Here is a 57,414-nt window from a genome sequence, read left to right as displayed (position 1 = left end):
GGACGGCGGGAACTCCCCAACGCAGGGTAAGCGGGTGAGCCGGGCATCGGTCGGAGAAGACGAGAAAGGAAAGGTGGGGAGGCGCGGGCCTCCCCCGTCATCTCCTTTTCTTTCGCCGGCCGTCACGTCCTCGGTCCCCCGATTGCCCTGCGCCCCAACGTCGCCGCTGTTGCGGCCAACGAACGACCCGAGGTATTATACCTTATAAAACAGGAGTATTCCGTGTGACAGATTTACGTATTAGCCTTTTCTAATTCAATGAGTTGCGGTACCCTAGTCTCGGGAGACAAAAACTAGGGAGGGTACCGGGAATGACCGACAACAGCAGTCATCCGCCAGGGCTGAAGCGGCGCGAGGTGCTGGCGCTGGGCGCGGCCGGCGTGAGCATGGCCGGGCTGGGGGGCTTGGGCAGCTTGGGCCTGAGCGCGCCGGCCTACGCTGCCGATGCGCCGGTGCCAAGCAAGGCGCGCATCGTGATCGCAGGCGCCGGCGCGGCCGGTTTGGCCTTTGCCGCCCAACTGGCGCAGCGGGTGACAGGGGCCAGCATTACCCTCGTGGATGCGCGCAAGGCGCACTTTTACCAACCGGGGTATACCCTGGTGGCGGCGGGCCTCAAGCCCGGCTCTTATACGGTGTCGGAAACCGCTTCCTACGTACCGTCGGGCGTGAGCTGGATCGAGGAGGGGGTGGCCGAGTTTGATCCCGAGGGCAACAGCCTCACCACCGAAAAGGGGCGCAAGATCCCTTACGATTTCCTGGTGGTGGCATCGGGCCTCAAGCTGGATTACGCCGCCATTGACGGCATGGACGTGACCCGCATTGGTCAAGACGGGCTGGGCAGTCATTATCATAGCGCCGAGGGAGCCGAGGCAACGTGGCAGGCGATGTCCAACTTCGCCGACAAGGGCGGGGTCGGCGTGTTCTTGCGGCCGGCCACCGAAATGAAGTGCGCCGGGGCTCCCCTGAAATACACCTTCATCACCGACGACGTGCTGCGCAAGCGCGGCACCCGGGGCAAGGCCGACTTGGTGTACGCGGCGCAGAACAAGGCCTTGTTCAGCGTGCCCATCGTTAGTGAAAAGGTCCGCATGCTGTTTCGGGATCGGGGCATTGCCACACGCTACGATCATGTGATGACCGGCATCGATCTAGGGAAACGCGAGGCGGTGTTCCAGACCCCCGATGGCCCCTCGCGTATTTCCTACGACTTCATCAATGTCATTCCACCGATGCGGGCCGTGGACGCGGTGCGCAACAGTCCCTTGCGCTGGCAAGAGGGGCCGTTTGCCGCCGATGGCTGGGTCGAGGTGGACAAGGCCTCGCTGCGGCACAAGCGCTTTGCCAATGTGTGGGCGGTGGGTGATGCCGCCGGGGTGCCCAAGGGTAAGACGGCGGCCAGCGTGAAATGGCAGGTGCCGGTGGCCGTCGATCATCTGGTGGCGACCCTCGCCGGCGGCAGTTCCAAGGCGGCATACAACGGCTACACCTCCTGCCCCCTGATCACCCGCCTGGGCCGGGCCATGCTGGTGGAGTTCGATTACGACAACAATCTGGTGCCCTCCTTCCCCGGGGTGATCGCGCCGCTCGAAGAGCTGTGGATCACCTGGGTGATGAAGACCATCGCCTTGAAGCCGACCTACCTTGCCATGCTGCACGGCAACGCCTGACGGAGAGGCCCCATGCAAAACTTTAATCTGTTCATGCTGTTCGTCGTCTTGCAGGAGATGATGGGGCCGCTGCTTTGGATCTTGCTCCTGATCTCGCTGGCCGGGACTGGTGCAACGGCCTACGTGATTTGGCGCGAGGGACGGGTGTGCAGCACGCGTCTGTTGCGCTGCGAAGCCATGGGGGTGGTGGGCGGCTTTGCGGCCTTGGCTTTGATGGCCTGGGTCACGCATTCGGGCTTTACCGATGCCGGCGGGCCGGTGGACTGGCTCTTGATTGGCATCATCTGGGGGGCGGGATTGGTGGGGACCACCATTTTGGCCTACGCCGGCTTTGGCTTGCGGGCCTTGCTGGGGCGGCCGGATCCGGCGCCGCGGTTGATTACGTAAGAGATAAGGAAAGGCTGGGGAGGCGGGGCCTCCCCAGACCCCTGCGTTCCTTCAATTCCCTGGCGGCCGGGCTTGTTTTGTTCTATCATGGGCCCCTATGAGCACTCCCGTGATGATGCCGCTGTATCAGCGTCCGGCGTCGGGTCCGCGCGTTGAGTTCCGTCTGGTGAGCGACTACCAGCCGGCCGGCGACCAACCCCAGGCGATCCAGGCCCTCGTCCAGAGCGCCACCGCCCAGGTCCGCGATCAGGTTTTGCTGGGCGTGACCGGCTCGGGCAAAACCTTCACCATGGCCCAGGTCATCCAGGCCCTGGGACGGCCCACCTTGATTCTGGCCCCCAACAAGACCCTGGCCGCCCAGCTTTATGGCGAGTTCAAGAGTTTTTTCCCAGATAATTCGGTCGAGTATTTTGTCAGCTATTACGATTACTATCAGCCGGAAGCGTATGTGCCGCGCACCGACACCTTCATTGAAAAAGACTCCAGCATCAACGAGCAGATCGACCGCATGCGCCACGCCGCGACCCGTGCATTGCTGGAGCGGCGCGACGTGATCTTGGTGGCGTCGGTCTCGTGCATTTACGGTATCGGTGCCGTTGAATCCTACGCCCACATGATCCTGACCGTGACCAAGGGGGCGACACTGGATCGCAACGCCTTCCTGCGCGGGCTGATCGAGCTGCAATACAGCCGCAACGACATCGCATTTACCCGCGGGACGTTTCGGGTGCGCGGTGATTCCATCGAGATCTTTCCCGCCCACTACGAGGATCGGGCGTGGCGGGTTAGCCTGTGGGACGACACGGTGGAGAGCATCCGCGAGTTCGATCCCCTGACCGGCGAGATCGTCCTGGCCTTGGAAGAGGTGGTGGTCTACCCCGCCAGCCACTACGTGACCCCCCGCCCTGCCCTGTCCCAGGCCATTCGCACCATCAAGGAAGAACTGAAGGAGCGGCTCGACGATCTGAATGCCCGGGGCAAACTGCTGGAGGCCCAGCGCCTAGAACAACGCACCCGCTTTGACCTGGAAATGATGGAAGCGACCGGCCACTGCAAATCCATTGAAAACTACTCGCGCCATCTGACCGGCCGCGCCCCCGGCGAGCCTCCGCCAACGCTGTTTGAATACCTGCCCGAGGATGCCTTGCTGTTTGTCGATGAAAGCCATGTGGCCGTGCCGCAGATTGGCGGCATGTACCGGGGCGACTTTAACCGCAAGAGCGTGCTGGCCGAGTTTGGCTTCCGCCTGCCGTCGTGCGTGGACAACCGGCCCTTGACGTTCGAGGAATGGGACGCGATGCGGCCCCAGTCCATTTTCGTCTCGGCGACCCCGGGCCCCTGGGAACTGGCACGCACCCAGGGCGAGGTGGTGGAGCAACTCATCCGCCCCACCGGCCTTGTCGATCCGGTGTGCGAGGTCCGGCCGGTGGAAACCCAGGTGGACGACCTGCTGGCCGAGATCCAGACCTGCGCGCAAAAAGGCCAGCGCGTTTTGGTCACCACCTTGACCAAACGCATGGCCGAGGACCTCACCGAGTACCTGACCGAAAACCGGGTGCGGGTGCGCTACATGCACTCGGACGTGGACACCTTGGAGCGCATCGAGATCATTCGCGACCTGCGCTTGGGCGCGTTCGACGTGTTGGTGGGCATCAACCTGTTGCGCGAGGGCCTCGACATCCCCGAGTGYGCCTTGGTGGCCATTCTCGATGCTGACAAGGAAGGCTTCCTGCGCTCCAAGACCTCGCTGATCCAGACCATCGGCCGCGCGGCGCGCAACGTCGAGGGTCGGGTGCTGCTCTACGCCGACAAGATCACCGAGTCGCTGCGCTATGCCATGGACGAAACCAAGCGGCGCCGGGAAAAACAGACCGCCTTCAACGAAGCCCACGGCATCACCCCGGCCTCGGTGCGCTCACGCATCACCGACGTGCTGGCCCACGTGGCCGAGCGCGATTACGTGACCATCGACCCCAGCGCCTCCGGCGCGGCGGCTCCCTTGGCCGGCAAAGCGCTCAAGGCGCATCTGGCCGACCTGGAGGCCCGGATGCGCGCGGCGGCCGCCGATCTTGAATTCGAGGAAGCGGCCCGCCTGCGCGACGAAATCCGCCGCCTGGAAACCCAGGACCTGGGCCTCACCCCCGACGCCCCCCCAACAGCACCGACTCCCCGCTCGTCCGGCGGCCGCCCGGGCAAGGACGGCACCGGTCGCGGCCGCTCGCGCCGTAAATAGATCGAGGGGCCTGGGGAGGCAAGCCTCCCCCAGCCTTCCTTTTTTCCTTGCGTCGGCTCTCCCCTCCCCCTTCCCGACGTCACCCCTGCGCTTGACCCAGGTTTACGCATGCGTTAAGTAGGAGGACATGTTGTTTCCTGGCGCATCCCTATAACGGATCAAAAGAATCCGGGGCGCCGGGAGCCTGGGGAGGTTTCATCCGATGTCCGAGCACGAGTCCATTTTGGACGTGCGCGACGTGTCTCTCCAATTTGGAGGGGTGCGAGCCTTGTCCAAGGTTACCTTTACGGTAAAGCGCGGCGAGCTTTTTGCCGTGATCGGTCCCAATGGGGCCGGCAAGACCTCGATGATGAACTGCATCTCGGGGCGCTATACACCGACACAGGGGCGGATTTTCTTTAAGGGTCAGGATGTCACGGCGCTGCCGGCCAATCGGCGCACCGAGGTGGGCATTGGCCGAACCTTTCAGAATCTTGCCTTGTTTGGTCACATGAGTGTGCTCGACAACATCATGGTCGGGCGCCACCACCTTCTTAAGAACAACTTCCTGACCGGGGCGCTGTACTGGCTGGGCGGAGCCCAGACCGAGGAGTTGCGCCATCGCCGCGATGTCGAGGAGATCATTGATTTCCTCGAGATCGGAGCGATCCGCAAGGCGACGGCCGGGACCTTGTCCTATGGCTTACGCAAGCGCGTTGAACTAGCGCGCGCCATTGCGCTCAAGCCCGACCTGATCTTGCTCGACGAACCCATGGCGGGCATGAACCAGGAAGAAAAAGAGGACATGGCCCGCTTCATTGTCGATCTCAATGAGGAGTGGGGGATGACGGTGATCATGATCGAACACGACATGGGCGTGGTCATGGATATCAGCGAGCGGGTGATGGTGCTGGACTTTGGCCAAAAGATCGCCGAGGGCCTGCCCGACGAGATCATGAGCAATCCTTATGTCCGCAAGGCCTATCTGGGTGAGGATGACGACGGCGAACGGGAGGTCGCATGATGAGCCGTCGCCGTCCTTTGCCGCCCGATTACTGTGATGTCGGTCGGTTCGACACCTTTCCCAAGATTCTGGCCGAGAACGCCCGGCGCTGGCCCGATGAGGTGGCGCTGCGCGAAAAGGAGTTTGGGCTGTGGACGCCTTTTACCTGGGCCCAGTACGACGAGACCGTGCGCTTGTATGCCCTGGGCCTGCGCCGCTTGGGGGTGCGCCGGGGACAGGCGGTGGCCCTGCTTGGCGCCAACCGGCCCGAGTGGGTGTGGGGCGAAATCGCCGCCCATGCCCTGGGCTGCCTGTCCTTGGGGATTTACAAGGACGTTCTGGAGGAAGAGGCCGAGTATCTTCTGACCTACGCCGAGGCGACGGTGGTGTTCGCCGAGGACGAGGAGCAGGTCGATAAACTCCTAGGCCTGGAAGATCGCCTGCCCACGGTGCGTCATATCGTGTACTGCGATCCACGCGGCATGCGCAAATACAACGACCCCCGCCTTATTTCCCAGGAAGACTTGATGGCCCTGGGGCGGGATCTGGACCGGGCCGAGCCGGGCTTGTATGCCCGCGAAGTGGCGGCCGGGTCGGGAGACGAGGTGGCCATGCTGTGCACCACCTCGGGCACCACCAGCCGGCCCAAGATGGCGATGATCCAGGCCGGGCCGTTCTTGCGCCACTGCTTGGACTATCTGGAGTCCGATCCCAAGGGGCCCGGCGACAACTATGTGTCGGTGCTGCCCCTGCCGTGGATCATGGAGCAAGTCTATGCCGTGGGGCAGGCCCTGATCGCGCGCACGGTGGTGAACTTTGTCGAGGAAGAAGCCACCACCATGGCCGACCTGCGCGAGATTGGCCCCTCGTTCGTGCTGCTGGCACCGCGGGTGTGGGAATCCTTGGCCGCCGATGTGCGGGCGCGCATGATGGAGTCCTCGCCCTTCAAGCAACGCATGTTTGCGCTGGGCATGAAGCTGGGGACCCAGGCCTTGGCTGAAAACCGCCGGTCCTGGCTGGCTGAGTTCATCTTGTTTCGGGCGCTGCGCGATCGCTTGGGCTTCACCTTCCTGACCAGCGCCGCCACTGGGGGCGCCGCCATGGGGCCCGACACCTTCCGGTTTTTTCATGCGATGGGGGTGCCGCTGAAGCAGCTCTACGGTCAGACCGAGCTGTCGGGCGCCTACACCATCCACCGGGGCGACGACATTGATCCCGAGACCGTGGGCGTGGCCTTTGCCGGCAGCGCGGTGCGGATTGCCAATCCCGACAGCGAGGGGGTTGGTGAGATCGTCGGCCGGAGCCAGGGCCTGTTTGCCGGCTATTACAAGATGGCCGAAGCCGAGGACGTTGAGGACGGCTGGCTGCACACCGGCGATGCCGGCTACCTCAAGCCCGAAAACGGCCATTTGGTCGTGATCGACCGTGTGAAGGATCTGGCGACGACCTCGGCCGGGGTGCGGTTCTCGCCGCAGTTTATCGAGAACAAGCTGAAGTTCTCGCCCTTTATCGCCGAGGCGGTGATCTTGGGGCGTGACAAGCCCTATCTGTCGGCCATCTTGTGCTTCCGCTGGTCGATTGTGTCCAAGTGGGCCGAGCAGCGCGCCATTGCCTTTACCAGTTACACCAATCTCGCGGCCCATCCCGAGGTCTATGCGCTGTTGCGCGCCGAGGTGGAGCAGGTCAATAAAACGCTGCCGCCGGCACAACAAGTGCGCAAGTTCCTGCTGCTCTACAAGGAACTTGACCCGGATGATGGCGAGCTGACCCGCACCCGCAAGGTGCGCCGGGGTGTTATTGCCGAAAAATACGCTAAAGAGATCGATGCGTTGTATTCCGGCGCCCCCGAGGTGGACGTGGATACGGTCATCACCTTCCAAGATGGCACGCGCTCGCGGATTCAAACACGTCTGAAGGTGGAAACCCTGTAACGGCGGGGTCCGCCGGGGGAAGGTGAGGGAGCCGAGCTCCCGCACCTCAATCATAACCGGATGCCAGGGAGAAACGCCGTTGAACTGGGAACTTCTGTTTCAGCTCTTATTAAACGGCCTGATTGTCGGCACCTTGTATGGTGTCGTCGCGATGTGCTTCGTCTTGATTTACAAATCCACGCAGGTGGTCAATTTCGCTCAGGGTGAGTTTTTGCTGATTGGGGCCTGGGTGTGTTGGTCCTTGCTCATCCACCTTCAGCTTCCGTTCATCCTGGGCTTCTTGTTCACCTTGGTGTTCATGATGGCGTTTGGCATCCTCCTTCAGGTGGTTGTCTTGCGCCCCATGATTGGCGAGCCGATCATCTCGGTGATCATGGTGACCATCGGGCTGTCGATCTTCATGCGCGCCCTGGTCAACTGGGTGTTTGGCCAGAGCGCCGAGGCTTTTCCGCCGATTTTCGAGACCAACGTGGTGTCGATCCTGGGCCTTAATGTCCAAACCGCTTACCTGATGAGCTTTGGGGTCTCGATCCTCATCATGGTGGGCTTCTATTACTTCTTCCGCTTCTCGCGCTATGGCTTGGCCATGCGGGCCACGGCTTTCAACCAGCAGGTGGCGCAGTCGCTGGGCATTTCGGTCAAAAGGGTGTTTGCCCTGGCCTGGGCCATCTCGGCCATGGTCAGTGCCTTGGCCGGCGTGGTCATGGGCATGGTCAACGGTGTGTCCTCGGCCTTGTCCTTCATTGGCATCAAGGTGTTCCCGGCGGTGATCCTGGGCGGTCTCGATTCCATTGTGGGGGCGGTGGCCGGCGGCCTGATCATCGGGTTGCTGGAAAATGGCGCCGAGTTTGTCGATGGCCAGTTCCTGCACTGGGGGAACATGCTGACCGTGGTGCCCTTCTGGGTGCTGATCCTCATCTTGGTGATCAAGCCCTACGGCTTGTTTGGCACCAAGACGATCGAGCGGGTGTGAGAACGCAACATGGCGAGCTTTTCCTATCGTCCCTGCGGAGACTTCCGCACCACCTACCGCGACGACAGCCCGCTGTTCGATACACGGGCCACCCGCTGGGCCATGGTGCTCTTTCTTGGGGCCTTGTACCTGCTGGTCGGGCTGCCCTTGATGCTGCCCGCCCTTGCCGACGCCCCGGTGCTGGGCTGGTTCGCCGACAGCTACAATCTCTCGCTGGGCATCCAGTTCTGTTACTATGGCATCGCCGCGCTCGGCCTTAACATTTTGGTGGGCTACACTGGCCAGATCTCGCTGGGCCATGCCGCCTTTTTTGGTGTGGGAGCGTTCTCCTCGGCGTGGCTCAACAACACCGTGGGCCTGCCGGTGATCTTGGCCATTCCGATGGCCGGGGTGATGACGGCAGGGGTGGGCTTGCTGTTTGGCGCCCCGGCGGCGCGCATCAAGGGCTTGTACCTGGCCATTGCCACCTTGGCAGCCCAGTTCATCATCGAGGACCTGTTCGTTCGCCTCGACTGGTTCACCGGGGGCTCGGCCGGCTCGACCGCGAACGCCGTCGAGCTGTTCGGCATCGCCTTTGATAACGACCAAAAGTACTTCCTGTTCGCGCTCAGTGTGGCCATCGTGCTGTTTGTGCTGGCTTCCAACCTGATGCGCACCCGCGACGGCCGGGCCTTCATTGCCGTGCGCGACCATTATCTCTCGGCTGAGGTAATGGGCATCAACCTGACCAAGTACCGGGTGATGTCGTTTGGTATCGCGGCCTTCTACGCGGGTATTGGCGGCGCCTTGTATGCCCACTACCTGATGTATGTGTCGGCCGAAGCCTTCACGATCTTGCTGTCCATCCAGTTTCTGGGCATGATCATCATTGGCGGCCTGGGCAGCGTGAAAGGCGCCATGCTGGGCACCATCTTCATGGTGCTGCTGCCCGAAGTGATGGCCGGCGGCGTGAGTCTCGTTACCACCACGTCGTGGGGCAACCAAGCCTTTCTGGTCAATGGCCTCGCCTTCTTGCGCGAAATGGCCATCGGCGCGGCGATCATCTTGTTCTTGATCTTCGAGCCCGATGGTCTGGCGCACCGCTGGCGGCTCATCCGGGCCTATTGGTCGCTGTATCCGTTCTCGCATTAAGTCTTTGGGGATCCGGGCCGATCCCGGGTCCCCGCACCGCGCCCCTTTCCGGGGCGGCATAAAAACGCCAGGGGGGAAAATCCCCGGCATAGTGGGAGGACTTCCGTATGAAGACGATGTTGACGTCTTTGGGGTTGGCGGCGGGCATGGCGCTCGCGCTGGGCAGCACCTCGGCGCGGGCCGAGAACCCGGTGTTTGTCGGCCACCTGATGGACATTACCGGGGCCACCGGCTTTGTCGGCAAGCTCTACGGCGCCGGCGTGGCCGACACGCTCAAGTATTTCAACACCCACGGCGGCATCAACGGCACGCCGCTCGATGTCGAAAGCGTGGACTATGCCTACGAGGTGCCGCGCGCCATTAGCCAGTACAAGCAGTGGGTCAGCCGCAACCACATGGTGGCTATGCAGGGCTGGGGCACCGGCGACACCGAGGCCCTGATCGGCTTTGTGGCCAAGGACAAGATCCCGGTGTGGTCGGCCTCCTACTCGGGGCACCTGACCGATCCGACCGGCAAGAGCCCGCGCACCCAGAAGTCGGCGCCCTACAACTTTTTTTATGGCCCCAGCTACTCGGATGGCTGCCGGGCCCTGGCTCAGTGGGCCGCCGAAGACTGGAAGGCGAGCGGCGGGCAGGGGCGGCCGAAGTTCATTCACGCCGGGGATAACCATCCCTACCCCAACGCGCCCCGCGAGGCCTGCGCCGAGTACGCCACCGAACTCGGCTTCGACGTGATCCCGCCCGTGGTGGTCTCGCTCAAGCCCGGTGACTTCAAGGCCCAGTGCCTGACCATCAAGGAAAGCGGCGCCAACTACGTGTATGTCGCCAACCTCGGCCCCTCCACCGTGTCGCTGGTCAAGTCGTGCAAGACGGTCGGCACCAACGTCAAGTTCGTGGCCAACATTTGGGGCGGTGACGAAGCCACCTTGGAGGCCATGGGCGCCGATGGCGACGGCTATGTCTTCGTCGCCGCCAATGCCTTCTGGAACGACGACGTGCCGGGCATGGCGTTGGTCAAGGAAATCGCCGCCGGGCGCGGTCCCCAGACTCACCACTACATCCGGGGCGTCTGCTCGGCCTTCTACATGAAGGAGGCCATGGAGTGGGCCAAGGCCAACGGCGGTATCACCGGCGAGAACATCAAGAAGGGCATGTATGCCCAGGCCAACTGGGTGCCCAAGGGCCTGGAAGGCGTGTGCATCCCCTCGACCTGGACGGCCGAAGATCATCGCGGCACCATGACCGCCTTCATCTATCAAGGCATGTTTAGCGACGGCAAGGTCTCGGTCAAAAAGATCGGCGAGACCACCTTGCCGCGTCGCGCGGAGTGGCTGGGCTACTAAGCCTCTTCCTCAGCGTGGGGAGAAGGGCGCCCCCCTTCTCCTCCCCTCGTATCCCGTGGTTCGTTGTGGGAGCCGCCATGCTTGAGTCCGCCGCCGCCCTTTCCGTCCCCCCGCCGGCGTCGTCCGCCGAGCCGATTTTGACCGTCAACAACATCGAAGTGATCTACGACGATGTGATCTTGGTGCTACGCGGCGTCTCGCTCAGTGTGCCCCAAGGCGAGATCGTCACTTTGCTCGGCCCCAACGGCGCCGGCAAATCCACCACCTTAAAAGCCATCTCCGGCTTGCTGCGCACCGAAAACGGCCGGGTGACCCGGGGCGAAATCACCTTCATGGGCGAGAGCATCGCCAACGCCGACCCCGAAACCATCGTGCGTAAGGGCATCTTCCAGGTCATGGAAGGTCGGCGCATCGTCGAGGACATGACCGTCATCGAGAACCTTCGCCTGGGCGCCTTCACTCGGCGCGACGGCGCCAAGGCGATCAAAAGCGACCTCGACATGGTGCTCGACTACTTCCCCCGCCTGCGCGAGCGCACCGGCTTGGCCGGCTACCTCTCGGGCGGCGAGCAGCAAATGCTGGCCATCGGCCGCGCCATGATGGCGCGGCCCAAGCTCATCTTGCTCGACGAGCCCTCGATGGGCCTGTCGCCGCTGCTGGTCAAAGAGGTGTTCTCCATCATCCGCACCCTCAATCGCGAGCTGGGCATCACTCTCTTGCTCGTCGAGCAAAACGCCAAAATGGCCCTGGGCGCCGCCTCGACCGGCTACATTATGGAATCCGGCAAGGTCGTCCTCGACGGACCGGCCGCCAGCCTGATGGACAACGAGGACGTCAAGGAATTCTACCTCGGCGGCGGCGGGGAACACCGCAAGTCGTTCAAAAACCTCAAGTCGTTTAAACGCCGCAAGCGCTGGCTTTGAGCGGGGGGCGGGACGGGGAACGCGGGGACTGTCGCCCCGGACCCCACCTGGAGGCTTTGTTTATGATCCATTCTCTCCTTCCCTTCTTTGAAAAGTGTGCTTTTCAAAGAAGGGGAGGAGAGAATGGATCAATTAATAAAAAAGAGAGGAGGTCTGGAGGCGCCAGCCTCCAGGCGGGGTCCGGGGCGGCAGCCCCGTGTTCCCGAATCAAAAGCCCCGCTCTTCGCTGGAACACGACGTGCTCCGGCACCAAATCTTTTGACTTTTATTATGATATAATTTCTCTGGCTTATTTTTTATTGCTTACAATTTCTTCTGTTGTTATCTTCTTTCAGAATTCAAGTACGGGTTGGACGCCAGCCCGACGTGTTGCCCTGTCGAGCGGAGAGTGATTGCCATGGGTGTGGACTTCACCTTTTCCGATACGATTGCCGGGTACGTCACCGACTACGACCGCGCGCAGCGTCGGTTTGGCCTGCGGACCTCGGACGGCCGGACCTTTTCGGTGCACCTGACGCCAACAACCTTTGCCCGCTTTACTTTTAATCTGGAGGAGGACTATCGGGACGCGACCGGGGCCTTGGACCGGCTACTCGCGCTGCACCGCCAGATGCTGTATGTTTATGGAACGTTCTATCCCGATCCGGCCGGCGTCTTGTTGTTCGAGGCGCAGTGGATCGTTTTTCCCGGAGACGGCCCGGGGCGCTTCCGCCACGAGGAACCGAACTGGTGGTTGCGCCAAATCGAGTCAATTGCCCATTCTTACCTGAAATGGCAGTTCGACTGGCCGCGCCAGCCCATCGACTACAAGAACTACCGCACCATCTTGCACCTCGCCGGGACCAAGAAAGGTGACTTTCTGCAAGAAACCGATACCATTTCGCGCTTGGTCTACGGCTTTGCCTCGGCCTATATGCTGACCGGCCGGGAAGAATTCCTGGAAGGCGCCGAAAAGGGAACCGAGTATCTGCGCGAACACATGCGCTTCTTCGATCAGGACGAAGACCTGATCTACTGGTACCACGGCATCAAGGTGGAGGGGGAACGCGAGACCAAGCTGCTGTCCTCGGAGTTTGGCGACGATTACGACGCCATCCCCATGTACGAGCAGATCTACGCCCTGGCCGGCCCGACCCAGACCTATCGCCTGACCGGGGATCCCCGGATCCGCTTCGACATCGACCATACGATGGAACTGTTCGAGAAATACTACAAGGATTCCTCGGAACGCGGCGGCTACTTCTCCCACATCGACCCGGTAACTCTGGATCCCCGGGCCCCGTCCTTACAGCATAACCAGGGGCGCAAGAACTGGAACTCGGTCGGTGACCATGCGCCGGCGTACCTGATCAACCTATGGCTGGCGACCGGTGAGAAAGCCCATGCCGATTTTCTTGAATACACCTTCGATACCATTACTCGTTATTTCCCAGATTACGATAACAGCCCCTTCGTCCAGGAGCGTTTCTTCGAGGACTGGAGCCATGACCAGGGCTGGGGCTGGCAGCAAAACCGCGCGGTGGTCGGGCATAACCTGAAGATCGCCTGGAACCTGATGCGCATGCACTCGCTCAAGCCCAAGCCGGAGTACGTCGAGTTCGCCCGCAAGATCGCCGAGGTGATGCCCAACGCCGGCTCGGACCAACAGCGTGGCGGTTGGTATGACGTGGTTGAACGGGTCGCCAAGCCCGCCGGTCGTCACCACCGCTTCGTCTGGCACGATCGCAAGGCGTGGTGGCAGCAAGAGCAGGCCATCTTGTGCTACCTCATCATGCACGGCGTGCTGCGCGACGACGAATATCTCCGTCACGCCCGCGAGGCCGCCGCCTATTACAATGCCTTCTTCCTCGATCACGACGACGGCGCCGTCTACTTCAATACGCTTGCGAACGGCCTGCCCTATCTGCTGGGCAACGAGCGCTTCAAGGGCAGTCACTCGATGAGCGGCTACCACTCGACCGAGCTGTGCTTGCTCTCGGCCACCTACATCAACCTCTTGATCGCTCGCGAACCGCTGTGGCTGCACTTCAAGCCCCAGCCCGGCGCCTTCGGGGGGGTCTTGCGGGTCGCCCCCGATATCCTGCCCCCGGGCTCCATCGTCATCAGCGCATGCTTGATCGACGATCAGCCCTACGACGCCTACGACGCCCAAGCCCTCACCGTCACCTTGCCCCAGACCGACCGGCCGGTGCGGGTCAAGGTCAAGGTCAGCCCGGTGAACTGGCTCGACTAACGGGCCACCAAGGAACGAGGGGTCTGGGGAGGTCGCACCTCCCCAGCCTTCTCTCCCCCCCCTCGGGAAGAAAGGAGACAAGGACGATGGTCCTCGCCGTGACCCAATGCCAGGAGATCACCGTCATTGCCCTTGAGGGCAGCGTTGATGGCAAGACCGCCCCCGAGTTGCAAGCCGAGATCTTGCCCGTTGTCGCCCCCCTCGCTCAGGTGATTTTAGACTTGGCCCGGGTGGACTACATGTCGAGCGCCGGCTTGCGCATGCTCTTGACCTTGTACCGCCAGTTCCAGGCCCAAAAAGGCCGCATCGCCCTGGTGGGGGTGAGCGAGGACATCCGTGACGTCATGAGCCACACCGGCTTCATCGGCTTCTTCACCCTGGCCGATACGCCCGAGGCGGCGGTGGCCCAGTTGCGGGGGCAGTCATGACCGGCGAGCGCATCGACTACTATCCCACCCACGAGATCGCCGGCTATCGGGTGCGGGCCGGCCGGCCCATGCCCTTTGGCCCGACCTTGGTGCCGGGGGGCGTTAACTTTTCGATTTTTTCCAACCACGCCACCGCCTGCACCCTGGTTTTGTTTGGCAAGCACGCCCCCGCCCCCCTAGCCGAGCTGCCGATCCCACCGGCCTTTCGCACTGGCAACACGTGGTCGATCACGGTGTTCGGCCTGGATGTCGAGGAAATCGAATACGGCTATCGCTTCGACGGGCCCTGGGATCCCGAGGCCGGCCATCGGTTCAACCCCAAGGCCATCGTTGGCGACCCCTACGCCCGGGCCATCGGCGGGCGCGATGTCTGGCGCGCTCCCCCCGATTGGGAGGATGTCTATCCCCACCGCTCACGGCTGGTCTTTGAAGACTTCGATTGGGAGGACGACAAACCTCTCGAACTCCCCACCGAGGATCTGATCATCTACGAAGCCCACGTGCGCAGTTTCACCTGCCACCCATCGTCCGGGGTCAAGGCGCCCGGGACCTATGCCGGGCTGCGCGAAAAGATCCCCTACCTTGTCGAGCTGGGCGTCAACTGCATTGAGCTGATGCCGCTGTTCGAGTTCGATGAATGGGAAAACAGCCGCCGCCATCCCGACACGGGGGAGGTTCTGCTCAACTACTGGGGCTACTCCACCCTGGGCTTTTTTGCCCCCAAGGCCGGCTATGCCGCCACCGGCAAGTATGGCATGCAGGTGGACGAGTTAAAGACCCTGGTCAAAGACCTCCACCGCCACGGCATCGAAGTGATGCTCGACGTGGTTTTTAATCATACCGCCGAGGGCGACCATCGCGGCCCGACCATTTCATTCCGGGGTGTCGATAACAAGACCTATTATATGCTGACTCCCGAGGGCTGGTATTATAACTTTTCAGGGTGCGGCAATACGCTCAACTGTAATCATCCCGTGGTGCGCGGCATGGTTATCGACTGCTTGCGCTATTGGGCCGCAGAATACCACATCGACGGCTTCCGCTTCGATCTCGCCGCCATCTTGGGTCGCGACCAAAACGGAGCCCCGCTGGCCAACCCGCCCTTGATCGAAAGTCTGGCTCACGACCCCATCTTGGCCCGCTGCAAGCTGGTTGCCGAGGCCTGGGACGCCGGCGGCCTCTATCAGGTCGGTTCCTTCCCCAATTACGGCCGCTGGGGCGAGTGGAACGGCAAGTATCGCGACGACCTGCGCAAGGTCCTGATCGGCGCCGAGGGCATGGGCGCCCTGGCCCAGCGCCTGCAAGGCTCGCCGGACCTCTATTGGTATCGCGGCGCCACCGCCAGCATCAACTTCATTACCTGCCACGATGGCTTTACGTTGTGCGATCTCGTTTCCTATAACGGCAAGCATAACGAGGACAACGGCGAAAACAATAACGACGGGGCCAACGACAACAACAGTTGGAACTGTGGCGCCGAAGGCCCCACCTCGGATCCCGAGATCAACGCCCTGCGCTCCCGCCAAATGCGCAACGCCCTCACCTTGCTTCTGGTCAGTCAGGGCGTGCCCATGATCCTCTCGGGCGATGAAGTGGCCCGCAGCCAAAACGGCAACAACAACGCCTATTGCCACGACAACGCCCTGTCCTGGTTCGACTGGACCCTGGTCGAGAAAAACGCCGGCCTGCTCGCCTTTACCCGAACCCTCATCGCCTTTCGCAAGGCGCATCCGGTGTTGCGTCGGCGCCATCACTTCGTCCACCGCGATGACGCCCAGGTCGGCCTGCCCGACATCAGCTTCCACGGCACCCAGGCTTGGCGTCCCGAATGGGCCGGCTGGAGCCGCGCTCTCGCCGTCCTGCTCTGCGGCGCCTACGCCCCCGGCGGCGCCGACGATGATGTTTATCTCGCCGTCAACACCTATTGGGAGGGGCTGTGGTTCGACCTGCCCCAGCCTCGCCCGGGGCGGCGCTGGCATGCGGTCATCAATACCGGTCTGCCTTCGCCCGAAGACGCCCATCCCCTGGGCCAAGAGCCCCTGTTGACCGACCAAGCGCACATGCTGCTCGGCCCCCGCTCCGTCGTGCTTCTCGTCGGCCGCTGACCCTCAAGAATAAGGAAGTGATCATGAGCTTGGAGATTGCCGCCGGTTTCGCCGGGACCACCGCGACCTTGACCCTGACCGGCGAACTCGATGCCGGATCGGCCCCCGCCTTCAAAGGCGAAATCGAAAAACTCGCCGGCCTCGGTCCCACCCGCCTCGTCCTGGAAGTCGCCAACCTTAGCTTTATGGCCTCGGCCGGCCTGCGCGTTCTGATCTTCGCCAAGCAAAAGCTGGGCACCGGCGTTGATATCTATGTCGTCAAGCCCCAACCGGCCATCGTCGATACCCTGGAAAAAACCGGCTTCCATCACAGCGTGTTCATCGTCGATCAGGCCCCGGCCTGACCAGCCCCGGGGAGGCCCGTGCCTTGTCTTCCGCCCGATTCCCTGCGGTCTTGGACTCGCTCGCCCCGGTGCGCGATCTGGTCAAACAGAGCGCCGTCGCGGCGGGCCTCTCCTCCGCCCAAGCCTACCGTCTGATGCTGGCCGTCGATGAGGTGGCCACCAACATCATTGTGCACGGCTACCAGGAAAATGGCCTCTCCGGCGTCCTGGACCTCACCCTCACTCTCGAGGACGGCGACATCATCGTCACCCTCGAGGACGACGCCGTCCCCTTCGACCCGGCTTCCCTGGATCCCCCCCTTGACGAGGATCTCGCCCAGCCCCTCGACGACCGCGAGGAAGGCGGTCTCGGTATCATGCTCGCCATGGACGGCGTCGATCGCTTTGCCTACGAGCGCACCGAGGGGCGTAACCGCAATAGGTTCGCGGTGCGGATCAGGGAGGGGTAGGGCGGGGGCGAAGGGAAAGGGAAGGCTGGGGAGGCGAGCCTCCCCAGACCCCTCGTCGAGGGAGGAGGGGGGGACTCGTTCGCGGGGCTGGAATCATTCTTGGCTCGGGATCGTCGTCGCTTCAGCATCAAGCGGACAGACCGTAGAAATTTATACCGTCCTTGACGGATGCTCTTCAATAGAGCCTGGAATTTGCGTCAAGGATCAATAAAAATTCCAATTTTTTCGAGGGTTTTGGACAGAAGGCACAGAGCATGATTGGCCAGCGCCGTAAAATCTTTGAGTCCGTGACGCCCCGAGGTCGCTCCCTTGCAGAAGGCGACCCAGATCTGTACCATCTTCCTTTGGCCGAAAAACGTCTGACCGACCAGGAGAGAGGTCAAGAACAAAAGGTGTGTCCGCAATGAAAATGGGTGATTTTTTTAGGCATCCCCTCGCTTTTCATCACATCCGTGAACAGCTCGGAGCGCAGGACTGGGGGGTGTTTGTCAAAAATTTCTGCCTTGAAGGTTCACCAGTTCCTTTAGCTCTCTCCTTGATGTGTGGCGACGGCTTTCATGACGTCCTGATGCACCAGGCTGGCGTCTTTGATCATGCAATCGGCATCGATGACAGACCAGATCTCCTTGCCACGGCGCAGACACGGGACGCTCTCCCGGTGGACTACCACTGTTCGTCTCCCCTGGACGCCATCATGGGAACCTTGGAACCGGGGAGCGTTCAGCTCGTTTACAATTTTCTCTCCCTGGGGGCGATCCAGGATCTGGATGCTGTCGTGCGAGCCGCCTCTCGACTGCTCGATCAAGACCGGGGCGTTTTTGTTTATGTGGGGTACTGCGGGTCTCGCTACGGCGATATGGACTTCAAGACTCACGCGATCGCCAAAAGAATCGCAAAAACCATGCCCCTCTTGTCAGGCGAACAGGGGGAGGGTGTGGTTGAAGGTTGTGTGGAAAGAATAGAAAGTTTTTTTGATTTTGAAAACAAAACAAGCGAAATCATAGAAAGTACAATATCTCATTTCTTTGATAGTATAACAGTAATAGATCTTGGTGGAACAATAACTCCTTCTCTTCTTGTTTTTGCTCTTGAAAATTATAATTTTTCTGATGAAAAATTTATTTCTATAGCCCTTCTTTTGCAGGTTATGGAGCTTCATCTTATTAAATATAAAGTTATTCCATCGAACATGAAGGTCATCATAGGGAAAAAGCCGAAAGGGAGTTTGTCATGAGCGCACTGGACCAGACTGATCAATTTTGGTCAAATATTCAGGAAACCCAGATAGAGGGATACTGGAACTGGGATCTTTTAGCGCAGGTTGTTCATAAAAAAACTCAAGGGAAAGGAATATTTAGATATATTTCTGAAAAATATTTTGATGGAAAGGGGGCTAACAATGCGTTGTCAATCGGATGTGGTTCCGGAGATTTCGATCGGAAGGCTTATGAAGATAGAGCGTTTAAAAAACTCACGGGTGTAGACATTTCAACTTATGGAATTAAGGCGGCAACAGAAAGGGCAGAAAAGGAGAGTCTTCCATTTTCTTATCATAGAATTGACTTGAATTCAGATTTTATTGCTATTGAAGAGAAATATGATCTTATTTTTGCTAAAGCAACTCTCCATCATATCAAGAATGTTGAGGAGCTTCTTATAAATTTTCTCAAGTCAATGACGGATGATGCCATCTTTATCATGTATGACTATTTTGGTCCGGTCAGAATGCAGTGGGATCATCGTGTCATTGATATCGCAAATTCTCTCATGAGGCGAATTCCCCTGTCATTAAGAGAGAAGCTTCCCGAAGTTCAAAGAACGGGGATTTATGAATTTTTGCGGTGCGATCCATCGGAAGGTGTCTCTGGTGGTAATGTTCTGGAGATTGCTAAATCTATTTTTGAAGTTGTCGAAGAAATAAATATGGGTTCTACGCTCGGTCATCCGATGTTTGCTTATAACGAGAGGCATGTCACCTACTCCGTACCGGAGTATTTGACGCCATGCGAAAACCCATCCCTCCAGGTCTTTTTCATCCTCTCATCCGCAAGAGCTTCAAGGGGAAGTCCAACCCTTTTAAGGGTATCAACCTCCATGGTCGTCATGCGATGGCGGACGTTCTCTTCAGTGTCCGCGATGCAATCCCGCATCCAAGAGAGAATTTTATACAATCCCCGCCGGTCTTCCGGAGTCATGCCCGTTTCGATCTCGTCAAAGGTCATGGTGAGGGCGACGAACGAGGCAACGCTTTTGATGTCGTCGAGGGCTTCACACGGATGCGGGGTATTGCTCATTCCATTTCCTCCAAGGCGAGTTCGGACCATGCGGCGGCAAGGCGCTTCATGCTGGCGGGCGTGTCTGTGCCAAGGGCGGTTAAAAGAGCAAGGCGGATGACCTTGACCACGCAACGCAAACCACCCGGATATTGCGAAAGGCTATAAAGGAGATCCGCTTCCTCGCGGCCGGTGATGCCGAACCCGCTAGCCAGGGCCGAAACATCGGGGCGGGAGGGCTTGCCAAGAGTGACCCTGCGACCCAAGCGGCTATAGACCTGGGGCAACTGGGAAATCGTCGTCATCAATTTGGGGTTGCCGCATAGGATCATGCCGATTTTGGTTGTGTCGTGAATGATCCGCAGTGTCTCTATGGCCTTGGCGTCCAAGTGCTGGGCCTCATCTATAATAATGAGTCCCCCCGTATTTCTGATCCGGGCGGCAATCTGGCGCCGCATCGACGCGGCCCCCCCTGTGACATTCAGGCCCATCGCGTACCCCAGTTCTTCCAACATCGGCACCTTGCTTGACGTGTCGGGAGACATGGTTGCTAACCAGACGTTGGGGCTACTCAGGCGGAACTGTTCGAGAGTGGCCGTCTTGCCCACGCCCGGGGCACCGACAACCGCGACGAGGTCGGCCGTGATCTGGGCGTGATTGAGGCCCGTGCCAATCTTGAGGGCGGCACTGGTGTTGATGAACTCGTGCTTCTGGAGCAAGGGGGATAGGCTATCGCGATGGGCCAGGGCTTCCGACCAGCCCACCAGCTTGGCGGCTATGGCTTCGTTGTCGCCGTCGTAGCGATCGGCGAGGAAGCGCGACAAGGCCGCGCCACTGACACCCGATTCCCGCGCCACAGCCGCTTGTTTCAGGCCGCGAACCTGGATGATCCGATTGACATCATCCCGAACCCGGCCGATGTCGAGCTTGGTTTTATCAAGAATGTCTGTCATTGTTTCCTCGCGTTGGTGCGGGTGTTACCCGCGTTTTTCGGGTCTGGGGGTGTGGCTGCATCCCCAGACTCACATGCTCATCCGAACCTTTCGGAAGATCTCCAACCCGCGCCGGAGATCAGCTTCAAACTCCTCGTCCGGCATAGTGTTTTGAAGAGTGGGTGTCGTGGCCTTCCCCGTATCGGCCCTTGTTTTCGCCCCGGGAACACCGWAAAGTGGTTGAGAAAGGGCGGGGTTGGGCGTGGGGTCTGGTTCGGACGTTCTTGCTGCCTCCACCTGCTTTTGAATGTTGGCGATTTGGGCCGCAGTCATGAGCTTGCGCCCCTGCAATTCTTTTCGGGATGCCGCCTTGATTTGAGCCTTGCCGCGCTCGTGCTGCCGGGCGTCTTCCGTGCTGTCGAAGCGCCCCCGCTTTAGGCAAGGCAGGCTTTCCACGATCAGGTTGCCCTTCGTGTTCCGAACAGCCACAGGCTTACTGCGGTCTGTCGGATCGAACAGGACGCACACCTTGCCGTGTCGGTGCTTCATCAAGGCGTCCTGGTGTTCGATCGACCACCATGTGAAGCCATCTTTTGAAAGGGCTCCGGTATCCTTGTTCGGCTTCAAATACGCCATCTCGAACATGAAGTATTGGCGCTGGGCCACTGTAAGAGGACGCGCCGGACGCTGTTTGTAGCTTTCGGAAAATGCTTGTGAAAACGAGAGTTTACCCTTGCACGCTTCTGTTCTTCGCTTTGGCTGTTCGTTGTGCTTCCTGATTTCGCGTTCGTAAACGTCGAGGGCAACCGCGATATCGACGGGTGTTCCGGTAAAGTCTTCCGGCTTGGCGTCCGGCTTGTGGCCGCAGTAGGCGCCCTTGAGTTCGGGAAGGGTGTCGATCTGCTCTGCCATGTCTCGAAAACCGCGCTCAATGGGCTTGGATTGCCCATGACGGGGCTTAGCAAAACCCACCTTCACGCCAATCAAGGTGAGGATACCCAACTCCTCTCCGGCTTCTTCTTCCGGCTTCACCTTGCCCCGGAACCGATGAGCGGCACCGCCGGACACTTTTTTGCTCGCGAAGGCGCGGCCGTTGTCCGTGCGCAGTTCATCGAAAAGGCCGTATCGGTCAATAACATCAAGGATCACGGTTTTAGTGGTGTCCGCGTCCTCCGTCTTGGAGAAGCGATAGCCTAGAATAAGGCGGCTATAGACATCCTGGATGGCAATGACGATTGGCCTACCTATGGTTCCGTCTTGCCATTTGACGAAGAAATCCGCCTTGCGACCATCCAGATTGACAATTTGCATAGCCTGAAGGTGGGCAATAGACCTCGTCATCGGAGGTAGCGTCTTATCCAGGGCCAGGGCACCACTCTTGATGAGGGCCTTTTCTCCGGCGGGCATTTCCTCCCAACGATTGCGGATGGTGCTGTAGCTGGGCCAGTCCCAACCGAACGTTTTTGCGGCTTCTGCCGTCTCGCGGTATGCCTTCGTCAGAGGGAGGCGCGCGCTTCCTTCCTTTAAAATAGATAAAAAATAGGACCACGCTTCATCAGAAATACTAGTTCGGGGACGCCCGCAATCGTCATAGTCGCCTGATAGTATGGGAAGCCAGTTGACGGGTATATTGTCGCGGGTCTTTGCTCTGATCCGTTCAATTGTCGCCCTACTGAGGCCGGTTTCCTCGCACACGGCGGCAATTGCCTTTTGTATGCGCATCCCAAGGGCAATCTTATTTTCGAACAGAAGAAGGGCCGCGTGGTAATCCTCGGCTTTTTTCCGAAGCAGGGGGGATTTCCGGCAGTACTCGGCCCAAAGCGCCTGATCCGGCTTGTCTTCCGGGGTGACCCCATGGACCCGCTGAAGGTAGGCAATCTGTGTTTCTTCCGGAAGGTCTTCCCACCGAACCGCTAGAGCTAAGCCACCGTTCGTCGGAGTTTGAACTACGGGGGTAGATGACTTGTTAAAGCGCTCTCTCACATTCCGGCTGGATTCTGGCAGCGTTTTTCCGTCGAACGGAAGTCCGCAAAGCGTTCCCAATAGGATAGGTGTTGCGCTGATCATTCGGTAATGCCAGCACAGGAGAGAATTTTACTAACTAGAGCCTGGGCTTTATCCCCTTTACGTTGTCCCTTCAGACACTTATCCGCATACGGGCGACAGATTCCATTGTCGTTGCACCAACGACTAAGGGTGGTTCCCATCATGATGAACCGGGCGCGAACCAAAGTATGCAATACGCCTTCTGGAAGATGTTTAATCCGTCTTGGTGCCATGCTATCCTCGCGGTCCCGAATGAACCCACGCCAGATGATGATTGCGTTTAGCCATCTAGTCAAGACGGAGGATTGCTTTATGCCATTTTTTTCCCCCGACTTTAGCCAGCCAGCGGCATCGGAAATAATTGACAGAATGAAGGAGGTAACAGGGACAAAAACGGATTTAGAGCTTGGTAAGGCTATTGGAGTATCAAAGACAACGGTAGCCTCGTGGAGGAAGAGAAATTCAGTTCCATTAGACCAGTGTTTATTAGCGTCACAAAAATTCTTTTCTTCCTTGGATTATGTTGTATATGGAGAGTCTGCCGGAAGAGGAATAGCAACACACAGCGTTTGCAACGAGCATGCGTATGGTATTGCCTTGTATTTCTATGAGAAATGCAGAGAGCAATTTATGATTGGCGACAAATACAATACGTGCCTTTGGTGGGGACTTATATTTCCGAGAGCGATTCAATATTACGAGAATGAAATCCACGGCCTGTCTATCGCCAAAGATGTATCAACAGGTGAGGCTATGGAGATGGTACGTGATGCAATCGACGCACTGAAGCCAGCCGATTTTATCCCCAAGCTCAATCGATGGTCTCTGGGCAAAGATTGACCATGACAGCGCACGTCGCGGGAAGGGCACGACGCATGGACGTGGGACACCGGAGTACCGATGCTCCTTCCCTTGTGGTGATGCGAACGCCCCAAAGGTCGGACGCAAAACGTCCGACCTTTGAGGGGAAGGAGGGGTGCGTTTTCTCTACCGTAATCACCGTTAACCCATTGATTAAACAGCGTTGCAACGCTGTTCCGTTCCGTCATTGCGGAATGAGAGGATGGGGCGCATTTTGGCCCTTTAGCGCATCTCCTCTCAAACATTTTTGAAACCGCGCCTTCTAACCTATTGATTTATAAGCTATGATTTTGGGCTGATTATCTCAGACTTTTTCGGCCCCTACAACGAGGACGGGGGGAGGCCCGCGCCTCCCCACCCGCCCCCAGAGCCTGTCAAAGGCCAGCGCGACCTGAGGATTTCCTTCCTTCGAGCCAAGGCGTCAAGCGCTCAACCGCTGTTGCCACCGTCTCGGTCGATCCACAGAAGCTAAAGCGAACCCAGCGTGCGCCGTCGGTGTCATCGAAGTCGAGACCCGGTGTGATAGCAATCCCCGTTTCGTTCAAAACCCGGGCGCAAAAATCGAGGCTGTTGTTGGTCAGATGGCCGACGTCGGCATACAGATAAAACGCCCCATCCGCCGGCGCAAAGCGGGTCAGGCCGGCGGCGGGCAGGCCATCGAGCAAAATGCGGCGATTGCGGGCATAGCGCTGGATATTACCCTCAAAAGCTTCCCGATGATCGAGGGCGATGATCCCGGCATGCTGGGACAAGGCGGGGGGACTGATAAACAGATTTTGGGCCAAGCACTCGACCGGGCGGACCAACTCGGGTGGCAAAACCAGCCAGCCTAAACGCCAGCCGGTCATGCAGAAGTATTTGGAGAAGCTGTTGACCACCACGGGATGCTCGGCCATGCCGACCGTGCTGACAGCGGCGGGGCCGTAGGTGATGCCGTGGTAAATTTCATCGGAAATCAGACGAATGCCGCGCTCGCCGCAGGCTGTGACCAGGGCCTGGAGATCCTCAGGCGGGATGACGGTCCCCGTGGGATTGGCCGGGCTGGCGACGATCAGCCCGTCCAGAGGCTTGTCCAGGCGATCAAGAACCTCGACTGTGGGCTGGTAACGGGTTTCGGGGCCCACGGGGATCAGGACCGGTTCGCAACCCAAGGCGGTCAGAATATGGCGATAGGCGGGATAGCCGGGCATGGCAAGCCCCACCCGATCCCCCGCCTCGAAGGCGGCGAGAAAGGCCAGGACAAAGCCGGCCGAGGAGCCGGTGGTGATGGCGATCCGCGCCGGGTCTACGTCGGCGTTTTGGGTCTCGCGATAAAAGCGGGCGATTGCGCTGCGCAAGCCGTCAAGCCCCAGGGCAACGGTATAGCCCAGGGTATCGTCCATGATCCGGCGCGCCAATTCGGCCCGCACGCCCTCGGGCAAACCGGTCGAAGGCTGACCGACCTCCAGATGCAGCACGGAAGCGCCCTCGGCCTCGCGCTTGGCGGCGGCGCGCATTACGTCCATGACAATGAACGGAGGGATTTGCCCACGATGGGCCACTTTTAAAACCATGGTCTCACATCCTGGAAGAGGGCTGGCCCAATCGGCAGACCGACGCCAGCCCCTCTAAGAAACAAAGGGGGTCTGCTCGGCGGGGCCCCGCGTCACCCGATCTGGCGGAAACCCCGCGTCCCTTCAGAAGCACCCCCGGCAAGGATCTGGAGTCTTCAGGTCCCCGAACGCAACCCGTAGCCCGCCCCCCGAGGATCAACCCCGATCTGGCACGACTGGGGATGGGGAGGAATCCCCTCGGGACAAGACGCCACATTAACATGGGCCGGGCCAGCCTTAACCGCGTGGGCAAGGGCCGCGTCTGGCGCCTCCTTGCGGTCAAGAAGCCCCTGCGCGGCGGCCGACACTCCGGCGGGAGCCTGGGCCCCAGCCCCGGCGATGCCGGCATGAAACTCTTTGGAATTGGTATTGATCACCAACAGCGCGGCCAAGGGCTCCCCTCCCCCAAGCTCGGACGAGGCCGCGAGAAACCCCTGATCGCCCAGCATCCGGCCCGTCCCAAAGGGACGCCCCATGGTCAGAACACACGAGACCGCATTGCCCTTGGGATCGGCCACAACAAAACCGGTCGCCCCCGGGCTGCCAGCGCCAGGGATGAGGCTGCCCTCCTGCGTGGCCCGGGCCACGGTCTCATAGCCGTGACGGCTGGTTTCGCTGGCGACCCACTGGGGGACCTGGGCGCGCAGAGCCTCCTGGTCAAGGATCAGCCCCTGTGCCCGAGCACCGGCCACGATTTCCCGGGCCAGCGGGCCATCGTGCATGACCCCGGCCCCGCGCTGGCGCAAGCGACCCAAGGTTGCGGCTAGGTCGTGCAAGACCAGGATCTGCCCCTCGGCCAGAAAAGGCGACAGCCCCTCGGCCCGTGGGGTAAAAGTGGGAGGCAAATCGATCAACCGTTGGTGCAAAGCCCTCGAGACGGGAAAACCGAAGCGGGCCAAGCTCTCGGCGGGGGTCAGCAGCGACTCCCAGCGCCAGGAGCCAAGGCGGGCATGCAAGGCGAACAATCCCCGTGCCAGGGCAGGAACCGCCATGGCTCCCGCCGGACTGCCCCCCCCACCCCGGGGCGGAAATCGAGGGTCTCGATCTTGTTGGTCTCGCCATTATAAGCGACGCACAGACCGCCCCCCCCAAGGCCAGCCGAGGAGGGCAAGGTGACCGCCAAGGTGAACCCCAGGGCGACGGCGGCATCGCCGGCCAAACCGCCCGCAGAAAGCACATCACGCGCGACCAGGACCGCCTGGGGCTCGTCGGCCACCACCACGCCGGCGAACCCCTCGATATGGCCGATTACGCCGGGGGGGCGGTCATCGGCGCAGGCCGTCGTCAGTCCGAGAAGCAGAGCCGCCATCAGGGCCATGGATTGACGCTTCCCCCCCCGGTCCTTACCCTTGCCCCAGCCTGTCCTTCTGACCGTCACGGTGTCCCCCATGCGCACGCTTGTGGTTGTCTCGGTTCTCGTCGGCCTTATGGCCTTGCTGCCGGATCCGGCTCGGGCCCGAAGCCTGTCCCTGATCCGCGACGCGGAAACGGAACGTATCATTGCCCAGTTCGCCGCGCCACTTCTGCGCACGGCCGGTTTGGGTGAACGCTCTGTCACCTTGCGCGTTCTCAATGATGGCGAAGTGAATGCCTTCGCCACCACGGAATCACGCATCTTCATCAATTCGGGCCTGATCTTGCGCGCCAAGGGTCCTGATGAACTCAAGGGCGTGATCGCCCACGAAATCGGCCACGTCGTCGGCGGTCATATGCTACGACTGCGAGATCAGGTGGCGCAATCAACCTTGTCTAGTTTTGTTGGCATGCTGGCCGGTGCGGCTCTCGGCGCCGCGGCCGGACGGGGCGACCTCGGCGGTGCGGTCGCCCTGGGCGCGGCCCAGATGGCCCAGCGGGACTTCTTGTCGTACACCCGCACCCAGGAGAACGCCGCCGACGCCTTTGCCTTGAAGGCCCTGGATGCCACGGGGCAGTCGGCCGAGGGGATGCTCCGCTTCTTTGATGTGTTGAGCGGCCAGGAAGCCCTGATGTCAAACAATCAGGATGCCTACACCCGGACCCACCCCCTGACCCGCGACCGCATGGAAACCTTGCGCGCCCATGTGGCCCATTCCGGCCAAACGGGCAAGGCCCCCGCCCCGGCCGATGTCGCCGCCTTTGCCCGCCTCAAGGCCAAGCTGTTTGCCTTCCTGCGGCCCCCGTCAACCACTCTGGCCACCTATCCGGCCTCTGATCGCTCGGTCGCCGGACGCTATGCCCAGGCCATCGCCTATTATCGTAGCGCCGATCTCAGTCGCGCCCTCCCCTTGATGGATGGCCTGATCGCCGAGGCCCCCACCGACCCCTACCTCCAGGAACTGCGCGGCCAGATGCTGTTCGAGCACCAGCGCTTGGCCGAGGCCCGGACTTCATACGCCGAAGCGGCTCGACTAGCTCCGACCGAACCCTTGATTTTGGTGTCGTTGGGCCATGTCGGCAACGAAATCGGCGAGCCCACCACGCTCATGGAAGCGCGCAAGGCCTTGAAGGCAGCGGTAGCCCTGGATCCCACCAATCCCTTCGCTTGGCGCCAGCTTGCCAACGCCGAGGGTCGCCTGGGGGATGAAGGCTTGGCCGCGTATTATCTCGCCGAAATGGCACTAGCAGGCAATGACCCGCGCGAGGCCCTGGCCCACGCCAAACGCGCTGAAGGCCGGTTGCGTCCGGGCACCCCGGAGTGGACCCGGCTCAAGGACCTGATCGCCGACGCTGAACGGCAGCAGCGTCGCCAAGACCAGTAACAAAGGGCCGCCTGCCCCAAGGGAACCGCGATGGTTCCTGGGGCGACGGCCCAGCCTCGGGCTTCAGCACGAGGAGGCCGGATCAAGGTCAATCTCCAGGCCGTCGCGAGCGATGAGGCACCCCTCCCAGACCTGCTTGGTTTTCACTTCCAAATCGGCCATGAACGCATCGTCGTGGTCGGGATCATGATGGAAAAGCACCAAGTTTTTGGCCCCCGCCCGTTGACACAGCCGCACCCCCTCTTCCCAGGTGGAATGTCCCCAGCCAACCCGGTTGGGGAGTTCCTCCTCGGTGTAAGTACTATCATAAATGACGTAATCCGCCCCCTCTATCAACCTTAAGATATTTTCATCAGGCCGCCCCGGGATATGCTCCGTATCGGTCACGTAGCATACGGCTTGCCCCTGCGCTTCCAGGCGGTATCCTGTTGCCCCATTGGGATGATTAAGGGGAGCGGTCCGGATCTTGATACCGCTTTTGTCGAGCACAAAGGTTTCGCCGGCCTCGAAATCGGTAAAGGTCTTCTGCGACTGGAGGTTTTCGAGGGGCACCGGAAACATCGGATCGGACATCTGGCTGGCTAAAAGATGCCGGATGCCTCCATTACTTGACAAATGCCCGGCAAAGACATCAAGACGAACCTTCGGGTTATAGGCCGGGGCAAAAAAAGGGAACCCGAAGATGTGATCCCAATGGGTGTGGGTCATCAGCAATGTAAAGTGATCTACCCCACGGTTACTGGGGCACGCACCAAGATTACGAATGCCCGTTCCCGCATCCAGGATAACGTGATGATCTCCCACAACAACTTCAACGCAACTGGTATTCCCACCATAAATGACATGCTGGGGAGACGGACAGGCAATGCTGCCTCGGACACCCCAAAACTTGATCGATGCCTTCATCACGCCCCGACTGCCCTTAACATACAACCAGTTCCGGTCAGAATAACACTAAGGCCAGTGTACCGTTTTGTCTCCACGTCGAATACCGGATTCTACCCCCGAACCGATACACCGGCTGTGGCGGCGATCACACGCACGGGGGTTCCCAGGTGAAGAGCAAGCTTTTGGTCGGCCCGCCCCTGGTTCACCGCGATTTCCATCAACCCATTAGCGTTACGATAACAAAACGGTTCCCCCTTGTCGAGATCGCAAAAAGTCCGCGCACGAGGAAGAACACTCGACTCTAGGGCGAGCGTATCATGGGGCCCCAGGGAACTCGCCCGAATCCCGGTGAGGGCGTTTCCATAGGTGTCCAGGTATATGATCCGGGGAAGGTCGTTGGGAAAATCCGGGCGGTCGAGTCGCCCAGGATCTAACACCGTAGTGCCCTCGGGCAAGCCTCCCCGGGCCAAAATCGCCGCAGCCGGGGCAAAAACATCGCGGCCATGAAAGGAGGCACTGGCTCCCGGCGGCACCGACAAGCGCCACGCCGCCCGCTCCCTCGCCCAGCGCGCCACAAGGGAAAACAAACCGTTGTCGGGCCCCACGAACCACAGACCGTCCGCCTGCAAGATCACGCCGTCGCGCTCTCCCCCCACGTCGGGATCGACAACCCCCAAAACCAAGCTTCCAGACGGCAGGTCGCGGGTATAGGCCGCCAACAAAGGGGCCGACAGGGCGGGCTGAAACACCGGCAGATCGGCAAACAGATCAATAACCGCCTGCTCGGGACACCGCTGGGCAAGAACGGCCCTGACCTGCCCAAGATACGGACCGGTCAGTCCGAAATCCGTCGCTAAAAAAATCACCCTGCTCTACTCTCCTTCTGATGGACGCAGAAGCGCCTTCGCCTGTTACCTATGTGTTAACTGTGCCGAGTCTGGGACGCAAAAAAGGCGTTAGCCCTTGAGCTAACGCCTTTTTTCATGAATTTTGGTTGCGGGGGCCAGATTTGAACTGACGACCTTCAGGTTATGAGCCTGACGAGCTACCGGGCTGCTCCACCCCGCGATAAGGCTATTTGACAGTGTAAAGAGGGTTTTTTGACAGACGGCTTTGAAGGCCTGGCGGCGACCGACTCTCCCACGCCTTAAGACGCAGTACCATTGGCGCTGAACAGTTTCACGGCCGAGTTCGGGATGGGATCGGGTGTTTCCTGTTCGCCATGACCACCAAGCCATCGAAGCCGTCTGATGATGTCGTTATGGGAATTTACAAGCGCTAGGGCCGGCCTGGCCTCTGCGCGTTTATCAAGCCGATCGGACGATTAGTACCGGTTAGCTTCACGCATTACTGCGCTTCCACACCCGGCCTATCAACGTGGTGGTCTACCACGGTCCTGATAGGGAAACCTGGTTTCGAGGGAGGCTTCCTTTTGAAAAGCGCGCTTTTTCAAAAAAGGGGGGGAGGAAGGGAGGGCCATAGACAGAAGAAAAAAGGGGGTCTGGGGCATCGCCCCAGGCGGGGTTCGGGGCGGCAGCCCCGTATCGCCCGAAGCAAGCACCCAGCCTTAACGCGAACGACCCCTTATTGTTTTTCGGAGACGATGATGTCGGCGAAGAAGCTTCTTTTCCTGCCCGGTGATGGGATTGGCCCCGAGGTGATGGCCCAGGTTCGTCGGGTGATGGACTGGCTGGCGGCGAGTGGCCGGGCCACGTTTGAGGTGGAGGACGGTTTGGTCGGCGGCGTGGCCTATGATGCGTATGGCACGCCGCTGCATGACGACACCATGAAGCTGGCCCTGGAGGCCGATGCGGTGCTGCTGGGCGCCGTGGGCGGGCCGAAGTGGGATTCGCTGGACTTTGCCGTGAAGCCCGAGCGCGGCCTTCTGCGCCTGCGCAAGGACATGGAGCTGTTCGCCAACCTGCGTCCGGCTCTGGTGTTTGATGCCCTGGCCGAGGCGTCGTCGCTCAAGACCGAGCTGGTGGCCGGTCTCGACATCCTGATCGTGCGCGAGCTGACCGGCGGCGTGTATTTCGGCCAGCCGCGTGGCATCAGCGACCTGCCCAACGGCGAGCGGCGCGGCGTCAACACCCAGGTGTACGACACCCACGAGATCGTCCGGGTGGCCCGCGTGGCCTTTGACCTTGCCCGCAAGCGCGACAAGCGCCTGTGCAGCGTGGAAAAGGCCAACGTGATGGAATCGGGCCTGTTGTGGCGCGAGGAAGTGACCAAGATCGGGACCAGCGAGTTCCCCGACGTGGCCCTGTCGCACATGTACGCCGACAACTGCGCCATGCAGTTGGTCCGCCAGCCCAAGCAGTTCGACGTGATTGTGACCGACAACCTGTTCGGTGACCTGCTGTCCGACTGCGCGGCGATGCTGACCGGCTCCTTGGGCATGCTGCCCTCGGCGTCGTTGGGCGAGGCGGATGCCCAGGGCCGGCGCAAGGCGATGTACGAGCCGGTCCATGGCTCGGCGCCTGACATTGCCGGCCAGAACAAGGCCAACCCGCTGGCGACCATCCTCAGCTTCTCGATGATGCTGCGTTACAGCTTTGATCTGGCGGCCGAGGCGGATCTGGTCGATCAGGCGGTGCGCGACGTGCTGGCGGCGGGTATTCGCACCGGCGACATCATGCAGCCCGGCAAGACCCTGGTCGGCACCTCTGGCATGGGCGATGCCCTGCTGGACGCCCTGAAGAAGCACGGCTAACCAACCGAGGGGTTTGGGGAGGCCGCGCCTCCCCAACCTTCCCTTTTATCCTGGTCTCCTGCCTCATTGACGCGGCCCCCGATCGTTGCGACCCTCAAGGGCATCGACGATCCCTCCTGGAGGCCCGCCCATGACCTTCACCGGCACCGATCGCTATATCGCCACCGATGACCTGCGCGTGGCGGTCAATGCCGCGATCACCCTGGCCCGCCCCTTGCTCGTCAAGGGAGAGCCCGGCACCGGCAAGACCGTTCTGGCCGAGGAGGTGGCCCAGGCCTTGGGCATGCCGCTGCTCACGTGGTCGATCAAATCGACCACCAAGGCCCAGCATGGCCTGTATGACTACGATGCCGTGGCCCGCCTGCGCGATTCCCAGTTGGGCGATCCCCGCGTTCAGGACATCCGGCATTACCTGCGCAAGGGGCCGCTGTGGCAGGCCTTCGAGCGGCCGGACGGGGCGGTGCTGCTCATCGACGAAATCGACAAGGCCGATATCGAGTTTCCCAACGATTTATTGCTGGAACTCGACCGCATGGAGTTCGATGTCCATGAGACCGGCGAGCGGATCAAGGCCCAGCGCCGGCCGGTGGTGATCATCACCTCGAACAACGAGAAGGAACTGCCGGACGCGTTCCTGCGCCGCTGCTTTTTCCACTACATCCGCTTTCCCGACGAGGAGACCCTGCGCGCCATCGTGGGGGTGCATCATCCCGGTTTGTCGCATCGGCTGGTCGAGGAAGCGCTGGCCGTGTTCTTTCAACTGCGCGAGGTTCCGGGGTTGCGCAAACGGCCCAGCACCTCGGAACTCCTGGACTGGCTAACGTTGCTGGCAAGCGATGACATTGCGCCGGAGGCCCTGCGCGGGCGCGAGGGGCGGTCGTTGGTGCCGCCGTTGGTGGGGGCGTTGCTCAAGACGGAGCAAGATGTTCACTTGGTCGAGCGGCTGGCTTTTCTGGCGCGGCGTGAGGGGCGCTAGGAAAAGTTGAGAGAAAGGCTGGGGAGGCTGGCCTCCCCAGACCCCTCATCGGGGGAGGGCTGGCCCATGTTTTTACGTTTGTTTCTTACGTTGCGGGAAGCCCGACTGCCGGTCAGTCTGACCGAGTATTTGATGCTGCTCGACGCGCTCGATGCTCGGCTGGCGTTTGGCCGGGTTGATGATTTTTACCATCTGGCTCGTGCTACCTTGATCAAGGACGAGCGGCATTTCGACCGGTTTGATCAGGTGTTTGGCCAAGTGTTCAGGGGCTTGGAGACCCTTGGGGAGGCGCTGGCCGTCGGTCCTGAGGCGCGCGCTTTGCCCGAGGATTGGTTGCGCTCCCTGGGCGAGCGTTTCCTGACGCCCGAGGAAAAGGCTCAGGTGGCGGCGCTGGGCGGCTTCGAGGCCCTGATGGAGACCTTGCGTCAACGCTTGGAGGAGCAAAAGAAGCGCCACGCTGGGGGGGGCAAGTGGATTGGCACTCAGGGCACCTCGCCGTTTGGCGCCGATGGCTACAATCCCGAGGGAGTGCGCATTGGCCAGGATCGCTCGCGTCATCGGCGGGCGCTCAAGGTCTGGGATCGGCGGGAGTTCCGCGATCTGGATGGCGATACCGAGTTGGGGCCGCGCGCCTTCAAGCTGGCCTTGCGGCGGTTGCGGACCTTTGCCCGCACCGGCGCCGCCACCGAACTGGACCTGGAGGGCACCATTCACGCCACCGCTCACCAAGGTGGGCTGCTGGATGTGAAAATGGTGCCGGAGCGTCACAACGCGGTGAAGGTGTTGTTGTTGCTCGATAGTGGCGGCTCCATGGACGACCATGTGGGGGTGTGCGAGAGCCTGTTTCGTGCGGCGCGGGCCGAGTTCAAGCATTTGGAGACGTTTTATTTCCACAATTGTGTGTACGAATCCCTCTGGCGGTCCAATGCCCGGCGCCATGCGGAAAGAACCCCGACCGCTCTGTTGCTCAATACCTATCCCCGGGACTACCGGCTGATCCTGGTCGGCGACGCGGCCATGAGTCCCAGCGAACTGACCCGGATCGGGGGCTCGGTCGAGCATATGAACGCGGAGCCCGGGCAGGTGTGGGTCGCCCGTCTGTTGGAGCAGTGGCCCCGGGCGGTATGGCTCAATCCGGTGCCGGAGCGGTTTTGGGGAAGCACCGCCTCGACCGCCCTGGTCCATCGCCTGATGGGGCAGCGCATGTACCCCCTGACCCTGACCGGCCTGGATGTCGCCATGACCGAGTTGGTGCGATAACAGAAAAGGCGTGCCGATGGATCACGGACACTTCTGCTGGAACGAACTCCTGACCTGGGATATCGACGCCGCCAAGGCGTTTTACGCGACGCTCTATGGCTGGACCTACGACGCCTCGGGCCGCGATGACGGCTATTGGATCGCCTGGAACAACGGCCAGCCCGCTGCCGGTCTGTTCCAGATGACCCCGGAGCGGTTCGCCGGCGTTCCCGCCCATTGGTTCGCCTATATCGCCGACCAGGATGTAGACGCCAGCTTGGCGCGCCTTGTGGCCCAGGGCGGCACGGTGGTGCGCGAGTCCTTTGTGGTCGGCGACATGCGCATGGCCATCGTGCGCGACGCTGGCGGCGCTTTTTTCGGTTTGTGCCAAAAGCTGGGAGACGAGGCATGAGCGCATTTACCGTCGCCGTGGTTCAGGCGGGCTCGGTGTTGTTCGACAAGGCTGCCTGCCTCGACAAGGTGGATGCCTTCACCGGGCAGGCCGCCGAGCGGGGCGCCCGGTTGGTGGTGTTTCCCGAGGCGTTTGTCTCGGGCTATCCCAAGGGGCTCGACTTCGGCGCCCGGCTTGGCTTCCGGCTGCCTGAGGGTCGCCAGCAGTACCGCCGCTACCACGAAAGCGCCGTCGAGGTGGCCGGGCCCGATGGCGCGGTGCTGTCCGGCATTGCCGAGCGCCATGGCGTGCATTTGGTGGTTGGGGTGATCGAGCGTGAGGGGGGCACCTTGTATTGCTCGACCCTGACCTATTCCCCCGAGGGCATGCTGATCGGCCGCCATCGCAAGCTGATGCCCACCGCCGTCGAGCGCTTGGTGTGGGGCTGTGGCGATGGCTCCGACGTGAGTGTCATCGACACCCCGCTGGGCAAGATCGCCTCGGCCATTTGCTGGGAAAACTACATGCCGCAACTGCGGCTTGCCTACTACGCCCGGGGCGTCCAGCTTTATTGCGCCCCCACGGTTGATGACCGCGACACGTGGCTGGCCACCATGCGCCACATTGCCGCCGAGGGTCGCTGTTTTGTGCTGTCCGCCGTCCAGTCCCTGGACCGCTCGGCTCTGCCCGAGGACTATGCCTACAGTCCGCCCCACGACACGCCCGAGCAGGTTATCAAGGGCGGGAGCGTCATCGTGGGACCCCTGGGCACCGTTTTGGCCGGCCCTGCCGCGCCTGGGGAAACCGTTCTGACTGCCGAGGTCGATCTCGCCCACATCGTGGAAGCACAGTTCGACATGGATGTGGTGGGCCACTACGCCCGCCCCGACGTGTTCCAACTCACCGTCCACGACCGCTCTCTCAAGCCCGTGGTGTTCGTCCCCAACAGCACGCCATGATCTCGGAACGGTGGGGTCTGGGGAGGCCCGCCTCCCCAGCCTTCTCTTCCCCTGTCAAGCGGCCGGCAGATCCACAACAAAGCGCGCCCCCAGGACGTTCCCCTGGCGATCCAGCCGGTTGCTGGCGCGGATGGTGCCGCCGTGGGTGTCGATGATCTGGCGGCTGATGGCGAGGCCCAGGCCCGAGTGGGTGCCAAACTTCTCGGCGCTGGGGCGTTCGGAATAGAAGCGCTTGAAGATGRCCTCCTCCGAGCCCGGCGGAATGCCGGGGCCGTCATCGTCCACCGTCACGATCAATCGGTCGCGTACCCGGCGGCCCTTGAGGCGCAGGGTCCCGCCTTCGGGAGAGAACGACAGGGCATTGACGATCAGGTTGCGAAACACCTGCACCAAACGCCCCTCCATGCCCAGCACGACCAGCGGCTCGGTGGCATTCCCGTCCACGACCAGGGCCACCTTGCGCTCGCGCGCCTCGGACTCGTGGATTTCGGCGAGGGTTTCTAGTATGGGCCGCAGGGCCACGGGGTCTTTTTCGGCCCGCGACAGCTCGGCATCCAGGCGCGAGGCGTCGCTGATGTCGGTGATCAGGCGATCTAGGCGCTGGACGTCATCCACGATGACCGCCATCAGGCGTTTTTGCTTTACGGGGTCGTCGAGGCGCGCCGCGGTCTCGACGGCGCTGCGCAAGGAGGTCAGGGGGTTCTTGATCTCGTGGGAGACATCGGCGGCAAAGCCCTCGATGGCGTCCATGCGGGCCCATAGGGCCTCGGTCATGGCGCGCAGGGCCTCCGAGAGATCGCCCAGTTCGTCGCTGCGGGCTGAATAGTCGGGGATGCCGGTTTCGCGCCCTCCCTTGCCCCGGCGCACCCGGTCGGCGGCGGCGGCGAGGCGGACCAGCGGCCGGGCGATGGTACCGGCCAGGTAGAGGGACATCGAGATGGTGAGCGACAGGGTGAAGGTGAAAATCTCCATCACCGCGAGGCGCATCTCGAACAGGCTTTCGATGATGTCATCGCCGCTGCGCGAGACCATCACCGCGCCGACCACTTGCTTGTAGTACTGCACCGGCACGGCGACCGAGAGGACAATGCCGTGCTCGGGGCGCACGCGCATCGCTTGGCTGTTTTCGCCCAGGGTCAGGGCATCGGCAACCTCGGGATAGTCGCTGATGGTCGGGTGGGGGTGCTCGACGTCGGTCATGAGGCCGCTGCTCTCGGCGGCCGAGGGCAGCAAGGCGTCGTAGAGGCGCCGGGCCACGCTGGGGACGGTCTGGTCGGGCCGGGGCGGTGGCGGCAGATCGACGACCTGGACCACGCCGCCATAGCCCACCAGACGCTGACTGTCGGCGAGCAAGGTGCCATTGGTGCCAAACAGGCGGGCGCGCACGTTGGCCAGATTGGCGAGGCGGCGGACCATCTGCCGCGCGGTGTCGGGGTTGATGCCGTGGGTCGCGCGGACCACCCGGCCATCGACGTTGACATCAAGATTGACCGCGCCCTCGGCGATGGCCGCGGCGATCAGATCCGCTTCCGTGCGCAGGGCCTGAAAGGTCGAGGCAGTCAGGGCTTTCTTGTAGACGTCGAGGTAAAGAAAGCCAACCGCCAGGAAAATGGGGGCAATGAGGTTGACGGCCAGGATCCGCCGGGTGAGCCCGGAGCGAAACAGGCCGCGGCGTCCCTGCGGCCCCGGACGCCGGGGCTCGGGCCCGCTGGGGGGATCATCGTCATCGGCGACGGACATGAAGGTTCCTTGAAGAGAGAAGGCTGGGGAGGCGGGCCTCCCCAAACCCCTCCTTAGGGGAGGGGCAAGGAGCCGCCTCTAGGCGGAGGGGGCTCCTTCTCCCGGGGGACGCAGCGGGACGGGGTCCTTGTAGCGGTAGCCGACGCCGTACAAGGTCTCGATTTCCGAGAAGGAGCGGTCAACATCGCGGAACTTTTTGCGCAGCCGTTTGATGTGGCTGTCGATGGTGCGGTCATCGACATAAATGTTTTCGCCATAGGCGGCGTCGATCAATTGGTCGCGGCTTTTGACATGGCCCGGGCGCTGGGCCAGGGCCTGGAGGATCAAGAACTCGGTGACGGTGAGATCGACGGCCTGTCCCTTCCAAGCGCACAGGTGGCGATCGGGATCCAAGGTGAGGTCGCCGCGCACCAGGGCGCTTTTGGACAGGTCGGGCCCCGCTGATCCGGCGCGCAGGTCAAGGCGGCGCAAGAGGGTGCGGATGCGCTCGATCAGAAGGCGCTGGGAGAAGGGTTTTTTGATGTAGTCGTCGGCGCCCAGGCGCAAGCCCATCAGCTCGTCCACCTCGTCATCTTTCGAGGTGAGGAAGATGATGGGCATGGTGGTGCGTTCGCGCAACTTTTGCAAAAGCTCCATGCCATCCATGCGCGGCATTTTGACATCGAGGACCGCGAGGTCCACCGGCTCGGCGGTCAGGCCACGCAAGGCTTCGGCGCCGTCGTTGTAGGTGGTGACGTGAAAGCCCTCGGCTTCCAGGGTCAGGGAGACCGAGGTCAGGATATTGCGGTCGTCATCCACCAGGGCGATGCGACGGGTCACGGTTTTTCTCCCTGCGCGCCCATGCCGCCCATGCCGCCCATGCCGTCCATGCCGCTCATGGAGCCAGCGGCCTTGACGGCGACCTCCACCTGGATCGTGCCGGCGCGCTCAAACGTCAGCGCCAGAGGGAAGCGGTCTCCTTCCTTCAAGGGCGCCTTGAGGTCAATGAACATGATGTGTAGGCCCCCGGGTTCCAAGACCGTGTCGGCCTTGGCCGCGATGTCAAGGCCGGGCAGGGAGCGCATGGTGGCCATGCCGTTCTTGAACGACTGGGTGTGGAGTTCGACGCGCTGGGAAATATCGGCTTCGGCCTTGATCAGGCGATCAGCGGGGCCTTGGTTGTGAAATGTCATGAAGGCACCGGCCACCCGGGCCACCGACGCCGAGGCGCGGGCCCACGCCCCCTCGACGGTGATCGGGGAAGGCTCCTGGGCTCCAGCCCCCCAAAGCGGGACCACAGCCAGCCCTGCGGCGAGAACGATGGCACGAACGAACATGACGGGCTCCGCGATGGATGGAGAAACTGCATCAGCCTAACCATCCCTGCCCGTTTGGAAAAGAGGTGAGCGTGCCGATCCCGAGGCAATTGAACGGGGGCGTCCCGGCGGGTGAGGAAGGGAAGGCAGGCTGGGGAGGCGCGGCCTCCCCAGACCCCTCGGTTTCGGGGGCTTTCCTGGGCCGGGATGTCAGGCCGTCAGGCGGTGCAGGTCGCTGACGAAGGTTTCGACTGTGCGTTTGAGCAGGTCGGACTCGTGAACAATGGTTTCGCTGACTTGGCCCAGGTCCTGGGCGGCGCTGGTGGTCTGGACCGCGGCCTCGGAGACGTTTTGGGCGTTGGTCGAGACTTCGCCCACCCCCGAGGCGGCCTGTTGGATGTTGCGGGCGATCTCGGCGGTGGCGGCGCCTTGCTGCTCCACAGCGGCGGCGATGCTGCTGGCGGCGGTGCTGATGGCGCCCACGGTTGCCTTGATGCCGGCAATGGCCTCGACGGCCTTGCCGGTTTCGGCCTGGATGTGGGCCACCTTGAGCTGGATTTCGTCGGTGGCGCGGGCTGTTTGTCCGGCCAGACTTTTGACCTCGCCGGCCACGACGGCAAACCCCTTGCCCGCTTCGCCGGCCCGCGCTGCCTCGATGGTGGCGTTGAGGGCCAGAAGATTGGTTTGCGAGGCAATGGAGTTGATCAGGGCCACCACATCGCCAATCTGGCGCGCGGCCTCGGCCAGGCCGGCGATCACGCTGGTGGTGGTTTCGGTTTCCTGGACCGCGGCTTGGGAGGTGTTGGAGGTTTCGCTCACGCGCCGGGCGATCTCGGCGATGGAGGCCGAGAGTTGTTCCGAGGCGGCGGCCACGGTCTGGATGTTGCCGTCCACCTGCTCCGAGGCCAAGGCGGTGGCCTCGGACTGGCCCCGGGTCTGGCTGGCGGCATCGCGCAAGGTGGCGCCGCTCGCGCGCAGGGCCTCCACCGAGACGGCGAAGCCGCGGGCGATTTCGGCCATGTGATCCACGAAGCCCTGGATCAGGGCGTTGGTGTCTTCGTGGCGGCGTTCGCGCTGGATTTGTTCGTCGCGCTGGAACTGGCCCAGGCGGTCGGCGTCGCGCGAGGTGTCTTGAAGCACCACCACGGCCCGGGCCATGGTGCCGATCTCGTCGGGGCGCTGGGTCCAGACGATGTCAAGGTCGCGCCGACCATTGGCGATGGCGTTAATCGCCTGGGTCAGGCCTTGCAGCGGCGAGATGACCCGGCGTTGAATGATCACGCTGGCCCCCCCGGTCAAGAGAATGGCGGCGCAGGCGAAGGCGATGGCCAACCAAAGATTGCGTCTGGCGTCGTGGGCGAGGTCGTGGATCTTGTCCTGGGCCACCGAAAGGGCCGTGTCGCGCACGTTGACAATAGCCGCCAGCATGGGTTGGGTGGTGGCGCGGTAGGTGGGGCCATCCAGGCCGTAGGTGCCGCCTTTATCCGAGGCGTCGAGGATCTTGTCCTTGAAGCGGGCGAAAGCATCGACGTAATCGCGCTGCAACGAGGCGAGGGCCCCCGTCAGAACCGGATTGTTGAGGCCGCGCGCCACCTCTTCAATTTCGGTCAGCAGTTGCTTGACTTGTCCCTGGAAGGTCAGAACCTGTCGTTCTGTCTCCGAGGTCATGGGCTTTTGCGTCATCACCGTGTTGAGCAGCATGTTGGACTGCCGGCCCCCAAGATCGCGCAGTTCAATGGCGAGGGCGATGGCGGTGGCGTAAGGGGCGATTTGGGGCGTGTGGGCGCTGATGGCGACGCGCACGTCCTGGGCCAGATCGGTGGTCGCCGTGGCGATGGCGAACATTTCTTCTTGGTATTTTTTCTGGGCACCGGGATCGCGTTGGGCCTTGTCCTGCGCCATGGCCTGATCGGCGAGGGTCCTGGCCTGGGTCAGGCGATGGCTCAGGGCGCTGAAGGCGTCGGTGAAGGCCTTGTTGTTCACCACCTCGAGGGCGGCCTGGGTTTCCTGGAGCCGGGTGTCGAGCTTGGCTCGGGCCTCGCGCACCGGGGTGCGACGGGTGTCATCGGCTGCCGTGTCAGCGGCGAGGGGGAGCGAGGTCGTCCCGCGTTCCTGCCCCACGTATTCCAAGGTACGCCCGGCGGCACCGTAGGCGGCGACCAGATGTTCAGAAGCGGTGATTGAGGAAAGGCGCGTCCATTCGCGCTCCATGTTCACGGCGCTGCTGATCAGCAGCAAAAAGGCGACCCCGCCCATACACAGGGTTAAAAGCGCTCGGATTCCCATCATACTTCCCCTCTGATGGTTCCTTGTCTGGTGTCAGAAGAGAGTATGACAAAAAGGTCATTTGTTTTAAATAGAATAAATGCATTAATACATCCTTTGAGTCGATATCTCAGTCATCTGAAAGTCCTAAAAGTTGTTTTCTTTCGTGGCTCTCCTTGCCCGAGTTGAAGAAGATTTAATTTTAGGTAGAAAAAACACCGGTGTGTGGGCGGAAAGGGCGAGGAGAGGCATTTCGCCTCTCCTTCTTTTATTGGGGCAGCGAAGAGGTGTTATGGCCCGGGGTGACGTCTCAGGCGTTCGCCCGATGAAGATCGGAGACCAAGGAGTCCACGGTTGTCCTGAGGGCCTCGGATTCCCGCACGATGGTCTCGGACACGCCCCCCAGGCCATCGGCCGCCGCCGTGGTTTGCGAGGCGGCTTGGGAGACCTGCCGGACACTGGCCGACACGTCTCCCACGCCTTGGGCCGCCTCGTGAATGTTGCGGGTAATGTCGCGGGTGGCGCTGCCTTGCTGCGTCATGGCGGCGGCGATGCCGGCGGCGGCCTCGCTGATGGCGCCCACCGTGGCGCGGATCCCCGCGATGGCTTCCACCGCTTTTCCGGTTTCGCCTTGGATGTGGGCGACCTTGGCCTGGATTTCCTCGGTGGCGCGGGCGGTCTGCCCGGCCAGGATTTTGACCTCGCCGGCCACCACGGCGAAGCCCTTGCCGGCATCACCGGCCCGGGCCGCCTCGATGGTGGCGTTCAAAGCCAGCAGGTTGGTTTGGGCGGCCACGGAGGTGATCAGCGACACCACGTCGCCAATCTGGCGCGCGGCGTCGGCGAGCCCGGCGATCACGGCGGTGGTGGCCTCGGTTTCGTGCACAGCGGCGCGTGAGGTGGCGGTGGTTTCGTCCACCCGGCGGGCAATGTCGGTGATCGACGTCATCAACTGCCCCGATGCCGCGGCGACGGTTTGGATGTTCGCGTCCATCTGGGTGGCCGCGTGGGCCGTGGCCTGGGATTGGTCCGTGGTGGCCAAGGCGGTGCAGCGCAAGGTGTCGGCGCTACGGCCGAGGTCATCCACCGCGCGGGCAAACGTTCGGGCGATGTCCCCCATCCGGGAAACAAAGGCGTTGAGACGGGCGTTGGTTTGGGCGTGAAGATGGTCGCGCTTAACTTGTTCTTTTTGTTGTTCTTGCGCAAGGCGATCTGCTTCGCGTGAGGTGTCCTGAAGCACCACCACGGCGCGGGCCATGGCCCCGATTTCGTCGCCCCGCGTGGTCCAGGCGATCGTTTGATCGCGTTCGCCTCCGGCAATCGTGACCAGGACCCGGGTCAGGCCGGTCAGGGGCAAGACGATCCGGCGCTGGAGGACGATCACCGCCGCGGCGAACAAGACGAGCGCGGCTGCGCTCAGGCCGAGGGCTCCGACCATGCCCCGAACGGCCTGTGCATCCAGGAGGGCCATGCGGGCCTCGGCGTCCTCCAGGATTTGATCGCGCAGGGTGATGATCGCGCCCAGCAAGGGCTTGGTGGTCGCGCGGTAGCGTGTGCCGTCGAGGTCATAGGCCCCTCCCTGGGCGGACGCGGCCATCAGGCGGTCGCGAAACGCGGTCATGCCGTCCAGGTAGGTGCGCTTCATGACGGCCACGTTTTCGGTCAGGGAGGCCGACCCGCTGGCGTGCGCGCCCTCTTCAAGCTCCTTGATGATTTGCCCGATTTGTCCTTGCAAGCGCTCCAGCGTCATCACCGTGTCGGGCGCATAGGGCTTTTGCGCCATTACCCCGGACAACAGCAAGCTCGACTGACGGCCGCCGATATCGCGCAGTTCCATCACCTGAGCCACCAGCGCCACCAAGGGAGCCAGTGGCGGGGTGAAGGTGCTCAACTCGGCGCGAACGTCTTGCGCGAGGTCGGTTGTGGTCGAGGCAATCTGGAACATGGCCTCCAGATACCCCCGTTCCGCTGTTCCCGGGCGGCTGGCGCGAGGCTGGGCCATGGCTTGGTCGGCCTGGGCCCGCACCTCCCGCAGCCGCTGGCGTACCGCGTCAAGAGCTTGGGTATAGGTCGGCCGGTCGATCGCCGTCAGGCTGGCCGCCACGGCGGCGAGGCGCTCGTCCGTGCTGGCCCGGACCTTGTCGAGGGCAGCGCGTTGGTCCGGGGAGATTGAAGAATCCGCTCCCAGCGGGATGCCCGTGCTGCCCCGCTCCTGCCCATAAACCTCCATGACCCGGCTGGTCGCGGCATAGACCTGCAAAAGGCGCCCGGACAGATCGGCGGTGCGTCGTTCCGACCATTCCCGGCTCAGGTTGATGGCGTTGCTGATCACAAGGAGAAGGGCGAGCCCGCCCAAGCACAGTCCCAAGACGCTTCTGATGCCCATGGTACCCCCTTCAACCCAGTTGCGGCACATCGCCCTTCGGGTGAGGAAAGTAGCATGGTTGTGGTCTTTTAAAAGACTTATTCCCGTTCGAGGTGTGGCGTTGCGGCGGCGCCCCTCCTTTGGGCTTTCAGGGGGGAGAGGGCAGGCACTCCGGCCTTCCAGCGCGCTCGATAAGCGGTATTCTGGGACCATCTTTCCGAGAAGCGAGAACGAGTCGATAAAGTGAATAGTTTCGACACAAATTCTTCCCCCCCGGCGTTCGGCCCCGTATAGTGAAAAGGCCCCATGAGGAACCGAAGTGACCGCAGCCTCCCGTCCTCCCTTGACTCCGCCCCCGTGGTGGGAGGTCCTCCGATCCGCCCTGTCCGGGATGTCCCGGCGTCGGTTCCCTTTCAACGGTGTGACACGCGCCATGACCGCCGCAACGCCTGTTGCCGGTTTTGCAGGAACCCTTTACGTTCCTGAAAATCATTCCAACCGGAGGACGCCATGAGTATGAGCCCCACCCGCAACCAAAAGCTCCTCGCGTGGGTCGAAGAGGTGACCAAGCTCTGTGAGCCCGATCGGGTCTATTGGTGCGACGGCTCCCAGGAAGAATACGACCGCCTGTGCCAGGAGATGGTCGAGTCCGGTACCTTCATCCGACTGAACCCGGCGAAGCGGGCCAACAGCTATCTCTGCCGATCGGATCCGGCGGACGTGGCGCGTGTCGAGGACCGCACCTTCATCTGTTCGCGAACTAAGGACGAGGCCGGTCCGACCAACAACTGGACCGACCCCGACGCCATGCGCGCCACCCTTAAAACGCTGTATGCCGGCTGCATGAAGGGGCGCACCCTTTACGTCATTCCGTTCTCGATGGGCCCGCTGGGCAGCCCGATCGCCCATATCGGCGTCGAGCTGACCGACAGCCCCTACGTCGCCGTCAACATGCGCATCATGACCCGGATGGGCTCCAAGGTCCTGGATGTGCTGGGCGATGGCGATTTCGTGCCTTGCTTGCACTCGGTGGGCAAGCCGCTGGCGGCGGGCGAAAAGGATGTGGCTTGGCCCTGCAATCCGGCCAACCGCTACATCGTGCACTTCCCCGAAACCCGCGAGATCATGTCCTTTGGCTCGGGCTACGGCGGCAATGCCCTGCTTGGCAAGAAGTGCTTGGCGCTGCGCATCGCCTCGGTGATGGCCCGCGAAGAGGGCTGGCTGGCCGAGCACATGCTGATTTTGGGCGTCAAGAGCCCCGACGGCAAGAAGCGCTACGTGGCTGGCGCCTTCCCCAGCGCCTGCGGCAAGACCAACTTCGCCATGCTGATCCCCCCGGCCGCCTATGAGGGCTGGGAAGTCACTACCATCGGCGACGACATCGCCTGGATCAAGCCGGGCCCCGATGGCACCTTGCGCGCCATCAACCCCGAGGCGGGCTACTTTGGCGTGGCGCCGGGCACCGGCGAGCACACCAACCCCAACGCCATGATCGCTTGCTCCAAGAACACCATCTTCACCAACGTCGCCCTGACCGACGATGGCGACGTGTGGTGGGAAGGCATGACCCGGGATACCCCGGCTCACCTGATCGACTGGAAGGGTCAGGACTGGACCCCCGACTGCGGTCGTCCGGCGGCGCACCCCAATGCCCGCTTCACCGCCCCGGCCAATCAGACCCCCTCCATTGATCCCGATTGGGAAAACCCGGCCGGCGTGCCGATCAGCGCGTTCATCTTCGGCGGGCGCGTGTCCAACAACTTCCCGCTGGTGTTCCAGAGCTTCGACTGGACCCACGGCGTTTACCTTGCCGCCACCATGGGCTCGGAGGCCACCGCCGCCGCCGATGGCCAGAAGGGCATCCGCCGCGATCCCATGGCCATGCTGCCCTTCTGCGGCTACAACATGGCCGACTACTGGACCCATTGGCTCACCATGGGCACCAAGATCGAGGGCGACAAGCTGCCCAAGATCTTCCGGGTGAACTGGTTCCGTCGCGACGAAAACGGCAAGTTCATCTGGCCGGGCTACGGTGACAACATGCGCGCCCTGGAGTGGATCCTGGCCCGCTGCGATAACACCGGCAGCGCCGTGGAAAGCCCGATTGGCTTCGTGCCCGATGTCCAGGATCTGCGCTGGGATGGCCTCGTCGATTTCGACAAGGCGAAGTTCTACCAGATCATGGCCGTCCACAAGGACGTGGCCCGGGTGGAAGCCGAGACCCAGGAGGCCCACTTCGCCCAGTTCGGCGAACACGCCCCCCAGGCCCTGCTCGACCAGCGCACCGCCTTGCTGGCTCGCCTCGACGCCGCCCCCGACGTGTGGTCGCTGCCCACCGCCCAGGCCGCTGAATAAATAACGGCCCGAGGGGTCTGGGGAGGCCTCGCCTCCCCAGACTTCCTTTTTTTGTTTTTGACGGAGCCAAACGCATGACGTTCGCGCTCATCGCCGTGGGCAGCGCCCTGGGCGGCGTGCTGCGCTATTGGATGTCGGGCTGGGTCGCGGCACAAACCGGCCAGACCTTTCCTTGGGGCACCCTGGCGGTCAACATCCTGGGCTCGTTTGTCATCGGCCTGTTCGCCACCCTCACCGCCCCCGAAGGACGCTGGTTGGTCCCCGGCGAGATCCGGCAGTTTTTCATGACCGGGGTCTGCGGCGGCTTCACCACCTTTTCGTCGTTCAGCTTGCAAACCCTGGCCCTGGCCCAGGACGGCCAATGGCTGTGGGCCGGGCTTAATGTTGTGGGATCGGTGGTCTTGTGTCTGCTTGGCGTCTGGCTAGGGCACCTGGGGGCCCAGTTGCTCACGGCGTCTGGCAGCGTGCTGCGAGGGCTCTGGCCATGAGGGAAGACGCAACCTTGCTGCGAATTTTTGTGGGCGAGGCCAAGCGCCACGGCGCCCACCCCTTATACGAAACCCTGGTCCTGGAGGCCCGCGCCTTCGGCCTCGCCGGGGCGACCGTGCTGCGTGGCCCCCTGGGCTATGGCCGCTCCAGCCAATTGCACACCACCAAGATTCTGCGGCTGTCGGATGATTTGCCGATGGTGGTTGAAATCGTGGATGACGAAGAGCGCCTCGATGCGTTTTTGCCGACCGTCAAGGCCTTGATGCAGGGGCAGGGGGGGCTTGTGACTCTTGAGAAAGTGCGGGTCATTCCGATAGAGGCGTGAGAGAAGGGCAGGCTGGGGAGGCGGGCCTCCCAGACCCTCGTTCCGCGGCGAGCTTCCCACCGGGCCCGGTCCGGTGGGAAGCTCGCCGCTGACCGCGACGTCGCAGCCGCCGGCACAGCCGACAAAGAACTCCCCCCACCGCTTCCGTATCGAGGTTGAGCAGAACCCGGCCCCGGAGCCAGCCCGGCGCCAAGGCGCGCGCCCCCCCCATGCCGCATTCCTCGTCGGTGGTCAGGAGGACTTCCAGCGGCGGGTGGACCAGCGTGTCGTCTTCTAGGGCGGCCAGGGCCAAGGCGATCCCGATGCCGTTATCGGCGCCCAGGGTGGTGCCGGGGGCCAGAACCCAGCCTTGATCCACCTGGGGACGGATGGGATCGCGGGTGAAGTCGTGGGAGGATCCGGCCACCGCCTCGCCGACCATGTCGAGGTGGGCCTGAAGGATCACGCCGGGTCGATCCGAGCGCGACGGGCTGGCCGGCTTGGTCAGGAGGAGGTTGCCCGCCTTATCCTCGGCCACGCCAATCCCGCGTGTCCCGGCCCAGGCCTTAACGTGCTGGCGCAGGGCATCTTCGTGGTGGCTGGGGTGGGGGATGGCGCATACCTGAGCAAAGTGGCGCCAGACCGGCTCTGGAGACAGACCCGCAAAGACGTCCATCAAAACATATTCCTTTCTTGAGGCATCGCCCCGGTTCCAAGAGACAGAGGGGCCTGGGGAGGCTGCGCCTCCCCAGGTTTTTTTTGTTGGCGTCCCCGAAATCCCACCCTCATTCACCCGATGGCCCCGAGGGTCTCCAGCAGGAGAATCTCCCCGCCCCACAGGGGCGCGAGATCGTCGTGATCGAGGCTTAAGGGGGGGGCATCGGGTCCGTCTTCACGGATCAACACGGAGTGCGGGGGATCGCCGAGCACGGCGTCCAAAATAGCCGTGGAGCGGTCGCGAAAGACCATCAAGGCGGGTAAGGGCACGCAGCCCAGGGCGTCCCAGCTCAGGCGACACGGGCTAATCCCAAACCCGGCATCCCGCCCGACGGCCGTCACGGTGGCCAAGGGTACCGGCTCGCCGCGCAGGCCATGGCGCGTTCCCACCACGCGGGGATCAATGGGGCGTCCTTGTTCGTTGGCCAAAACGGCAAGGCGCCCCAAGAAGCACGGATCAACCTCAAAGAGGGGAGGGGCGGCGGTCATGGAGGGGGGACCTGCTCGCCCTCGGTCTGGCTGTGCAGAAGCTGGCTGCATTGACTTTCCACCGCATCAAGCTCTTCGAGGGTGATGCGGATGTCATCCATTTGCTGGCGCAGGGCGGCTCGGGAACGCTGGCAGCTTTCGATCAGCCGGCGCAACTGGGCTTCGCCCGTGGGTTCCGCATCGTAGAGATCAATGATTTCCTGGATTTCGCGCAAGGTGAACCCCAGGCGCTTGCCGCGCAGGATCAGCTTGAGACGAACCCGGTCGCGCGCAGAGTAGATCCGGCGCAAGCCCTCGCGGGCCGGGGCGATCAGGCCTTTGTCCTCGTAAAAGCGGATCGCGCGCGGTGTTACCGAAAACTCGCGAGCCAGATCGGCGATGCTATAGGCGTCCTGGGGTTTGTCCATGGGTTCTGTTTACGTTAAGGTCAACAAAAGGCATCCCCTTATGTCAGACTGCCGCGTCCTTGTGCAAGGGGCCCGCCTAAAAAAAGCGTCGCGTGGCCACTTTTACCCTGGGGCTGTCTGAAGGCGGCTTCTGGGGGGGAGGTCGAAGCAGCCGAAGCTGCTTTGGCAACCAAAACAGATGAACTGTCAGAATAAATCAGAAAAATCCTCGCAAGAAGCCATGCTCTACGCAGAGGGGATAAAAGTGAGTGGTGCATTTGTACATCCCCAGCGGATCCAGTAGTGTGTCCGTGGGCGGCGGGAAGCGCTCACGGAAGTGAGGATCATGTTGAGGGGCGATAGCATAATTCGGGTCGTTGTGTCTCTTGGTTGTTGCTTTTTCTTGTCTGTTGTGCCGAGTCCTTCCAGCGGTTCCAAAGCCTGGAGTGCGTCGGAGGGAGGGGGGCTCTCCCCTCTCGTGCAAGAGGGGGGGGCATCGTCGTGCCCGGCCTCTTGTGGGGTCTCCTGGGCTTGAGCCTCTTGGGGTTAGTTCTGCTGGCTGGCCGACTGGGCGACACCCGGGCCGGGTGGTTCGTCGTGGCTGTGGTTGGCGGGCTGTGTCTGGGGGGGGATCCGGCGTCGCAGGGCGCTGACGTGGCCTTCATTGGGGCGGCCGTGGGCGGCTCTGGCGCTTTGGCTGCCACGGGTTTCCTGGGACGTGCAGGCGGCTCGTCCGGGCGCTGGCTGGTGGCGGGGACCCTTGCTTTGGTGGGATTGGCAGGGGGGGGCGTCGTGCTGGTCGCCCCGGCGCTTCCCCCGTCTTTGGGGGAGGGCTCCCTTTTTGTGGCCCTGGTCGTTCTGTCTCTCGGTCTTTGCCTTGGGTCGTCCGGGAGGGGAGTCCCTCGGCTCACGCGATGGTTGACCCTGGGAGGGTATCTCGGGCTTTTGGGGATGGGGGCGAGTGCCGTGCTTGGGGCGCTGGACCCGCAGAGCCGAGGGCCTTGGGCGGACTGGGGGCTGGGGGCCGCCTTGATGGGGTGTGTTTTTTTTGTCCTGCGCTGCCTAGCCGAGGATCGTATCAGGATATCAGCTCAAGAGAGTTTCTTTCATGAGGTTCGAGCACCGCTTGCCATTTTGCGCAGCACCATTGATCTTTTGGAACTGCATTTGATCGCGCGGGAGCTTCCCCGACCCCTGGGGCGACTACATCGGGCTGTCAACCGGTTGGCGGATCTTCTTGAACCGGACTCTATTTTTTGGGGTGGGCGAGCGCGTGTCACTCCCCTGGTTCTGAGGCAGGTGGTGGAAGAGGCCGTAACCCTGGCTCGCCTTGTCAGTCCCGAGCGTGTTGTTGTGGTGGAGGATCAGAGCGACGATGCGCTGATCGCCGGGGAGCGGCCTGCCATGGTGACCGCATTTGTCAATATTATCGAAAATGCCTTGAAATACTCCGCGGCGCAATCCGTGGTCCAGGTCGTTCTTGAGCGTACTTCGGATCGGCGAAGTGTTATGGTGCAGGTTGTCGATCACGGCATGGGGATTGCGCCTGACGCCGTGTCTCGGGTGTTCCAACCGACGTATCGCGCGCCCGGGACGCAGGCCATTCCCGGAACCGGCATGGGGCTGTTTCTGGCCCGGGAAATGATCGAGCACCACGCCGGGACCATCGATCTGCAAAGTCAACCGGCGCAGGGCACGCGGGTGCTGGTTTGCTTGCCACTCCTGGAGGCCAGACCCATGGGGCAACCAGAAGGAATGCAGGAGTCATGATTAAAATCCTGATGGTCGAGGATGACGCGGACGTACGCGACAGTGTCGTGGAGTACCTGCGCCTTCACGGCCTGGAGGCCGAGGGTGTGGGGACTGCCCGGGATTTTCTCGAGTGTCTTGATCATCATCCTTACGATATCGCCATTATCGACATCGGTTTGCCGGACCAGGATGGCTTCTTGCTGACCGAGACCTTGCGGGCCCACCCCCGCCTGGGCGTCATCCACCTCAGTGGGCGATCCTCGACCGAGGACCGAATCCGGGGGTTTTCCAGCGGGGCCGATCTTTATTTCGTCAAGCCGGTGGACGGGCGCGAACTGATGGCAGCCGTTCGGACCTTGGCCCGACGTCTGGGTGTTCTCGACGAGGACGGTGAGCCCGGGGATGGCAGTCCCCCTTGGGTTTTCGACCTGACCCGTTGGATTTTGGTCCCCCCTCAAGGGGAGGCCATCTCCCTGACCTCGACGGAAGTCCGCTTCTTGGAGGTCTTGTTGAGCGCTCCGGGCAAAACCGTCTCGCGAACGATGCTGTTGGCGGCCATGCGCTACCAAAACACCGATGCGGGCAATCGCAGTTTGGAAGCCCTGATCCGCCGCTTGCGTCGCAAAGTCGAGGAGGCCACCAGTACCCGCTCCGCCATCAAGACCGTCCACCGTCAGGGCTACTTGTTTTCCGCGCCCGTTATTATCGAGCGGTCGTAGCCTGCCTGCGCCGGTCGCGTCCCAATGGCCTTAAAGGGGGCTGGGGAGGTCTTTGCCTCCCCAGCCGGTTCGTTGGGCGTCAGCCCGCAGAGATCTCGTGTCAGCCGATACGAATTCGGGCATCGTCCAAGAAGGCATAGGGCGGGATGGCAAGGTTGAGCGGGGCCGGTCCCTTGCGGGCGCGGCCGGCCGTGTCGTAGTGGGAGCCGTGGCAGGGACAGAACCACCCGTCAAACTCTCCGCGGGGATCCCCGGCCTTTTGACCCAACGGAATACATCCCAAATGAGTGCAGATTCCCACCGCCACCAGCCATGCGGGCTGCTGGACGCGCTCGGCATCGCTTTGCGGGTCGCGCAAGGTGGTCGGATCCACGGCCTGGGCCGCCGCGATTTCGGCCTCGGTGCGATGACGAATGAACACCGGCTTGCCCTGCCAAGTCACGGTAATGGCTTGGCCCACTGCAATGCCGGTCAGATCCACTTCGGTGGTGGACAGGGCCAAGACGTCGGCGGCCGGATTCATGGAATCGATGAGTGGCCATGCGGCCAGGGCGGCTCCCAGGGTTCCCAGGGTTGCCGAGCCGTAGACCAGGACATCGCGGCGGGAAAAAAGATCTTCCATCACCGTTGTTGCGGATTTGCTTAGGGGGGCGGGCATGGCAAACGTCCTTATTTTGGTTCGTTATTTCCATGACCATGAAGGTTGGTTGGTTTCAACCTGCGCTAGTGCCTGATTTTGCCTGTTGCCGAGGCTCTCTATTCTTTTTTGGATCCGAGAGAGCTTGTATCCCCTTATATAGGAACTTTTACGGGGGCTGGAAAGAGCAAAAGAAGATGGAAATAGTCGGGCTTTTGTGGCCCCCGTCTGAAAGACGCGTGTCCTTCTCGCGGAGGGTGGGCCTTTGGCGAGGGGGGGCTTCTTTTGAAGAATTGAAAAGATGGTGCGCCCACGGCAAATGGGGGATACTGGGAGGGATGGTCTCATCCCCGGAGCGTCGGCATGCGCGACCCCAGCCCCCGTGATCCCGGCCCCACGTCGAGAAGTGCCTCAGAGGGGATTTCCTCCTGGCATGTTTCGACCCTGGTGATCATTTACGCGCTGGGCCTGGTGGTGCTGGGCGGACTCTATCTCGGTTTCAACGCCCTGATCCAGGAGTTGAGTGAGCGAACCGAGAACGAACGGCGTCGCGCGGTGATCAGTGAAATGATCATCAGCGATATCTCGCGCCTGGAATCCCTTACCTATCGTTTGGTGGCCACCCCCACGGGGCGCGAGCGCCAGGATGTGTTGAACGGGATCCATGACACCTTGGCCCATCTCGACGAGGAACTGGCGGTTCTCCAAAACGGTGGCACCGTGGTGCGTGTGACCCTGTTGGCCATGGAAAACAACGAGGTGATGGAGCGGCGCATTACCTATCAGTCCGATGACCGCCCCCGCTACCACCTGCCGGAAATTGCCGACATCCGCCCCGGGCTTGATTCCGTGGAGCGGCTGGTCAACGCGGTGGCGGCCTTACTCTCGGATCGCGAGCGTCTTGACGAGGCCGGGACGATACCCGAAGCGCTCAATCGGCGCATTACCGAAACCCTCTGGCGGGCGCCTCCCCTGTTTTCCAGCCTGACCGAGGCGGCCAATCGCTTGTTTCATCAAAGCCAGCGCGAGCTGGGGACGCTGGAGGCCGACATCAATGATCGTGAGCGGCAATACGTGACGTTACATCTGGGACTCTCGGCCGCCACCATGCTGTTCGTCGTGGTTTCGGGGATGTGGATCTTGCGCTCGGTTCGGCGGGCTAATCGGCGACTTAAGGATCTGACCCGCGATCTGGAGTTCCAGATTTTCGCCCTGGACCAGCACGCGATTGTCACCGCCACCGACACCGAGGGGACCATTACGTATGCCAACGATGCCTTTTGTACGATCTCGGGCTATCCCCGCGAGGCCATCCTTGGCAAGACCCACCGCATGGTCAAATCGGGGGAACACGAACTAGGTTTTTTCCGGGGGCTGTGGGAGACCATCAGCAGCGGTAAGGTCTGGCACGGCGAGATCAAGAACGCCACCCGAGGGGGGGGCTATTACTGGTCGGCGGCGACCATCGTCCCTTTCTTGGATGAAACAGGAAAGCCTTTTCGCTATGTCGCCATTCGCACCGACATCACGGCGCGCAAGCGCATGGAAGAAAAACATCGGGAAACGGCCCGCTTTCTGCGCGGTCTCACCGATGCGATGGGCGATGGGGTGTACTCCCTGGATGGCGTGGGGCGGGTGACGTTTGTCAACCCCGAGGCCGAGCGCTTGCTGGGCTGGCCGCGGGAGGCCTTGATGGGGCGGGTCATTCATGACGTGGCCCATGCTCCCCATGACGGGCAAGGGGGAGGCAGCCTGCTTGACTGTCCGCCCCATCGTGCCGTCACCGCCGGGGCGATCTATCGCTCAGAGTCCGAGAGCTTCCGTCGGCGCGATGGCACGACGTTTCCCGTTGCTATCGTGTCAGTGCCGCTGACCCTTGATGACCGCATCGTGGGGTCGGTGACAGTGTTTCAGGACATTACGGAGCGCAAGCAAGCCGAGCAGGCCCTGCGCGAAGCCCGCGATGCCGCTGAGGCGGCGAACGATGTCAAAAGCCGTTTTCTGGCCAACATGAGCCATGAGATCCGCACTCCTATGAATGCGGTGATTGGCCTCAGCCATCTCGCCTTGCAAACCGACTTGTCCCCAAGGCAACGCGACTATCTGGAAAAGATTCACACGTCGGCCGGCAATCTGTTGGGCCTTCTTAACGATATTCTCGACCTCTCCAAGATCGAGACGGGCAAGATGGCCCTTGAGGCCACCCGCTTCAGTCTGTTTGAGGTGATCGAGAATGCAGCCACGGTCATCATGCCGCGGCTCAGGGAAAAAGATCTGGTATTTGATTTGGAACTTGATCCTGATTTGCCGGATATTCTCATCGGAGATCCTTTGAGGCTTGGCCAAATCCTCATTAATTTGTTGAGTAATGCCGTCAAATTCACCGACAAGGGCCGGATCGGACTGCTGGTCAACCGTTCTGGCGGCAAAGAGATGATACGCTCTGGCGGCCAGGAGGAGACCCTCGACATCTGCTTTAGCGTCTCGGATACCGGCATCGGCATGACCCCCAAGCACATGGGGCGTCTTTTCCAGTCCTTCACCCAGGCTGATGGGTCAATCACCCGGCGTTTCGGCGGCACCGGCCTGGGGCTCGCCATTTCGCGCCAGTTGGCCCACCTGATGGAGGGGGACATCGAGGTTAGCAGCGAGCTAGGCGCTGGGAGTACCTTCTGCCTCTCGGCCCGCTTTCGCCCAGCTCCCTTTAAAGAGATTCCCAAGGACGATCTGTCTTCTGTGCGGGCTCTGGTCGCTGACGACAACGCCGCTGCCCGTGCTGTTTTGGTTTTGGCCCTCTCACGCCTGGGGATAACGGTCGAGGCCGTGGACAAGGGGCAGGCGGTGTTGGAGCGTGTTGCCCGGGCCCAGGCGGGGACTGCCCCGCCCCTGGATCTTCTGGTCCTTGACTGGCGCATGCCCGATCTTGATGGCGACGAGGTCTGTGCCCGCCTGGATACCGCAGAGGGGCCGCCCTTGCCCCTGATTGTCGTGACCGCCTACGGTGGCCTGCCGGCCAAACGCCGGTTTGCGCGCGATAGGGGGGAAGTGCTGGAAAAGCCCGTTCTTGGGGCCCGGCTCAAGGGGGCCGTCCTGCGGGCCTTGGGGCGGGCCAGCCCCGAGCCCGACACTGGCGAGGGAGCGCGGGTGGCTGGAGCCCGCGTTTTGGTTGTTGAAGATAACTCTATCAATCAACAGGTAGCCCGCGAGTTGCTGGAGCGCGTCGGAATCACGGTCAGCAGTGCCGCCAATGGGCAGGAGGCCCTGGCTTGTCTCGAGCGCGAGGTCTTCGATCTGGTGCTCATGGATGTTCAGATGCCCGGGATGGATGGCTTGGAAGCCACCCGGCGCCTCAGGACCGATCTCAAGCTCACCACCTTGCCCGTCATCGCCATGACCGCCCACGCCATGGCCGATGACCGCCAGCGCAGCCTGGAAGCCGGGATGAACGATCACCTGACCAAGCCGCTTGACCCCGAGCGGCTGTTGAGCGTGCTGGATCAGTGGTTGGGGGGGCTGGACAGGCTGGCGCAGCGGACCGTGCCGCCCATGGGGGCGGCAACGGTCTTTGCGCTGCCCGAGGCGTTGAGCCGAGTCCTGGATGTCCCGGCGGCGCTGCGTGCGGTCAACGGCAACTCCGAGCTTTTGATGCGGAGGCTGCCGACTGATAACGCGGACCATCCTGCGGCAGGGCGAGAAAAGCGCGGGCCTCGTCGCGGGCCGATGCGGGATCAAGGCCCCGGTTGAGGGCGAGCAGATCGAGCAGGTCGCCGTGTTGAGCGGTGGCGGAATCGGTCCATTTGCCGGCGCGATCGCCGGTCAGACGGACATAAAGGCTGCGGCCCGGATGGTTGAAGACGTCGCCGACACACCACCATGCCCCCTGACGACGGCCCCGGGACAGATAAACACGGCATACCGCCTCGGCCCGTTCGGCGAGACGGCGGGCCAGATCAGACACCGACATGACGCACCTCCCCGCTGACAGAACAGAAGCCCGGCACGCTGGCCGGGCTTCCGCAAAGGAGGATCAGGCGGCGACCTGGGCCAAATCGCCAGGGAGACTCTCCGGCTCGGGGCCGGGCTCCGGAGCCCGCAGAATTTCCGGCAACCAGCCGGTGCCGACCAGCAGGCGCTCGGCCTCGCGGGCCATGTCCGGCTTCCGGAGATGATCAATCAACTGGGCGGTCTCCGCGCCCTTGGCCTCGCGCACCGCGTCAAGGATCCGGGCTTTGGTGACCCGGACGAGATAGGTGTCGACGGTAGGCACCCAGCCCACCGCCGCCATGTCGAGTTCCACCGCCCGGGCGAGACGGTCGGCATGGTCGAGGGACGACCACGCCGGGTCAACGGCTCGCGCACCGCGTTGACGGTCAGCGCGGCGCAATGAGCGAACAACGCCCCCTGGCTGTCACCGTCGAACCCGGTCAGCGTGTCCCACAGATCGGCGAGATCGGCCGGCAACTGCCCGAGCCAATTCTGGTGGCGGGCGTCGATCGCCTTGGCCGAGGCGGTATCGGCCAGACCGGGCGACTGGACGGTGAAGGCGGCACTGTGGCCGGTGATTTCGAGTGAGGAATCGGCGCCGCTGCGATAGAAGGCCTGCAGGAACAGCATATGCAGAACCGCCTGGAAAGCGACATCCGGGGCACGGCCGAGGGCGTCGCGCAACGCCAGGGTCCGATGCGCAGTCAGTTCGGTGATCAGACGATCCGGCAGCGGCTTGAGGCCGTCTTCTTCCTCGGACGGATCGGCGGTCACGCTCGTAGCGCCGACCGCCAAAGGAATCGTACCGGCCTGGACCGAAACGCTTCCCTCGGCATCGGGCACGGGCTCGGCCACCGGCTCGTCCTCGGGCCGGACATAGCCGCGATCGACCCGCGAATTGCCGTCGCCGTCGATGCTGACGAACACCCCGGCCCGAACGATCTCGGCCGGATCGAACGACAGCGGCCAGTTCTCGAACGCCGCCAGGGCGGTGCCGATCTCACTCAAGCGCAGATCGACCTCGTCGGGCACCTCGTCGGCCCCGGCATAGGTTTCGACCAGACGGCTGTATTCCGCCTGAAGGGAATCAAGATCGGCCTGTTCCGCCTCGGTCAGGGGGAGCGGATCGCCATTGAGGGGACGCAGCTTGTTGGCATGGCCGTAGGGGAATTCCGGGGCAACCTCGATCCATTTCCACCCTTCCGCCCGCACCCTTTCGGCTTCGGCGGCGAGTTTCTCCACCACCAGCCGGTCGAGCAGGGCCGGGTCCTGCAGCCAGCCGCCATCGTCGTTCTGGAACAGATCGTGCTGCACCACCCCACCGGCGGCCTCGTAGGCCTCGATGCCGACGAACCGGGCCCGCTTGTCGGCGGCCCGCACCGCCCCCTCGGTCAGCAGCTTGCGGATATAATAGGGCTCGCGGTTATAGGTGCGGACCAGACTGTCCCACACCTGCTCCTGGCGGGCGTGGTCGGTGGTGACGGAAAACACCATCACTTGGTCGAGGGTGATCTGATCCTCGGCATAGAGGTCGAGCAGCTTGGGCGACACCGCGACCAGCCGCAGACGCTGCTTCACCACCACCAGGGTGATGAAGAAGCGGGCGGCAATGTCCTCGTCGCCGAGGCCGGCCTCGCGCAGGGTCTGGAAGGCGCGAAACTGGTCGAGCGGATGGAGCGGGGCGCGCTGGACGTTCTCGGCCAGGGAATCCTCCGCCGCCAGACCGTCGGTGCGGATGACGCAGGGCACCAGGGCGGTGCGGGCCAGCCGCTTCTTCTTCACCAGCAGTTCGAGGGCGCGGTAGCAGCGGCCGCCGACCGGCACATCATAGAGGCCGGTCTCGGTGCCGTCGCCGTCAAGGATCGGCCGGACGGTCAGGCTCTGCAGCAGGGTGCGGCGGGCGATGTCTTCCGCCAACTGCTCGATCGAAACGCCTGCCTTGATCCGGCGGACGTTGGCCTGGGACAGCACCAGCTTGTTGAAGGGAATGTCCCGGGACGTGCTGAGGGTGATTCTCGCAAGGTTTGCCATGTCGGGTCTCCGCGACGGGCCGGCCGGGAGACTCTCTCGGCCTTCCGAACCCGTCACGAATCCCCTGCCCTCCTTTTCCTCTCCCTGGGGTCAGTGCGTCCACCGCCAGTCTTCAGGCGCCTCGAACCTGCCGGACCAGAGTCCCCGGCGGGCGAGACGAGCCCGACCCTGCTCGAGGGGAAAGCCGCCGAAGCAGCCCTTGCAGGCCAACGCCCAGCCCTGCTCGACCAGCCAAGCGTTGAGATCAGTGCCGCCGACCCGGCAGGTCGAGATCAGCCGATCCGCCGCATCCCGAGTGCGGGTCAGGCAGCCGACGGGCCACTCGCCGATGTACTGGCGCAACGCGGCGGCGGCGGCGCGACCGCACGGCCAGTCGCGGTTTTCCTTGCTCCGGCAGGTCTGGCCGAGGTCGGGAGCATCGAGGCCGTAAAGCCGCAGAGTCTGGCCGGCGACAACGATGGTGTTGCCGTCGATCACCCGGGCCGGACCGGACAGATTGGGCTTGATCCCCGGGGTGACGGCCAACGCCGCGAAGATCAGGGCGATGCCGATCACGCCGCGCCGCACCAGCGGGCCCATCACGCCGCCTCCTGACCATGGTCGCCCTCGGTCTCCGGCAGGAAACCGAGCAGATAATCGGCAGCTTTCGAGGCGGCGCTGGCGGCGCGGATGATCGCCCGGTCGTCGTCGCGCAGCACCTCGAGCCAGGAGCCGATGTAATCGGCATGGCGGACGGTGGGGACGATGCCGAGGCTGGCGCAGGTGAAGGCGCTGGTCATTTCCGCCACCAGTTCCTCCTGGCCATACAGCTTGGAACCATAGGAGCCGGACAGATTGCGGTTGAGCCGGGAGGGATGCCCGGTCCAGTGGCCGAGCTCGTGCAACGCGGTGCGGTGCCAGTTGATCGGCTCGAAATAGGCCTCGGGCCGGGGCACCTGGATGTAATCGAGCCCCGGACTGTAGAAGGCCTTGTCGCCGCCGAGACGCAGTGTGGCGCCGCTGGCCCGGATCAGTTCCTCAGCCCGGGGCAGGATCAGTCCGTCTGGGATCGGCGGTGGGACGGTCACCAAGGCCTCTGGCAATCCATCGCACTGATCGGTGTTGAAGACGGTGAAGCGCTTGAGAAACGGGATCGACTGGGCGTCCTCG

The 57,414-nt window shown here is 62.3% G+C and carries 47 protein-coding genes, 1 tRNA gene, 1 rRNA gene, 1 pseudogene and 1 other annotated feature (1 of these 51 only partly in view); of the genes and pseudogenes, 29 read left to right on the top strand and 21 right to left on the bottom strand.

Going from position 1 to position 57,414, the window contains the following annotated elements; genetic code table 11:
- Positions 1 to 311 precede the first annotated feature (311 nt).
- From RSPPHO_RS02155 to RSPPHO_RS19610, 16 genes are all read left to right on the top strand, one after another.
- On the top strand, positions 312 to 1,667 hold the full coding sequence (locus tag RSPPHO_RS02155; protein ID WP_041793778.1) for an NAD(P)/FAD-dependent oxidoreductase: 1,356 nt from the start codon (positions 312 to 314) through the stop codon (positions 1,665 to 1,667).
- Between the two features lie 12 nt (positions 1,668 to 1,679).
- A complete protein-coding gene (locus RSPPHO_RS02150) occupies positions 1,680 to 2,054 on the top strand; it encodes a DUF5368 domain-containing protein (RefSeq protein WP_014413647.1) in 375 nt (124 codons plus the stop codon).
- Positions 2,055 to 2,151: 97 nt separating this feature from the next.
- Positions 2,152 to 4,287 carry an excinuclease ABC subunit UvrB gene (uvrB, locus tag RSPPHO_RS02145; protein WP_014413646.1) on the top strand — a complete coding sequence of 712 codons (2,136 nt, stop codon included), beginning with the start codon at positions 2,152 to 2,154 and terminating at the stop codon, positions 4,285 to 4,287.
- 202 nt (positions 4,288 to 4,489) lie between these two features.
- Positions 4,490 to 5,290: an ABC transporter ATP-binding protein gene (locus tag RSPPHO_RS02140; protein ID WP_014413645.1), complete on the top strand. Its 801-nt coding sequence runs from the start codon at positions 4,490 to 4,492 to the stop codon at positions 5,288 to 5,290.
- Positions 5,287 to 7,200 carry a long-chain fatty acid--CoA ligase gene (locus tag RSPPHO_RS02135; RefSeq protein WP_014413644.1) on the top strand — a complete coding sequence of 638 codons (1,914 nt, stop codon included), beginning with the start codon at positions 5,287 to 5,289 and terminating at the stop codon, positions 7,198 to 7,200. Before RSPPHO_RS02140 ends, RSPPHO_RS02135 begins: the two co-directional genes overlap by 4 nt.
- Before the next feature lie 79 nt (positions 7,201 to 7,279).
- Positions 7,280 to 8,173, top strand: a complete 894-nt coding sequence (locus tag RSPPHO_RS02130) for a branched-chain amino acid ABC transporter permease (RefSeq protein ID WP_041793776.1) — start codon at positions 7,280 to 7,282, stop codon at positions 8,171 to 8,173.
- A 9-nt stretch (positions 8,174 to 8,182) separates the two neighbouring features.
- Positions 8,183 to 9,304, top strand: a complete 1,122-nt coding sequence (locus RSPPHO_RS02125; protein ID WP_014413642.1) for a branched-chain amino acid ABC transporter permease — start codon at positions 8,183 to 8,185, stop codon at positions 9,302 to 9,304.
- A gap of 107 nt (positions 9,305 to 9,411) precedes the next feature.
- Positions 9,412 to 10,647, top strand: a complete 1,236-nt coding sequence (locus RSPPHO_RS02120; protein WP_014413641.1) for an ABC transporter substrate-binding protein — start codon at positions 9,412 to 9,414, stop codon at positions 10,645 to 10,647.
- Positions 10,648 to 10,724: 77 nt separating this feature from the next.
- Positions 10,725 to 11,570 (top strand): ABC transporter ATP-binding protein, encoded by an 846-nt coding sequence (locus tag RSPPHO_RS02115; RefSeq protein ID WP_051013569.1) that lies wholly within the window; start codon positions 10,725 to 10,727, stop codon positions 11,568 to 11,570.
- A gap of 397 nt (positions 11,571 to 11,967) precedes the next feature.
- On the top strand, positions 11,968 to 13,803 hold the full coding sequence (locus tag RSPPHO_RS02110) for an AGE family epimerase/isomerase (protein WP_197535625.1): 1,836 nt from the start codon (positions 11,968 to 11,970) through the stop codon (positions 13,801 to 13,803).
- An 86-nt stretch (positions 13,804 to 13,889) separates the two neighbouring features.
- The gene (locus tag RSPPHO_RS02105; protein ID WP_014413638.1) at positions 13,890 to 14,231 is read left to right on the top strand and encodes an STAS domain-containing protein; all 342 of its coding nucleotides are present in this window, start codon (positions 13,890 to 13,892) and stop codon (positions 14,229 to 14,231) included.
- Positions 14,228 to 16,336 (top strand): glycogen debranching protein GlgX, encoded by a 2,109-nt coding sequence (gene glgX, locus RSPPHO_RS02100; RefSeq protein ID WP_014413637.1) that lies wholly within the window; start codon positions 14,228 to 14,230, stop codon positions 16,334 to 16,336. Before RSPPHO_RS02105 ends, glgX begins: the two co-directional genes overlap by 4 nt.
- A gap of 23 nt (positions 16,337 to 16,359) precedes the next feature.
- Complete coding sequence (locus tag RSPPHO_RS02095; protein ID WP_041793774.1) at positions 16,360 to 16,680, top strand: anti-sigma factor antagonist; 321 nt, start codon at positions 16,360 to 16,362, stop codon at positions 16,678 to 16,680.
- A 23-nt stretch (positions 16,681 to 16,703) separates the two neighbouring features.
- Positions 16,704 to 17,129 carry an ATP-binding protein gene (locus RSPPHO_RS02090; protein ID WP_014413635.1) on the top strand — a complete coding sequence of 142 codons (426 nt, stop codon included), beginning with the start codon at positions 16,704 to 16,706 and terminating at the stop codon, positions 17,127 to 17,129.
- Positions 17,130 to 17,532: 403 nt separating this feature from the next.
- Positions 17,533 to 18,363, top strand: a complete 831-nt coding sequence (locus tag RSPPHO_RS02080) for a class I SAM-dependent methyltransferase (RefSeq protein WP_041793769.1) — start codon at positions 17,533 to 17,535, stop codon at positions 18,361 to 18,363.
- Entirely contained in the window at positions 18,360 to 19,523 is a 1,164-nt protein-coding gene (locus RSPPHO_RS19610) for a class I SAM-dependent methyltransferase (protein WP_157879049.1), read from the top strand. The genes RSPPHO_RS02080 and RSPPHO_RS19610 overlap by 4 nt, the downstream gene beginning before the upstream one ends.
- Here the strand turns inward: RSPPHO_RS19610 and RSPPHO_RS02070 are convergent.
- Together RSPPHO_RS02070 and RSPPHO_RS02065 are read right to left on the bottom strand one after the other, a co-directional pair.
- On the bottom strand, positions 19,420 to 20,355 hold the full coding sequence (locus tag RSPPHO_RS02070; protein ID WP_014413631.1) for an AAA family ATPase: 936 nt from the start codon (positions 20,353 to 20,355) through the stop codon (positions 19,420 to 19,422). The two genes, RSPPHO_RS19610 and RSPPHO_RS02070, sit on opposite strands and share 104 nt — an antisense overlap.
- Before the next feature lie 69 nt (positions 20,356 to 20,424).
- Positions 20,425 to 22,401, bottom strand: a complete 1,977-nt coding sequence (locus tag RSPPHO_RS02065) for a transposase domain-containing protein (RefSeq protein WP_081581622.1) — start codon at positions 22,399 to 22,401, stop codon at positions 20,425 to 20,427.
- Between the two features lie 246 nt (positions 22,402 to 22,647).
- On the opposite strand from RSPPHO_RS02065, the gene RSPPHO_RS18600 reads away from it, so the two are divergent.
- A complete protein-coding gene (locus tag RSPPHO_RS18600; RefSeq protein WP_157879048.1) occupies positions 22,648 to 23,220 on the top strand; it encodes a helix-turn-helix domain-containing protein in 573 nt (190 codons plus the stop codon).
- Between the two features lie 395 nt (positions 23,221 to 23,615).
- Here the strand turns inward: RSPPHO_RS18600 and RSPPHO_RS02060 are convergent, their stop codons facing one another.
- The gene (locus tag RSPPHO_RS02060; protein WP_014413630.1) at positions 23,616 to 24,794 is read right to left on the bottom strand and encodes a pyridoxal phosphate-dependent aminotransferase; all 1,179 of its coding nucleotides are present in this window, start codon (positions 24,792 to 24,794) and stop codon (positions 23,616 to 23,618) included.
- 155 nt (positions 24,795 to 24,949) lie between these two features.
- A pseudogene (locus RSPPHO_RS21650) lies at positions 24,950 to 26,142 on the bottom strand (gamma-glutamyltransferase).
- A 79-nt stretch (positions 26,143 to 26,221) separates the two neighbouring features.
- Between RSPPHO_RS21650 and RSPPHO_RS02050 the strand changes: the two are divergent.
- Positions 26,222 to 27,571 carry a M48 family metalloprotease gene (locus tag RSPPHO_RS02050; protein WP_041796336.1) on the top strand — a complete coding sequence of 450 codons (1,350 nt, stop codon included), beginning with the start codon at positions 26,222 to 26,224 and terminating at the stop codon, positions 27,569 to 27,571.
- A gap of 63 nt (positions 27,572 to 27,634) precedes the next feature.
- Here RSPPHO_RS02050 and RSPPHO_RS02045 read toward each other — a convergent pair whose 3' ends face one another.
- From RSPPHO_RS02045 to rrf, 4 genes are all read right to left on the bottom strand, one after another.
- Positions 27,635 to 28,477, bottom strand: coding sequence for an MBL fold metallo-hydrolase (locus tag RSPPHO_RS02045; protein WP_041793759.1), 843 nt, complete (start codon positions 28,475 to 28,477; stop codon positions 27,635 to 27,637).
- A gap of 92 nt (positions 28,478 to 28,569) precedes the next feature.
- Positions 28,570 to 29,325: an SAM hydrolase/SAM-dependent halogenase family protein gene (locus tag RSPPHO_RS02040; RefSeq protein WP_014413624.1), complete on the bottom strand. Its 756-nt coding sequence runs from the start codon at positions 29,323 to 29,325 to the stop codon at positions 28,570 to 28,572.
- A gap of 125 nt (positions 29,326 to 29,450) precedes the next feature.
- A tRNA-Met gene (locus RSPPHO_RS02035) sits at positions 29,451 to 29,527 on the bottom strand.
- Between the two features lie 51 nt (positions 29,528 to 29,578).
- Positions 29,579 to 29,693 (bottom strand): 5S ribosomal RNA (gene rrf, locus RSPPHO_RS02030).
- 82 nt (positions 29,694 to 29,775) lie between these two features.
- Positions 29,776 to 29,872: a sequence feature (23S ribosomal RNA rRNA prediction is too short), on the bottom strand.
- 19 nt (positions 29,873 to 29,891) lie between these two features.
- Between rrf and leuB the strand changes: the two genes are divergently transcribed.
- The 5 genes from leuB to RSPPHO_RS02005 all read left to right on the top strand — a co-directional run bounded on the left by leuB (position 29,892) and on the right by RSPPHO_RS02005 (position 34,737).
- Positions 29,892 to 31,172, top strand: a complete 1,281-nt coding sequence (gene leuB, locus RSPPHO_RS02025; protein WP_014413623.1) for a 3-isopropylmalate dehydrogenase — start codon at positions 29,892 to 29,894, stop codon at positions 31,170 to 31,172.
- A 130-nt stretch (positions 31,173 to 31,302) separates the two neighbouring features.
- Entirely contained in the window at positions 31,303 to 32,148 is an 846-nt protein-coding gene (locus tag RSPPHO_RS02020) for an AAA family ATPase (protein WP_041793754.1), read from the top strand.
- Between the two features lie 66 nt (positions 32,149 to 32,214).
- The gene (locus tag RSPPHO_RS02015) at positions 32,215 to 33,408 is read left to right on the top strand and encodes a vWA domain-containing protein (protein WP_041793752.1); all 1,194 of its coding nucleotides are present in this window, start codon (positions 32,215 to 32,217) and stop codon (positions 33,406 to 33,408) included.
- Positions 33,409 to 33,424: 16 nt separating this feature from the next.
- Positions 33,425 to 33,799: a VOC family protein gene (locus RSPPHO_RS02010; RefSeq protein ID WP_041793750.1), complete on the top strand. Its 375-nt coding sequence runs from the start codon at positions 33,425 to 33,427 to the stop codon at positions 33,797 to 33,799.
- Positions 33,796 to 34,737 (top strand): carbon-nitrogen hydrolase family protein, encoded by a 942-nt coding sequence (locus RSPPHO_RS02005; RefSeq protein WP_041793748.1) that lies wholly within the window; start codon positions 33,796 to 33,798, stop codon positions 34,735 to 34,737. Before RSPPHO_RS02010 ends, RSPPHO_RS02005 begins: the two co-directional genes overlap by 4 nt.
- A gap of 54 nt (positions 34,738 to 34,791) precedes the next feature.
- Here the strand turns inward: RSPPHO_RS02005 and RSPPHO_RS02000 are convergent, their stop codons facing one another.
- From RSPPHO_RS02000 to RSPPHO_RS01980, 5 genes are all read right to left on the bottom strand, one after another.
- Entirely contained in the window at positions 34,792 to 36,477 is a 1,686-nt protein-coding gene (locus RSPPHO_RS02000) for a stimulus-sensing domain-containing protein (protein WP_041793747.1), read from the bottom strand.
- A 78-nt stretch (positions 36,478 to 36,555) separates the two neighbouring features.
- A complete protein-coding gene (locus RSPPHO_RS01995; protein WP_014413617.1) occupies positions 36,556 to 37,296 on the bottom strand; it encodes a response regulator transcription factor in 741 nt (246 codons plus the stop codon).
- Entirely contained in the window at positions 37,293 to 37,793 is a 501-nt protein-coding gene (locus RSPPHO_RS01990) for a copper chaperone PCu(A)C (protein WP_014413616.1), read from the bottom strand. Before RSPPHO_RS01990 ends, RSPPHO_RS01995 begins: the two co-directional genes overlap by 4 nt.
- Positions 37,794 to 37,982: 189 nt before the next feature.
- Positions 37,983 to 40,061 carry a methyl-accepting chemotaxis protein gene (locus tag RSPPHO_RS01985; protein WP_014413615.1) on the bottom strand — a complete coding sequence of 693 codons (2,079 nt, stop codon included), beginning with the start codon at positions 40,059 to 40,061 and terminating at the stop codon, positions 37,983 to 37,985.
- A gap of 286 nt (positions 40,062 to 40,347) precedes the next feature.
- Positions 40,348 to 42,423 (bottom strand): methyl-accepting chemotaxis protein, encoded by a 2,076-nt coding sequence (locus tag RSPPHO_RS01980; RefSeq protein WP_041793745.1) that lies wholly within the window; start codon positions 42,421 to 42,423, stop codon positions 40,348 to 40,350.
- A gap of 489 nt (positions 42,424 to 42,912) precedes the next feature.
- Here RSPPHO_RS01980 and RSPPHO_RS01975 point away from each other — a divergent pair, with 489 nt between their 5' ends.
- The 3 genes from RSPPHO_RS01975 (at position 42,913) to RSPPHO_RS01965 (ending at position 45,571) form a co-directional block, all read left to right on the top strand.
- Positions 42,913 to 44,757, top strand: coding sequence for a phosphoenolpyruvate carboxykinase (GTP) (locus tag RSPPHO_RS01975; RefSeq protein ID WP_014413613.1), 1,845 nt, complete (start codon positions 42,913 to 42,915; stop codon positions 44,755 to 44,757).
- Positions 44,758 to 44,831: 74 nt separating this feature from the next.
- Positions 44,832 to 45,245 carry a fluoride efflux transporter CrcB gene (crcB, locus tag RSPPHO_RS01970; protein ID WP_014413612.1) on the top strand — a complete coding sequence of 138 codons (414 nt, stop codon included), beginning with the start codon at positions 44,832 to 44,834 and terminating at the stop codon, positions 45,243 to 45,245.
- Between the two features lie 14 nt (positions 45,246 to 45,259).
- Entirely contained in the window at positions 45,260 to 45,571 is a 312-nt protein-coding gene (locus RSPPHO_RS01965) for a DUF190 domain-containing protein (RefSeq protein ID WP_242390554.1), read from the top strand.
- Here RSPPHO_RS01965 and RSPPHO_RS01960 read toward each other — a convergent pair.
- The 3 genes from RSPPHO_RS01960 to RSPPHO_RS01950 form a co-directional block, all read right to left on the bottom strand.
- Positions 45,552 to 46,226: a M20/M25/M40 family metallo-hydrolase gene (locus RSPPHO_RS01960; protein ID WP_051013568.1), complete on the bottom strand. Its 675-nt coding sequence runs from the start codon at positions 46,224 to 46,226 to the stop codon at positions 45,552 to 45,554. The genes RSPPHO_RS01965 and RSPPHO_RS01960 overlap by 20 nt on opposite strands.
- Before the next feature lie 113 nt (positions 46,227 to 46,339).
- Positions 46,340 to 46,756 (bottom strand): cysteine peptidase family C39 domain-containing protein, encoded by a 417-nt coding sequence (locus tag RSPPHO_RS01955; protein ID WP_041793743.1) that lies wholly within the window; start codon positions 46,754 to 46,756, stop codon positions 46,340 to 46,342.
- Positions 46,753 to 47,163, bottom strand: a complete 411-nt coding sequence (locus RSPPHO_RS01950) for a MerR family transcriptional regulator (protein ID WP_014413610.1) — start codon at positions 47,161 to 47,163, stop codon at positions 46,753 to 46,755. Before RSPPHO_RS01950 ends, RSPPHO_RS01955 begins: the two co-directional genes overlap by 4 nt.
- A 480-nt stretch (positions 47,164 to 47,643) precedes the next feature.
- Here RSPPHO_RS01950 and RSPPHO_RS01945 point away from each other — a divergent pair, with 480 nt between their 5' ends.
- On the top strand, positions 47,644 to 48,912 hold the full coding sequence (locus RSPPHO_RS01945; protein WP_041793741.1) for a sensor histidine kinase: 1,269 nt from the start codon (positions 47,644 to 47,646) through the stop codon (positions 48,910 to 48,912).
- On the top strand, positions 48,909 to 49,613 hold the full coding sequence (locus tag RSPPHO_RS01940) for a response regulator transcription factor (protein WP_041793739.1): 705 nt from the start codon (positions 48,909 to 48,911) through the stop codon (positions 49,611 to 49,613). Before RSPPHO_RS01945 ends, RSPPHO_RS01940 begins: the two co-directional genes overlap by 4 nt.
- 100 nt (positions 49,614 to 49,713) lie before the next feature.
- On the opposite strand, the gene petA is transcribed toward RSPPHO_RS01940, so the two are convergent.
- Entirely contained in the window at positions 49,714 to 50,271 is a 558-nt protein-coding gene (gene petA, locus RSPPHO_RS01935) for a ubiquinol-cytochrome c reductase iron-sulfur subunit (RefSeq protein ID WP_014413607.1), read from the bottom strand.
- Between the two features lie 342 nt (positions 50,272 to 50,613).
- Between petA and RSPPHO_RS17395 the strand changes: the two genes are divergently transcribed.
- Positions 50,614 to 53,994, top strand: a complete 3,381-nt coding sequence (locus RSPPHO_RS17395; RefSeq protein ID WP_051013567.1) for a response regulator — start codon at positions 50,614 to 50,616, stop codon at positions 53,992 to 53,994.
- A gap of 283 nt (positions 53,995 to 54,277) precedes the next feature.
- Here the strand turns inward: RSPPHO_RS17395 and RSPPHO_RS21865 are convergent, their stop codons facing one another.
- The 4 genes from RSPPHO_RS21865 to RSPPHO_RS01915 form a co-directional block, all read right to left on the bottom strand.
- Positions 54,278 to 54,427 (bottom strand): hypothetical protein, encoded by a 150-nt coding sequence (locus RSPPHO_RS21865; protein ID WP_422610581.1) that lies wholly within the window; start codon positions 54,425 to 54,427, stop codon positions 54,278 to 54,280.
- The gene (locus tag RSPPHO_RS01925) at positions 54,424 to 56,265 is read right to left on the bottom strand and encodes a ParB/RepB/Spo0J family partition protein (RefSeq protein ID WP_422610580.1); all 1,842 of its coding nucleotides are present in this window, start codon (positions 56,263 to 56,265) and stop codon (positions 54,424 to 54,426) included. Before RSPPHO_RS01925 ends, RSPPHO_RS21865 begins: the two co-directional genes overlap by 4 nt.
- 90 nt (positions 56,266 to 56,355) lie before the next feature.
- A complete protein-coding gene (locus tag RSPPHO_RS01920; RefSeq protein ID WP_242390630.1) occupies positions 56,356 to 56,844 on the bottom strand; it encodes a thermonuclease family protein in 489 nt (162 codons plus the stop codon).
- Positions 56,844 to 57,414 carry the 3' portion of an ArdC family protein gene (locus RSPPHO_RS01915; RefSeq protein ID WP_041793738.1) on the bottom strand. The gene runs 344 nt beyond the window's last position, so the window shows 571 of its 915 coding nt (coding positions 345-915); the start codon falls outside the window, past its right edge; its stop codon occupies positions 56,844 to 56,846. Before RSPPHO_RS01915 ends, RSPPHO_RS01920 begins: the two co-directional genes overlap by 1 nt.

Source organism: Pararhodospirillum photometricum DSM 122 (genome assembly GCF_000284415.1).
In the GTDB taxonomy this organism is placed as follows: Bacteria; Pseudomonadota; Alphaproteobacteria; order Rhodospirillales; family Rhodospirillaceae; genus Pararhodospirillum; species Pararhodospirillum photometricum.
This window is presented reverse-complemented; position numbering and strand designations above follow the sequence as displayed.

Bases quoted from the DNA above. Each gene is read 5' to 3' on its own strand.
- RSPPHO_RS02110 (WP_197535625.1), top strand. From the start codon at position 11,968: ATGGGTGTGGACTTCACCTTTTCCGATACGATTGCCGGGTACGTCACC.
- RSPPHO_RS02005 (WP_041793748.1), top strand. From the start codon at position 33,796: ATGAGCGCATTTACCGTCGCCGTGGTTCAGGCGGGCTCGGTGTTGTTC.
- glgX (WP_014413637.1), top strand. From the start codon at position 14,228: ATGACCGGCGAGCGCATCGACTACTATCCCACCCACGAGATCGCCGGC.
- RSPPHO_RS01920 (WP_242390630.1), bottom strand. From the start codon at position 56,844: ATGGGCCCGCTGGTGCGGCGCGGCGTGATCGGCATCGCCCTGATCTTC.
- RSPPHO_RS02080 (WP_041793769.1), top strand. From the start codon at position 17,533: ATGAAAATGGGTGATTTTTTTAGGCATCCCCTCGCTTTTCATCACATC.
- RSPPHO_RS01975 (WP_014413613.1), top strand. From the start codon at position 42,913: ATGAGTATGAGCCCCACCCGCAACCAAAAGCTCCTCGCGTGGGTCGAA.
- RSPPHO_RS02140 (WP_014413645.1), top strand. From the start codon at position 4,490: ATGTCCGAGCACGAGTCCATTTTGGACGTGCGCGACGTGTCTCTCCAA.
- RSPPHO_RS02015 (WP_041793752.1), top strand. From the start codon at position 32,215: ATGTTTTTACGTTTGTTTCTTACGTTGCGGGAAGCCCGACTGCCGGTC.
- RSPPHO_RS02150 (WP_014413647.1), top strand. From the start codon at position 1,680: ATGCAAAACTTTAATCTGTTCATGCTGTTCGTCGTCTTGCAGGAGATG.
- RSPPHO_RS02115 (WP_051013569.1), top strand. From the start codon at position 10,725: ATGCTTGAGTCCGCCGCCGCCCTTTCCGTCCCCCCGCCGGCGTCGTCC.
- RSPPHO_RS01960 (WP_051013568.1), bottom strand. From the start codon at position 46,226: ATGGACGTCTTTGCGGGTCTGTCTCCAGAGCCGGTCTGGCGCCACTTT.
- RSPPHO_RS02010 (WP_041793750.1), top strand. From the start codon at position 33,425: ATGGATCACGGACACTTCTGCTGGAACGAACTCCTGACCTGGGATATC.
- RSPPHO_RS17395 (WP_051013567.1), top strand. From the start codon at position 50,614: ATGCGCGACCCCAGCCCCCGTGATCCCGGCCCCACGTCGAGAAGTGCC.
- RSPPHO_RS01955 (WP_041793743.1), bottom strand. From the start codon at position 46,756: ATGACCGCCGCCCCTCCCCTCTTTGAGGTTGATCCGTGCTTCTTGGGG.
- RSPPHO_RS01925 (WP_422610580.1), bottom strand. From the start codon at position 56,265: ATGGCAAACCTTGCGAGAATCACCCTCAGCACGTCCCGGGACATTCCC.
- RSPPHO_RS02070 (WP_014413631.1), bottom strand. From the start codon at position 20,355: ATGACAGACATTCTTGATAAAACCAAGCTCGACATCGGCCGGGTTCGG.
- RSPPHO_RS02020 (WP_041793754.1), top strand. From the start codon at position 31,303: ATGACCTTCACCGGCACCGATCGCTATATCGCCACCGATGACCTGCGC.
- RSPPHO_RS02045 (WP_041793759.1), bottom strand. From the start codon at position 28,477: ATGAAGGCATCGATCAAGTTTTGGGGTGTCCGAGGCAGCATTGCCTGT.
- RSPPHO_RS01950 (WP_014413610.1), bottom strand. From the start codon at position 47,163: ATGGACAAACCCCAGGACGCCTATAGCATCGCCGATCTGGCTCGCGAG.
- RSPPHO_RS01980 (WP_041793745.1), bottom strand. From the start codon at position 42,423: ATGGGCATCAGAAGCGTCTTGGGACTGTGCTTGGGCGGGCTCGCCCTT.
- RSPPHO_RS02050 (WP_041796336.1), top strand. From the start codon at position 26,222: ATGCGCACGCTTGTGGTTGTCTCGGTTCTCGTCGGCCTTATGGCCTTG.
- RSPPHO_RS02105 (WP_014413638.1), top strand. From the start codon at position 13,890: ATGGTCCTCGCCGTGACCCAATGCCAGGAGATCACCGTCATTGCCCTT.
- crcB (WP_014413612.1), top strand. From the start codon at position 44,832: ATGACGTTCGCGCTCATCGCCGTGGGCAGCGCCCTGGGCGGCGTGCTG.
- RSPPHO_RS02125 (WP_014413642.1), top strand. From the start codon at position 8,183: ATGGCGAGCTTTTCCTATCGTCCCTGCGGAGACTTCCGCACCACCTAC.
- petA (WP_014413607.1), bottom strand. From the start codon at position 50,271: ATGCCCGCCCCCCTAAGCAAATCCGCAACAACGGTGATGGAAGATCTT.
- RSPPHO_RS02120 (WP_014413641.1), top strand. From the start codon at position 9,412: ATGAAGACGATGTTGACGTCTTTGGGGTTGGCGGCGGGCATGGCGCTC.
- RSPPHO_RS01990 (WP_014413616.1), bottom strand. From the start codon at position 37,793: ATGTTCGTTCGTGCCATCGTTCTCGCCGCAGGGCTGGCTGTGGTCCCG.
- RSPPHO_RS02060 (WP_014413630.1), bottom strand. From the start codon at position 24,794: ATGGTTTTAAAAGTGGCCCATCGTGGGCAAATCCCTCCGTTCATTGTC.
- RSPPHO_RS02155 (WP_041793778.1), top strand. From the start codon at position 312: ATGACCGACAACAGCAGTCATCCGCCAGGGCTGAAGCGGCGCGAGGTG.
- RSPPHO_RS18600 (WP_157879048.1), top strand. From the start codon at position 22,648: ATGATGATTGCGTTTAGCCATCTAGTCAAGACGGAGGATTGCTTTATG.
- RSPPHO_RS02135 (WP_014413644.1), top strand. From the start codon at position 5,287: ATGATGAGCCGTCGCCGTCCTTTGCCGCCCGATTACTGTGATGTCGGT.
- RSPPHO_RS01985 (WP_014413615.1), bottom strand. From the start codon at position 40,061: ATGATGGGAATCCGAGCGCTTTTAACCCTGTGTATGGGCGGGGTCGCC.
- RSPPHO_RS02095 (WP_041793774.1), top strand. From the start codon at position 16,360: ATGAGCTTGGAGATTGCCGCCGGTTTCGCCGGGACCACCGCGACCTTG.
- RSPPHO_RS19610 (WP_157879049.1), top strand. From the start codon at position 18,360: ATGAGCGCACTGGACCAGACTGATCAATTTTGGTCAAATATTCAGGAA.
- RSPPHO_RS01940 (WP_041793739.1), top strand. From the start codon at position 48,909: ATGATTAAAATCCTGATGGTCGAGGATGACGCGGACGTACGCGACAGT.